Consider the following 57,671-nt stretch of genomic DNA (forward strand, 5'->3'; position numbering starts at 1 on the left):
AATACTCCTGCCTCCCTAGAAAAAGACACCGCAACACGGCTTTGCTCTTACCCCCTCTTGACCAATCCCTACTCTCTTTGCCTACAAGCGTTGGATGGCGGGGGGTTACTTATGCGTTTCATTCTCTAAGCATTATACTTATCTGTTTTATTAAAATGATTTGACTTATATCATTTTAGCTGATAATTTTAGACAACGTTCTTATCTTAGTTCATAGCAAGGAAGTTATGACTGATTAGATAAATTAGTATTTTATTGCTTTAAATTACTAAATATAAGCGTTATACCTACTTTTATAATTATCAAAAGGAATTGATAATGAAACTAGCTCCTCTCTTTTCAATTGGTGCATTGGCAGCTATTAGCCTTTTAGGCTGTTCCAATCAATCTGGTGATACTACGGATGGTTCATCATCAACCTCGAAAGACACCACTGTTTTGCGTTTTTCTCATTTTTGGCCAGCAACTTCTTCTATCAGTACAGAAGTCTTTGAACCTTGGGCCAAACAAGTAGAAACAGATTCTAATGGACGTCTAAAAATAGAGCTGTATCCTTCAGCAGGTCTTGCTAAAGCAGATGTTACTTATGAGTCTACTGCGAAAGGTACGATAGATATCGGTTCACAAGCCCATGGCTATACCAATGGCCGCTTCCCTTTAACTCAAATCACTGAGCTTCCTGGTTTATCAAATTCAGCCACTCAAATGGGCTGCATGTTACAAACTCTTTATGATGATGGCACGCTATCTAGTGAGTATGAGGACACGCATTTGCTGTTCATGTATGGCGCTGGGCCAGGTTCCCTTCATACCACCGATAAATTGATTCGAACGCCTGAAGATATGAAAGGTATGCGTATTCGTCGTCCTTCTGCTGTCGCTGGGGATATTATTGAAAGTGCAGGTGCATCGCCTGTCGGACTGCCTGCCAATGACATGTATACCTCTTTACAGCGCGGTGTCGTTGATGGGCTGAGTTTCCCTTGGGAAGCAGTAACAGCGTTTAAGATTGACGAGATCACAAAGTATCATACCAATATCCCTTTCTATAGCTCCGCGCTTATGGTCACGATGAATAAGGATAAGTACGACAGCTTGCCTGACGATCTAAAACAGGTGTTAGATAAAAATTCAGGCATGGCACTTGCCAATAAGGTAGGTGAAGTATTTGATAAGCATGACCAAATGGCCATACAAGCTGCCAAAGACAAAGGCGATGAAATTATCGAAATCCCTGATCCGCTTAACGATCCCAATTGGAAAGGACCACTCGAAAAAGGCACTAATAAATATTTAAGTGATGTCAAGGCTTTGGGTTTAGATGCAGATGGTGTCTATGAAAAAGCGAAAGCCGCCAGCGTAGCCTGTAAGGTATAGCCTATAGGAGGTGTCAAATGGCATTATTAATCAAAATTAGCACGCTTATTTCTAGGTTATGCCAATTTTTTGGTGGTATTAGTCTCATTATTATTGTTTTAGCGACCATGTTGGATGTGACAGCTCGTTATATATTCAAGCTCACTGGTGGTGAGTTTGGATTTACGGTCAAAGGTAGCGTAGAGATTGTTTCTTACTTTATGTTATTTGCTTTGCTTGCTGCCTTTGCCGCTTTCGTAGAGCGCTCACAAATCATTGTTGATATTTTTACTCAAAAAATGCCTCAGGCCATCAAAGGCTATATGATGGGCGCCTTTATGCTTGGCTTTTTCGTCATTGGAATTGTTTTTTCGTGGGGTCTCTATGAGAGTGCTATCGACGCCGTAGAATACGGTAAAGTCACTCAAGACCTTAGAATCTCAATGATGCCTATCTATGCATTTAGTGCGTTTTTAAGTCTCTTACTCGCCATTCGCTCGCTGATCGAATCCATTAATATCTTCAAAACAGGCGAGTTCTTTGATGCCGAGGAGACAGGCGCATGAGTCCAGAAATTATTGGTGGCATTGGCTTAATTGTAATGATCTTACTCGTCGTCTTGCGAGTGCCAGTCGCACTTGCGATGTTGGGTGTGGGTCTCGTGGGTTTTGGTGCGGTAACTGCGCCAAGTGGTGCACTGCAAATGCTCAAAGACATCCCAGTAGATGTGTTGGCAAAATATGACTTTAGTGCCATTCCGTTATTCATCTTAATGGGTGTCTTTGCGACCCATTCGGGTATGGCAGGCAAATTATTTGATGCCACTCGAACCATATTTGGCGGAGTAAGAGGTAGCCTCGGTATTGCCGGTATTGGGTCTTCTGGTATCTTTGCTTCTATTTCAGGCTCCTCTTTAGCGACTGCTTCAACAATGACAAAAGTTGCACTACCTCAAATGGAGAAGTACGGTTATCAGCCAGGTTTTGCTTGCGGGATTTTGGCGGCTGGTGGCACGTTAGGTATCATGATTCCGCCGAGTATTGCTTTGCTGGTCTACGCTATTTTAACTCAGCAATCCGTTGGGGATATGTTTATCGCAGGTTTTTTGCCCGGTATCTTGGGCATGGTGATGTATTCTATTACGGTTATGATTATGGTGCGCTGGAAGCCGCATTTAGCGCGTCGCGGTGAGTCAACGACTTGGAAAGCAAAGCTGTTTTCATTGACAGGTCTAATACCATTTAGCTTTATTTTCATCATTATTATTGCTGGTATTTTCTTCGGTTTATTTACGCCAACAGAAGGTGCAGCAGTGGGTGCTTTTGTATCATGGGCTTATGCTTTTGCCAAAGGCATGCGTATAAAAGGTCTAAAGCAATCATTAATTGAAACGCTCGCATTATCAGCAGTTGTTTTTTTTATGTTACTAGGCGCAGAAGCGTTGGGCTACTTTATCTCAGTATCTCGTCTGTCTTATACGATGGCGACTTGGATTGGCACTTTGTCAGTGAGTCCCATGGTTGTATTGATCTGTATTTTGATCATGTACTTTTTGCTTGGGTTGTTTATGGATGCCTTGGCAATGCTGGTCATTACCATTCCAGTGGTTTATCCCATTATTGTGGCTTTAGGATTCGATCCCGTTTGGTTCGGTATCATTGCCGTCTTGACGGTAGAGCTTGGCCTGATTACGCCGCCTATGGGTATGAACATCTTTGTGATTAAAGCGATGGCGCCTCATATTAAGCTGTCTGATATGTTCCGCGGGGTTGCACCCTTTATTTTCTCTGACATCATCCGACTGGTAATTTTGGTGGCTTTCCCAGCGATATCATTGGTTTTGTTAACCTAGGTGTTACTCAAGCATAATATTGATTAAAACAGTTTAATAAAGACAACTGCTGGTTTTATGATAATCCTACCTTTTAAGCCATATTGTTGTCACAACGATATGGCTTTTTTACTGATAGAGTATGTTGCACGGCGATAACTTTTCTTATCATTCTAAAGGCTTACGAATGTAGTAAACTGACTGATATTTCCGTATTTATCATTTTATAAGTAGAGAGATTCATGGCAGTTGATTTTAGTAACACGCTAATAGTCGCAATTTCTGCAACTGCACTTTTCGATTTGACGGAGTCTGAGAGCTATTTACTACAGCTATTAGAACAGCGACCTACAAGCGCGATAAAAGAGTTTCGCGACTATATGACTGAACGTGAGAATGACCCTTTAGTTACTGGCGCTGGCTACCCACTTATTAAGGCATTGTTAAATCTGAATAACTATTGTCATGATGAGGGCTTGCAAGATTCAGAAGTTGAAGCGCCATTAGTGGAAGTAGTGATTGTCTCAAAAAGCAGTCCAGATACTGGTATTCAAGTACTCAATGCTATCCTTGAGCATGGACTGACGATTTCACGATCAGCGTTTATTTCGGGTAGCCCTATTGCTCCTTATATTAAAGACTTCAATGTTGATCTGTTCTTGACCACCAATCGAGAGGATGCACAGCAGGTCGCAGATGCCAATATTTGTGCTTGTGCAATTTTAGACGCGACGCCTGTCAATACTTATGAGTTAGATACCAATCAGTTGCGTATTGCTTTTGACGGGGATGCAGTACTATTTGATGATTCAGGCGAGTTGCTTTATAAACAAAAAGGTTTGCGTGCTTTCCATGATCGTGAAATACAGATGCGTGATTTACCGATTGAAAAAGGTCCTTATGCCGAACTACTGATTAAATTATCAGGCTTACAGGAGCGTTTGCCAGTGGGTCTTAAATATTCTCCTATCAAGATTGCGCTGGTTACTGCTCGTAATGCACCTGCCGATTTACGGGCGATTAAAACGCTAAGAGAGTGGGGCGTCAATGTCGATATGGCGTTTTTCTTGGGTGGTCTAGACAAAACGGCGGTGCTAAAAACGTTTGCACCCCATATCTTTTTTGATGATTCGATCAAGCATATCGATGCGGCGCGTAATTTTATTCCTACGGCGTTGGTGCCTTATCATTCGACCTCATTGTTACATGGTGACAGTTATTTGACGGCCAATGAAGACGTGACATTGTTGGCTTTCAAACCGGTAGAGCGTCCACTTTTTGCAGTGCGTCATTAAAGAGATCTAAAAAATCACATTAAATCGATAGGGCATTATATGAAGTGGCAGCAATTGCTCAACTTGGTCATGGTACGAATAAAGCAAGTTATTGGTTTATATGCTTTTGTACTCATACCAATGTGGGGCATGTTTTTTTTAAATGAAGTAGTGCTGTTTGGTATGTGGAATATCTTCGGTATCGTTCCGCGTGCCTTTGATGTGGGTAGTATGGTAGGGGTGTTTGCATCATGGACGATGCATGGTAACTTTTCACACCTGCTTGGTAATACATTGACATTATTACAAATTCTGTTTTTGTTTGGGTTGTTTGAAAAAAATGCCTATCGTACCGTGCTCAAACTGATTGTCGCATCTGGATTGGTCACTTGGATTATTGGTTCCCCATCTTCTATTCATATCGGGGCGTCAGGACTGTGTTTTGCTATGCTCGGTTATATGATTGGCGGGGCAATATTTGCGCGTCGTTGGGGCTATCTACTCGCTTGTATTATCATGGGCACTGGTTATTGGCTCACTATCAAGCAAGGGTTGATGCCGCAACAAGGTATCTCATTTGCGGCGCATTTCGGTGGTTTATGTGCAGGTCTACTGTTAGGCGCTAACTCAAAACACACTTATTCTTCAGTTTCCAAGCGTTATTAAAGGCAAAGCATATAAAGGCGACTGAACTGTTTTTACCATGGTTGTATATGATAGTGCTACCTTTGAACTTATAACAAGGTCGCTCTACCCATTGCAAACGCTGGTGAATAACGGATCATCTATTGCCAAATCTCGCCACGCTGTTGTCTGTTTTACGTGTTCATCAAGTGTCAGTGTGCTGTCTTTTTCAGGTAAGATGTAATCGGCACGCGCAGGCGCGCTACAGTCTATGACTTGCGGGACTTTTTGTACACTTCTACGTCTTTCAAACAGATACAAATTGACCAGATGTATGTCTGGGTTGTCTACCTGTACGCTCGCATTGCCAATATCAGCAGCGATAAAACGTAGGATTTGCGGTTTGACGTAAGTCCACGGACGAAACCATTCGGTACTCTCAGCTGTTTTCACAACTTGCACGCCCTCTGGTAATTCATCCACTTGCTGTTCATACCAATGATATTCTTGGTGGATTTGAAACCCAAAAATACCCATAGCAGCGAATAAGGGGAGCAGCCATCTTGGCGTACGTTTGCCTGCCAGTTTACTGAGGTGAGTTATGATCAGTGCCAGCCCAGCCATACCAAATGCCGCAGCTATGGTAGCGATAAACTCAAAAAGCATAAAATCTTCCTTAATTTGATAAGCACTTTCAATTGGGTGCTTTTATTAAGCGTATGTAGTAAAGCAGAAGCCTAAAAATTTTATATAATTATAGGATAAAAAAATCACTCACAAGCATCGACTGCCTGTGAGTGATATATATTAACTGAAAATATATCCTCAGTCGTGCGCTTAGTGGTCGACTGCACCGCCAGCGCCACGTGGAGAGCGGACACTTTCAACCAGCTCTTGGATATGTAATGGTGGTGCTTTAGTGGCGTAAGATACAGCGAATGCCACGATAAAGTTAAGTAGTGCACCAACTGCGCCAAATGACAATGGCGAGATACCAAACAACCAATACTCTTCTGTATCAGGGAAGTTTGCTGTACCACTAATAAAGAACCAGCCTTTGAAGATAAAGATATAAACCAAAATTGCAACCAAACCTGTCAGCATACCAGCGATGGCACCAACATTATTGATACGTTTAGAGAAAATACCCATCATCAACACAGGGAAGAGGGTGGAACCTGCGATACCGAATGCCAATGCCACCACCTGTGCCGCAAAACCTGGTGGGTTAATACCAAGCCAAGTGGCAACGACGATCGCCACACCCATGGTGATACGTGCTACTTGTAGTTCACCTTTGTCACTGATGTTCGGGTTTAGGTTACGCTTAATCAAATCATGACTGATCGCTGATGAGATAGCCAATAGTAGACCCGCAGCTGTTGAGAGTGCTGCTGCCAAACCACCTGCTGCAATCAGACCGATAACCCATGGTGGAAGCTGAGCGATTTCTGGATTGGCCAATACTAAGATATCAGCGTTAACGTCTAGCTCATTGCCCGCCCATCCTGCATTAGCAAAGCGACCATCGATTTCTAGATCATGAGCAGTACGAGCCTGTTCGACGGCAGCAGTGGCTGCTGCAACATCGCCACCTTGAGTTTCTGCTGTATTAAGTGCTATCTGAGCCGCACCAAGTCCACTATCATTGTACAACTGAACACGACCATCATTATTTAGATCGTTATACTTAATAAGACCAGTAGCTTCCCATGTTCTCATCCAATCTGGACGTTGATCATAGTTGATGGCCTCTGCTTCAACACCTTGTGGATAGATAGTATCAATCAGGTTCAAACGTGCCATAGCACCAACTGCAGGCGCTGTGAAGTATAATAACGAGATAAATACCAACGTCCAACCAGCGGTCCAACGTGCATCCGCCACTTTAGGTACAGTGAAAAAGCGAATAATCACGTGTGGCAAGCCTGCTGTACCAATCATAAGCGATAAGGTAAATAGCACCATATTAAGCTTGTTTGGCACATCAGCAGTATATGCTGTAAACCCTAGGTCAGTTACAACCTGATCAAGCTTAGCCAGTAAAGGCATACCAGATTCTGTATGGGTTGAAAATAAACCAAGACCTGGGATTGGGTTGCCAGTTAGCTCAAGTGAGATAAATACGGCAGGAATGGTATAAGCAATCATTAGAACGACATACTGAGCAACCTGTGTATAAGTAATACCTTTCATACCGCCAAGTACGGCATAAAAGAAAACAACGACAGCAGCAATCAGTAGACCTGTGGTATTACTTACTTCTAAGAAGCGCGAGAAAGCAACGCCTGCGCCTGTCATCTGACCGATAACATAAGTGGTTGACGCGATAATCAAACACACCACCGCAATCATAGCAGCAGTCTTAGAGTAAAAACGGTCCCCAATAAAATCAGGAACCGTGAATTTACCAAATTTACGTAAATATGGTGCTAGGAGCATCGCTAGAAGTACATAACCCCCAGTCCAACCCATCAGGTATGTTGATGCACCATAGCCACCAGCAGCGAGGATACCTGCCATTGAGATAAATGACGCAGCACTCATCCAGTCAGCGGCTGTTGCCATACCATTGACGACGGGATGTACACCGCCCCCTGCCACATAGAACTCGCTGGTCGAACCAGCTCGCGCCCAGATTGCGATACCGAAGTATAGAGCGAAGGACAGACCAACAAAAATAATATTAATTACAAATTGACTCATAGCGTTATTCCTCGTCTACACCATATTGTTTATCTAACTTATTCATACGCCACGCGTAAAAGAAGATTAAGATGATGAATACCACAATAGAACCTTGCTGAGCGAACCAAAAGCCCAGATCAGTACCGCCAATTCTAATGCCTGTTAACAGAGGACGTAATAAAATTCCAAAACCATAAGAACATAGGGCCCATACGAATAGGCTACCTAGTATGAGACGGATATTGGCACGCCAATATCCGGATGAATCGTTGTGGTTTTCCATAGAGCAACTCCTTTTGTCTTACCTAAAATATTATTGTTGGTCTCATCCTGATACCTTGTGATAGTTTTGCATTAGTCGATCACAGCAACAGTCGATCTGTAAAAAATTCGCTGAATAGAGGGCTAGTGTCGAATGTGTCAAAATCAATAATGCAAACAACATAAGATACGACAAATTCTGCAACTATCTTTTATCGTGCAACTTGTTGAAAAAATAGAAACATACTGTCTTATAAAATGAGAATTATAAACAATGAGATTTATAGTACGTAATAGCATGTATAATTGCTAAAAATAATTTACCTGAAAATAATGACTAAACTATTAAGTATTGCTTTGGGCACTTTAATTAATATCATTATATGAAAAAATAAAGTGTAGCGAGGAAGAAAGAGGAGGTAGGACAGTCCGCTGTCTTTTACATAATCTCGTCTTCCTGACAAGCGCTTAATTTTTTTAACGTTTTAACCAGTTATAGCAATGACTGAATTTGCATAAATGCTCATTAAATCAGTTTAACAATATTAAATAAAGGTCACTATAAATGATTATTTATAGTTCTCAATCAATATCATAAAAATTAGTACGGTAGAAACCAGACTAACCGTTAACGCTACTGAAACAGTATGGCAACGGTCTCATTTGGCATGCTAAATTGTTACCCAATAGATTCTATAGGATATCAAGTGTAAATAACATTTATTTTATAAATAATCGTTATAGGTTAATTAGTAAATGTGATATCGCAAACAGCTGAATATCTATAGAATGCGTAGGAAATTTCGAAATCAAACATTGTAGATAGAATTATTTAATGTTTGAATTCATTAAGAAAGATAGCGGTACGATATACAAATAAGCTATATAAAGTATAAATGAGGAGTTCGTATGAACGAAGGGATAGCAGGTTGGTTCAACAATATCGTAAATTATGGTGTTAGTATTATTTGGGGTAACAATGATTGGTTGATTGCTAGTAATCCTTGGTATGGACTATTGATGTTCGTACTGATTGGGGCTGGTCTTTATTTTACCATTGCTACACGTTTTATTCAGTTTCGTCATTTTGGCCATATGTGGCAACTATTGCGTGTTTCAAACCAAGGTCGTAAAGATGGTGGCATCAGCTCATTTGAAGCACTGATGACGTCATTGGCAGCGCGCGTTGGTACAGGTAACTTAGCAGGTGTCGCGATTGCGATCTACCTTGGTGGCCCAGGTGCTGTATTCTGGATGTGGATGACTGCAATTGTTGGTATGTCGACCAGTTTTATTGAATCAACCTTAGCGCAAGCCTATAAAGTACCGCACAACGATAATGTATACCGCGGTGGACCTGCTTATTATATTGAAAAAGGTCTGGGCATGCGCTGGCTGGCGGTATTTTTCTCGCTATGTTTGCTGGTTGCTTTTGGTCTGGCATTCAACGGTGTACAGTCAAATACGATTGCTCAGGCTACCAATGAAGCTTTTGGTATTCCAACGTGGATGACAGGGTTAGTATTGGTAGCACTGGTTGCCCCAGTGGTATTCGGTGGCTTACGTTCAGTCGCTCGTATTGCAGGTAAGGTCGTACCTGTCATGGCGATTTTATATATATTGTTGGCCCTATTTATTATTGTCACTAACTTTAGTCAATTCCCAGCTGCAATTGTGTTGATTGTAAAATCAGCCTTTGGTTTCGAACAAGCAGCGGGCGGTGTGATTGGTTATGGTATTGCTCAAGCGATGATCAACGGTATCAAACGTGGTTTATTTTCGAACGAAGCAGGTATGGGTTCAGCACCAAATGCCGCTGCCACGGCAAAAAGCCATCCTGATCATCCTGCCGTGCAAGGGTTCATGCAAATGCTGGGCGTTTTCATAGATACTCTGGTTATCTGTACAGCAACAGCGTCAATCATCATATTGTCAGGCGTAGTTGACCCAAGTGTCGAGCAAGAAGGGATTCAGCTGACTCAGTTGGCCTTATCGCAGTACGTTGGTGACTATGGCGTTATATTCGTTGCCATTGCTATTTTCTTCTTCTCATTCACCTCTATCATTGCCAACTACAGTTATGGCGAGTCGAATCTTGAATTTATCTCTGGTGCCAAAAATGCCAAAGTTATGATCATGATATTCCGCTTCATGGTACTCGGTATGGTATTTGTGGGTGCGATTGCCAGCTTACCAGCAATCTGGAACTTCGCTGACTTATCAATGGGATTGATGGCCTTGGTCAACTTATTTGCTATTTTACTACTCTCGCCAGTGGCACTGAGAATACTGCGTGATTATGAGCGTCAGGTAAAAGAGGGCAAAACAGGTGAGCAAATTAAATTTGACCCCAATAATTTTGTGAAGCTAAGAGATGAAGCCAACCGTGATGCTTGGACAGACTAATCTTAGTTATTAAAGGTATGAGTACAAAAAACCGCCCTTGAAGGGCGGTTTTTTATTAGCTTGGTATTAACTTATTAAAGCGATAGTCATTCCAACCATGGCTTACATGTTTGGATAATTAGGACCGCCGCCACCTTCTGGCGTCACCCAAGTAATGTTCTGCGAGGGATCTTTGATATCACAAGTTTTACAATGCACACAGTTTTGCGCATTGATCACAAACTTAGCCCCTTCCGCATCTTTTACGACTTCATATACGCCAGCTGGGCAGTATAAACGTGCAGGCTCAGCATACAACGGTAAATTAATTGAAATAGGTACGGTTGGATCGGTCAGTTTTAAGTGCGTTGGCTGATCTTCAACGTGGTTGGTATTGGAGATGAAAACCGATGACAGTTTGTCAAATACCAATTTGCCATCGGGCTTTAGGTAAGTTGGCTTGTAAGCATGATTGGCACGCTCTAACTGGTCGTAATCTGGGGTATTGTCATGTATCGTAAAAGGTATCTTACCTTTTAGTAGGTTGTGCTCGATAAAAATAAACGCGCCACCCATGAATTGACCCATACGATGCATCGCAGGTGAGAAGTTACGGGATTCGTAGTTGTCTTGATAGAGCCATGATTCTTTATACATAGTGCTATAAGCAACAACTTCGTCATGTTGACGACCTGCTTGCAATGCTTCAAAGATAGCTTCGGCAGCGAGCATACCTGACTTCATCGAGGTATGGGTTCCTTTGATTTTGGCTGGGTTCAAGAATCCAGCTTCATCACCGACCAATACACCCCCTGGGAAAGTGAATTTTGGTAGTGAGTTCAAACCACCCTTAGTCAAGGCGCGCGCACCATAAGAAATACGTTTACCGCCTTCTAACACATTTTTGATAACTGGATGCGTCTTCAAGCGTTGTAGCTCATCAAAAGGTGACATGTATGGGTTGTGATAAGACAAATCAGCAACTAGTCCAAAGCTTACTTGGTTATTTTCATCAAAGTATAACCACCAGCCTCCCGTTGAGCCAGTTTCAGTCAATGGCCAGCCAAGACCATGCATGATGACGCCTTGCTCGTGTTTTTCTGGCACAACTTCCCACAGCTCTTTTAAACCGATACCGTAATGCTGAGGATCTGAGTCTTTGTCAAGACCAAAGCGGCTGATCAAGCGTTTGCCTAGATGACCACGGCTGCCTTCGGCAAAAACTGTATATTTGGCAAGAAGCTCATAACCAGGCTCAAAGCTTGGCTTGGTTTCGCCATTGGCAGCCACACCCATGTCACCAGTTAGTATGCCGCGTACTGAGCCGTCATCATTATATAAAATGTCATCCGCAGGGAAACCTGGGAACATCATAACCTCAAGCTCTTCTGCTTGTACCGCTAACCAGCGAACCACATTACCTAGTGACACAATATAATTGCCATTATTGTGCATCGGTGCTGGAATCAAAGCGTCAGGCACTTTAGTCGAGCGTGTGGCTGAGTTTAAGTAATAGAAGCGATCTTCTTTTGCTGGCACGTTCAGCGGTGCGCCTTTTTCTTTCCAGTCTGGTATCAGCTCATTTAACGCACGTGGCTCGATCACCGCACCTGATAACGTATGAGCGCCAAATTCAGAGCCTTTTTCGACTACGCAAACCATAAACTCATCGTTGCCAGCTTCGATAGCGAGTTGACGCAGACGGATAGCAGTAGAGAGGCCGGCGGGGCCGCCGCCAACGACGATGACGTCAAACTCCATTGACTCACGTTCAATCTCAGGTTCGGCAGCAGGCTCTACTTCGTCTATAGCAGCGGCTTTAGTCGTCTGTTCTTCTACAGCGACCTCTTCAACGGTTGCTGCTTTTGTCAGTTCTGTTTGCTCTGCTGTCTCTAAATGTGCCGTCTCTGTCGCTACTGATGTGTCAGTATTCACAGTGTCACCATCAATGACTGGCTTTTGATTGTCTTGCTCTTGCATACCTACTCCTAAACTTTTAGTGGCTTATCTCAGGGCATCATTAGCTTAACACTTGAATAATAGACTTGCGGCGCTAACTTTACTCAGACATATGGCTGCCCGATAAAACGGTCTTAATAGCATTCTTCAACCACATTGCTACGCGGACCAATTCATCTAAGGATATCAATACATAACGTAAAATGTGTCGTTAATACAACACCCATTTGACCATGGCAATAAAAAACCGTTACTCATTATAAAAGAAAAATCCTACAAACACGACACGCATTTATGAGTATCGATGTTAAGGTAAGCTTGAAATAATAAGGGCGTTAGAACGATTTTATCTCATCATACGCGAAACTAAAATTTATAGTCATAATAGATTTGCCAAACTTTGAATACTAAGTAAAGGATTACATCATGAATAACGACGCAAGTAATACCACTGAAAATAATGAGGCTATGACCAAGGCCACGAATGACAAGCTGTCCACTCTAAATAACATCGACGCACTTAGCGAGTATCTAAAAGCCGAGGCAGGAGAGCGTACTGGACGAGCGATACCACCATTAGAGAAATGGGATCCTAAAAGCGTGATTGACATGGATCTGGTGATAAAGGCAAATGGCGAATGGCGGCACGAAGGCAGTAAAGTGACTCGTGAGTCATTGGTTAGCTTATTTGCTTCAATTTTATGGAAAGAAGAAGATAATGGTATTACTGAATACTTCTTAAAGACACCTGTACAAAAAATCCGTATCCAAGTGGAAGATGCGCCATTACTAATAAATGATGTTGGTATCGTCAATGAAGGTAATGAAAGTTGGTTGGAATTTACCACGACAACTGGTGATGTAGTACGGCTCGATGATGAGCATTTAATCACACTAGAGGCGTATCATTCTAAAAGCAGCGATAGCAGTACGATAGACAAGGTAAGCACTGCCGATAGTAATGAAAATAATCAGGAAGTTGCAGATGATGCGTCGATACGTCCTTACATGACTGTAAGAAATAGTTTGACTGCGCTTATCGGTCGTAATACTTTTTATCATTTAACCGAAATTGGTGAATTGACAGAAGAACATGGTGATACGATTTTGACCTTACAGAGTGGGGGTAAGTCCTACCAGCTTTCGATGCCAACCAATTGAGAATATAACTAGTGAGAAACCATTGGTCAGAATTGAGCTTCCTATTTATCAAAAGGGTAGATGACAATGAACGGTTTCATGGTTGGTTTGGTGCATAACCAATTTGCTATCTGACAAGCTTAGAAAATGATTGGTTTAGTAGCAGGTTCTGTAAGTAGGATAAAGAAGACGACGATATGTGTACGAAAATGGCGATAGAGTAACGATGGATATAACCACAGACAATTCACTGGCTAGAGTTAAAACACACGTAGTGACTTTTGATGACAAGGCTTTCGATGACAAGGCTTTTGAGAGCGCTATCAAAACAGATATCAATGAAGCTGTTATTCATACAGTGGTAACGAATAGTGACCGCAATGCTCCCATTGGCGTATTTGACTCTGGCATCGGCGGTTTATCAGTTTATTTACATCTAGCGCAGCAACTGCCGGCTGAGCGTTACGTCTATTATGCTGATACGTTAAATGTACCCTATGGCAATCGTGAGAGTCAAGATATCGAGACCTTGACTATGACAGCGGTGGAGTGGCTATGCCAGCAGGGCTGTAAGCTTATCGTCATGGCTTGCAACAGTGCTTCAGCTTATGCGCTGGAGAAAGCAAGACGTTGTTACCCGCACTTATTGATTGTGGGATTAGTCCCTGCCTTAAAGCCTGCGGTATTGGCCAGTAAGAGTGGTCATGTAGCGGTATTAGCGACCAAAGCCACGTTGAATGGCGCATTGCTTAACGATGTCATCAATAACGTTGCTTTGCCTAATAGTACAGAAGTCATTAAGTATTTTGATCCCCAGCTAGTGCCGTGGGTAGAAGCGGGTATGCCAGAGAACGATGAGACGGCCATATGTTTGCGTCAGCAGCTAAAAGCGTTTGCTGAGGAGGGTGTTGATCAGTTGGTGCTAGGTTGTACTCATTATCCGTTCTTTAAAGCGTTTTTATTAGATGAGATCGCCCAGCAACAGCTATCCATGCACGTAGTCGACTCTGGACACGCGATTGCTATACGGGTTGAGCAGCTACTCGTCGCTAACGAACTGTCAGCACGGTTTGATTATAAAGAAAACGATTATCAATTAGAAATAAAATATAAAACAAATGTCTATAATAAACATCCATTAACTTTTTATGCCACTAAATATGATAATAAACTGAGTATTTTGATAGAGCGCTTGCTTGGCAAAGAAACAGTAGTAGAATACTACTCTAAATAGCTGTTACTGCTACTATTAAATTTATAGTGCAATCTCGATATAGATTTTATAAAAATAAACTAAGCTCATTTTTATAAGAGTATGCTAGGCTGTGCGAAACAAAATATTTGTTGCTTGTCTTATATCATATTCTTTTGTGTCACAACCTAAGTCTAGAGGTAATTGTGCCAAATCGCCGTTATCATATTCATGTCATACGCGCTGACAACGATCAATTGCTAGCTTTAGACAGTTTAGCGGTATTCTTTCAGGCGCGTGCTTTTTTGACTTATGATGTGTCGAGCAAATTGCCAAAAGCATCGTTATACGGTCGACAATGCATTGATTCTTGTGATTATGCATTGATGATTATTGGCGACAGTTACGGTACGGTGCAAAAAACTGGCGTGAGCCAAATGCATTTAAGCTACTTGAATGCCAAAGCCAAACTCAAACCTCTCATCATCTTGATTAAAAATCATCATCAAGATGCAAGCGTCAGTCGCCAATTGCAAGAGTTTATTAAGTCAGTGGTTAGACAAGACAATCAGATTTATTATTACAATACAGAAGAAGATGTCGAGCAGCTAATTGTGCAAGCTTACTATAATACGGTGAGCGATCATAAAGTAAGTGGTGGCTGGGTAAGAGCCAGCGAAGAGATGATTGAATTTGGCAGACAAACAGTGTCTGAAAGGTTTGCCGAACTTCTATCTCCTAATAAGACTATCAAGATAGAAGATCGTGTCGAAAAAGACAGTCATGCTGATGATGATTCCATGACGGACAGTGTAAGCAGACCGATCGCGTTACTAGAGACTTTTGACATTCACTATAGTGCTCAGGCTTATGAAGGCGGTAATTTAACGGATGTGAACAGAACCATGACGTTGACATGGCGGGAAATCTTAATTGTTTTGATGAAAATACCGACAAGCTTTTCTAGTTATGGATTGCAAAGCGTCATCAATCGTTTAATCGCGTCCAAAGCTGAACGAGACGTTAAGCAAGACATGCCAAACGTTCATGCCGTCTCACGTTGTCAGATTTTTCAAGAGGACTTAAACAAGTTACAGCGGCAATTGGTTAGCGGCAATTGGATACAGTTAACCACTTATGGTACTCGAGTATCGCAAGAGCTTTGGAAACTAACCTATTATGCAAAAAATTTGTTGAATAGCGAAGACGTATAACTTTAAACGTCCGTTTCGCCTTTCAACTATGCCACCCCTCTAGTAATACGGTCATTTTTTTACTTCAAAACCTTCTCATTTTTAGTAGTTATACGAATGCGTCTGTAGCTATGACTACGTTTTGTAATACAAAGCATACGAGTCAATGGTTGTGAATCAGTCTGAGACTCGTAATAATAGGATAAATCAGATTTAAATTTATATTGCTATTACAATGCAAAAAATATAAGACAATACGGACTGTTTAAGGAGAGTAGACAATGAGTAACTCTAATAATGACGCATTAAAGAAAGAGCTAGAAGGTTTAGAAAAGTCTATGCATGACGCTGAGAAGTTTCATACATTAGAAGAACAAGTGGCAGACATGAAACGTCGCGGCATTGATCCAAGCCAGGTGTACAAAGAGCTTGATAGAAAAGAAGAAGATGCGGACTGGGGCGATGCAACTTGGCGAGAAAATGGCAAGTGGGAACTAAAAACACCAGCCGATTTGGATGACAAAGCACGTGAAAACTGGAATGGTGATAACGGTAAACCAAATCCGCCACCCATCGTTTAGATAAGTTTTAAAACGTCAAAGTTGTTGAGTAATTATTAAAGAGTACAGATCATAAAAAAGGCCACGCTAATCATAGCGTGGCCTTTTTTGTAAGTCTGACTTGTAAGATACGTATTACATTACGAACCTTCATCCACACGTACAAGCTTCACAGTACCATTGGCATCTGTGACGCGGCGATAACGCGTATTACCAGAGGTCGATGGTTGAGCTGATGGCTGTGCTGAGTAAGTATTTGGACTACTTGTTTGTTGCTGAATCAGTTGTCCCATACGATCGGCAGTAGCAGGTTGTAACGGTTGGCTGCTTGATGGCTGACTGTACTGATTGCCAGATTGTGTACTAGGGGCAGTGTTGCCAATGATGGCACGATAAAACTTCTGGCCTGCGCGGCCATCGGCTGGAAAAATGCCGCGACTTGACTGATATTGCTGAATAGCAGTACGAGTACCGTCACCGATAATACCGTCGACGCCGCCAATATCATAACCCGCGTTTAGTAGTGCTTGCTGAATGTCTTTGGCTTGCTGACGACTGATGCCAGGATCGTTTGTCGGCCATGCAGTGACAAAGTCAGTTTTGCTGCTGTCTTCACGAGTGATCAGGTCTGATAAATGGGCGATTGCCAATGCGTAGTTTTCTGAAGCGTTGTACGAATAGAAGGTATCAAAGTTTTTACCGACCAAAAACGCAGGGCCTTCCATACCCGCAGGCAAAAACAAGCCTGCGCTGCTCAAATCAGAAGGCAGTGGGCTACCATTAGCAAGTGTTAGACCTTGATTACGCCAGTGACTGATAGACTTTTTGTCTTTGCGGTTGGAGGCGCCCCAAAACCCGCTAGGTAGTTTGACTTCATAGCCCCAAGGCTCGCCCGTACGATAACCACGCTTATCCAAGAAATTAGCAGTAGAAGCAAGCGCATCTGGTACGCTATTGACCAAATCGCGACGCCCATCGCCATCGAAGTCTACTGCCAGCTCCAAGAATGTGCTCGGCATAAACTGTGTTTGCCCAAAAGCACCTGCCCAAGATCCTGTCATATCGCTTGGTGCAATATCGCCGTTTTGCACGATTTTTAGCGCATTGGCGTATTCACCTTGAAAGTAGCTTTGACGACGATCAAAACATGAGAGTGTCGCTAAAGACTCAAACAAAGGCTTTTTGCCCAGTGTTTGACCGAAGTTAGATTCTACGCCCCACACGCCCAATACGTGCTCAGCCTTTACGCCGTAACGGGATTCGATTTGGCGAAGCGTGTCGCCCCATTGGCGCTTGGCACGAATACCATCTTCGACACGTTCTTTGTCTACGAGCACTGACAGATAATCCCAAACGTCTTTTTGAAATTCTGGCTGATAATTGAGTGATTGAATCACACTAGGGTCAGGCTGGCTCGGACGATAGTTGTTGAAGGTAGAGCTGTTAACGCCGCTAAACTTACTTGAGTTTTGTAGCCTATCCAGACACTGTTGAAACTCGCTATTGGATAAGTCTGGCGCTGGTGGTCTGGCGGCTTGTGCGGTACTGGCGAAACTGAGACCGACAGCGACACTCAGTAGCGATAAGGTAGACAAAGGAGTCAAACGCATGAAAATATCCTATAAATAGTAGAAGTGGCAATGTGAACAAAACAATCAAAAATTCAATATGATAGCAATGCCTAAGAGTAACCAATATTTCGGACAAAGAAAAGATATCGCAGGTCTAGGGCTATAAATAATTACGCTAGGTTGATATGGGTGTAATGTTGGGGAAGATTTTAGTAAAGATAACGATAAAGGGGGCATCAAGTTACTTTATAAAAACAAGGTATAGTCAGGTCAATATAAAATTCATATAGCGAAACTGGTACAAATTTTTCTTGCTTGCTGTGTCTACGGCGACAGAGGCTAACAAAGATTTATCCCAGTGCCGCCGTATAGGGTCGTGTATCCATTTTATTCAGCATCGACTATAAAACTTCATCATCTACTTATTCATCACTCAACAACCAAACCTGCTCGGTAACTTTTAAGTTAGGTACAGAACCAATCGAGGCAGGCTCATTTGCCAACTCAGTAATTTGGTAATACTCACTATAGTACTGCTGCACCTGCTCATGACTGATAGAGAAGGGAGGCCCGTCTTTTTTGCTTTGGTCATAATTTAATGTGATTAAGAGTTGCGGAGCATTGCCGCTAATTTTACGTATCTGTTTGCTATAGTCGGAACGCATATCAGCAGGTAGGGCGATTAATGCTGCTTTATCATAAACCGCACTTATATTGCCGATGTCTTTTGATGTCAATGCAAAGATATCAGCGACCCATAGCGTAATACTTCGCTCACTATCTTCGAGCTTGCCTTGATAACATTTAATCGCCGGATTCTCTAAATGCTGATGCACGGTAGGTTCGATACTTTGTTCTGCAAAAAATTCCCGCACAGCGGACTCTACCAGTTCCACACCAACCACATCATAGCCTTGTGCCGCTAGCCACACCATGTCGATCGATTTGCCACATAATGGCAAAAAGATACGACTATCTGCTGGTACGTTTAACGCTGGCCAATACTTTATCAATAATGGATTAACCTCAGACTGATTAAAGCCGATACGCTTTTCTTGCCAGCGCTTTTGCCAAAATTCTGGATTCATAACATAAGCCTATAGGTATGTGTTGATATCAATATAGTCAGATCACTATAAAAAGATACAAGGTGACTGGTATAATTTTTTTCCTTGCTGTGTTTGTGTATATGCCTACGCCGATAGAGGCGACAAAATTTTTTACCAGTCACACATTATAATTCTGTATATCTATTTTATCGACTAGATCATAACGTCTTAATTGAGCGTGTTTAAAGCAATAAAAAGCCAAACACCTATTTTACAAGGGTTTGGCTTTTATCAAGAATGATTTTTCTAATCAATCATTTAATTGACCATGTATTGACTGAATTCTTTACGTAATTTAGCCAATTTTGGTGGGATGGCAAAGTTACAATAAGCCTGTCCTGGGTTTCTATTAAAGAAGTCTTGATGAGTATCTTCCGCTTGATAAAATTCAACCGCAGGATGCACTTCAGTGACGACGTTGACACCCATATCGCGCAGTTTATTAATCGTGCGATCGATCGTTGGTTTTTGGTCTTCATCAGTGTAGAACACCACACTGCGGTATTGGCTGCCGACATCATTGCCCTGACGATCCATTGTAGTGGGATCATGAGTTGCAAAGAAAACATCGAGTATCACTTCTAACGGTACGATGGAATCATCAAACTCGACTTTGATTACTTCAACGTGTCCAGTGTCGCCACTACAGACCGCTTCGTAGTTGGCAGAGACAGCATCACCGCCCATGTATCCTGAAACGACAGACTGCACGCCTTTAACTGATAAAAACACAGATTCGGTGCACCAGAAGCAACCGCCGCCTAATATAATGGTTTGCATAGTTTGTTCCTATTGTTATAAATATAAAATCTGAATCATATATTATGCATTCAGCAATATGCACTTAGCTTAGCAGGGCATCTCATGGCGATAAGTAACAAACAGTAATGTTATAATGGGCTTTTGCTACGTTCACCTACTCTTAATTAACAGCCAATTAGCAACACTGTGAAAATCGCCAATTACTTCCTAGTTTAATTTTTATTACCAAAAAACGAGTCATCCATGAGCCAATCCAATCCTGCTAGCGTTAAACATGACATCTTATTTACCACGCCATTGGATAAAGCCGCGCGCTTTTCTTTTGATGAGCAAGTAGTGGCATGTTTTCCCGATATGATTCGTCGCAGTGTGCCTGGTTATGGTCAAGTGCTCGCGATGTTACCGCTATTTGCGCGTCGTCATTGTAAGTATCGTCAGCAAGGCGATAGCGGTCAGCGTGTTAGCCGTATTTATGACTTGGGCTGCTCACTTGGGGCAGCCAGTATGGCGCTGGCAGGCGAGTATGAGCCGCAAGATTTGCAAATCAAAGCAATTGATATTTCACCAGCGATGACGACTGAGGCGACGACTTTATTAAGTGACAATTATCCTGAGCATGATATAGAAGTCATCACCGCAGATATTCGCGATATTGAGTTTGAGCCATGCGATATGGTGATTTTAAATTTAACGTTGCAGTTCTTGCCAGCCGCTGATAGGGTCGCGGTGTTAGAAAAGATTTATAATGCACTGAATGAAGGCGGCATATTGGTATTGACCGAAAAGACTCACGCGTTTGATGAGCAATACGATGCGTGGTTGGTTGAGCGTTATTATGATTTTAAACGCGCTAACGGCTATACCGAAATGGAAATCAGTGGCAAACGCAATGCGCTAGAAAACGTCCTTATCACCGATACCTTAGACGAGCATCATACACGGTTAGATCAAGTAGGCTTTGCGCGTCATTTGACATGGTTTCAGTTTTTAAACTTTGTCTCTATCGTGGCGTTTAAATAACGCTGAACCTTTTTTAAATTATCTCTCATACACTCTTTTGATTTAAACGGCAATTCCTTTTTATGCTTAACGACACGATCACTCGCGCTGAACGCGAACTGTATTTAACCTTATTGGCATTGGCGCAGCAGCAACCGAGCGCTTACGAGTGGCTCACGCGATTACCAACGTGGTTAAATGCTATCAAAGACAAAGCCAACTATGCTCATGCCCCTGCTTATCAAGCGTCTGTGGCACGTTTGCCGACATTGACGGTCGATGCGGTTAGGTTGGACAGCGATGTATTGACGATTGAAGCGACGTTGAGTGAGTCTCAGCGTAAGCAAGCGACGGCATTGTTAAAGCAGCTGATGCCATGGCGCAAAGGGCCGTTTCAGATTGGTAGTGACTTAGATAGTGAGAATAAAGAGGATGAAAATAAAGATGATAAGAATAAAAGTGAGCCAATATTTATAGACACCGAGTGGCACAGTGATTGGAAGTGGCAACGGGTCGCGCCGCACTTGAGCCTATTAAAAGGACGACGCATTTTAGATGTTGGCGGCGGCTCAGGGTATCATGGCTGGCGTATGGCAGGCGCTGGTGCGGATACCGTTATCATTATCGACCCGTCTTGCTTGTTTTATCATCAGTTTATGGCGATTCGTCATTTTGTCGGTAGTGGTGATGGCTACCGTACCCATTATATTCCAGTGCCACTTGAAGCCTTGCCTGAGCACAGTCAGCTATTTGATACCGTATTTAGTATGGGCGTGCTCTATCACCGTCAGTCGCCATTTGAGCATCTGCAACAGCTTAGAGGGCAATTGGTAAAAGGCGGTGAGCTAGTACTAGAAACTTTAGTGATTGAAGGCGATGCCAATACAGTTCTGGTGCCGCATAATCGCTATGCGCAAATGAATAACGTGTATTTTTTACCGTCAGTTGCAGCGCTAGTCGGCTGGTTGGAAAAGGTTGGGTTCACAGAGGTTCGCTGCGTTGACGTGGCCGTGACATCGATTGAGGAGCAGCGCAAAACTGAGTGGATGAACTATCATTCATTAGCAGATTTTTTAGATCCTAATGATTCAACCAAAACCATCGAAGGGTATCCGGCTCCCATGCGTGCAACTTTGATTGCAAAGAGGTAGCAGTCTTTTGAAGCGCTAAGATATGTCTACTTTGTTTTGGCAAACCGTCTTTAGAGTAGAAAAAGCGCAATCAACCGATGGGTTTAGATATACCATTGTTGAAAAGCGAGTTCGAGCAGTAGCTTGAGTAAAAAGCCAACAAAGCCTGCACCTAGCGCTAAAAAGATCCAAAAAGTACCCGCGCGCCCAGCTTCAGATTTTTTTGAGATATCCCAGACAATAAAAAATAAGAACGCGATGAATATGGGTAATAAAACGTACAGTCCCCAAGAAGTGACGGTACTGGCAGCAATAGCAAACATAGCATAATCCTATAAAGTAGTAACGTGGCGTCTATTATCGTTCTTTAGAAGCATCGCAATACAAACGATCATTATAACGTGGAAGCGGACGGGTATAAACTGCTGCTCAGTATGAACAACAGTAACGCTACAATCGGTAGGTTTGACCCGCGTAAGATTTTAGTGATAATTTTGGCTCAAATGGTGCAATAAAGCCCAAAGATTGCTATATTTATAGGTTACTTATTTTTTCGTTTTTTTTATCCACTGCAATGTCGGTCGCTATTATAATAAGCAGTTATCGACTGCTCACATTCGCCACATTTTTGCCCTGTTTTTGTTGTTTATTTAACTGAGTTCAAAACCCTATGTCACAAGCCCAAATTGATACACTTGCCTCATTGTTTAATGATGCTATCCGCACTCTACAAGCTGATGGCACTCTACCAGCTGATTGGCAAAATAACAGCCAAATTACCCGTACTAAAGACCTTAGTCATGGGGATTTTGCCAGCAATATCGCGCTGACTGCGGCCAAAGCTGCAAAAGCCAATCCACGCCAACTTGCCGAAAAAATCGTAGGCGCACTGCCTGAAAACCAAGACATTCGCCAAGTAGAAATCGCAGGCCCAGGTTTTATTAATGTCTTTTTAAATGCTGAAGCCAAATTTGCTGTACTAGACGATATTTTCCGTTTGCAAGATCGTTTTGGTTTAAGTGATCAGTTTGACGGACAAAAGGTACAGGTCGAGTTTGTCTCTGCCAATCCAACGTCTAGCCTGCATGTTGGTCACGGGCGCGGTGCTGCCTTTGGCATGAGCGTGGCAAACCTGTTAGAGGCAATTGGCTACGATGTCACGCGTGAGTACTATGTCAATGACGCGGGTCGACAAATGGATATCTTAGCGACCAGTACCTATTTGCGTTATCTAGAAGCCAATGACGAAACTGTTACTTTCCCATCAAACGCTTACGTCGGTGATTACGTCCGTGATATCGCAGGCACGCTAAAAGTGCAGCACGGCGACAGCTATGTACATAGCTTTAATGAAGTGGTTAAAGGCGTGCCAGCAGATGCCATATATGAGACAAATGCAGACGGCGAAAAAGTGCTGCTATCGGGTGATAAAGAAGCGCATATCGACGGTCTGATAGTCAATAGCAAAGCTTTGCTTGGTGACAGCTATGAGCTGTTTTTAAATGCAGCATTGAGTAGCATTTTGGCTGATATCAAAGATGACTTAAATGATTTTGGAGTGAGCTACGAGTGTTGGTTCAGTGAAAGATCTATTGATAGCGAAATTGAGCTAGTACTTCAAATCTTGGATGAAAAAGGTTATCTGTACGAAAAAGACGGCAATATTTGGTTTAAGTCAACTGACTTTGGTGACGAAAAGGACCGCGTTGTCCGCCGTGCCAATGGTCAATCGACCTATTTTGCTTCTGACATTGCGTATCACAAAAATAAGTTCGATCGTGGTTTTGATAAAGTCGTTAATGTCTGGGGTGCTGACCACCATGGTTATGTGCCACGCGTAAAAGCCGCCTTATTGGCGCTTGGCATTGATGCTGATCGTTTAGACGTGGTACTCGTGCAGTTTGTGGCACTGTGGCGTGGTAGTGAGAAAGTTCAGATGTCATCACGCTCGGGTCAATTTGTTACCCTGCGCGAGTTACGTGCGGAAGTGGGTAACGATGCGGCGCGTTTTTATTATGTGGCGCGTAAGCCTGAGGTGCATGTTGACTTTGATTTAGAGCTTGCCAAATCTCAAAGCAAAGACAATCAAGTGTATTATATTCAATATGCGCATGCGCGTGTCTGCCGAGTATTAGAAAAACTGCAAAACAGTGGTCTCATTGTGGATGATGCAGTGGGTTTAGCGCAGCAAAACTTGTTAAGCGCACCCAATGAAGATGAGTTGATTAAACTACTAGCGGGTTATCCGGCAACCTTGCTACGCGCAGCAACTGGCTATGAGCCACACGTCTTGACCAACTACTTGAAAGAGTTGGCAGCCTTGTTTCATGGTTGGTATGACACCAATCGTATTTTGCCAGTAAGCTTAACGTCAGGCGAAACGCCTAATACAGATGAGATTGAGCTTATGCAAGCACGTCTGCGTTTGTCTAAAGCCGTACGGCAAGTACTGGCCAATGGACTGAGTTTGTTAGGGTTGTCTGCACCGTCTAGTATGTAATATTAAGACAGATGATTGATTGATAGCAATAATTCGATGATGATAGATAGATTCAGTAGGGAGAACGAGATCCATGCTAGCCAAAAAACCTAAAGGTGCGACTGAAAAGCGCAAAACAAGTAGCGTATCAGGCTTATTATGGATGTTTGTCGGGGCGGTGTTGACGCTTATGATAGGGGTATTCATTTACCTCTCACCATTGTTCAACTTCAGTCCTGCTGACAGTGCCGCTGAGAATGATCCTGACAGGCAGGTGCAGCCTCGCGTTGATACCGATACCGATAATAGCGATTATGAGTTCTACGATATCTTACCTAATCAAGAGATGGCAACCATTCCTGATGAAGACATTGCCGAGAGTGACAATGATCGAATAGGTGATATTGCAGCTTTTGAGCCTGATGTTGTCGTGACTCAACCTGATGATACAGGTAATTTTGGTATCGCTGAAAGTACGACAATTGAGCCTAGTAGCGGTAATAACGCTACAACCAGTAATGGTAGTAATGACATCGTTATTGTTGAAGAAGATGCGACTTATGATGAGGCGCCGAGCACCAATAACAATGCTGCCAATCGTGCAAACAATGCAGGTACGGTGAGTGCGCAACCAGCCAAGCCTGCTGCTACTTATATTTTGCAGATCAATAGCTTTAGTGATGCTGATGAAGCAGATCGCCGCCGTGCGCAAGTGCTGATGGCGGGTGTCGATGCAAGAGTTGTCAAAAACACAACGGGTAATGGTTTGCCTATTTATCAAGTGATTTCACGCCCGATGAATAATCGCCAAACCGTGGCTACTGCCCAGCAACGCTTACAGAACAATGGTATTGACTCTATTATCGTTGAACAGCGTCGTTAGACTGTTCAGTTTTTAATGGTTTTAAAGGTTGTTTAATAATAAAAAAAGCGTCATTGTGACGCTTTTTTTATCGTTTATTTTTGGCAAAGGTATTTTACCTTGTCGGTGTGTTTTATCTCATCACAACCTTCACAAAGAGTATGGCTATGACTGTATCTGACTCAGGAACACCGCAAGCTGGTGTCATCAAAGCATTCTTTCAGAAATATTTTATTGATGCATTTACGGGTATGGCATTAGGGTTATTTGTCACACTCATTGCCGGTCTTATTGTCTCACAAATTGGCGGCTGGTTGGCCCTGCCAGCCCTAGTAGCCGTTGGTAAGCTTGCCTCAGTATTGATGGGAGCAGGTATCGGAGTAGGGGTGGCTTATTACCTAAAAGCACCGACGCTGGTCATGCTCAGCTGCTTGGTAGCAGGTATGCTGGGTGCGCATTCTGAGGCATTGATGGCAGGGACTCTGTTTACGGCGCAAGTAGAGGGACCGGCGACCTTTGTTGCCCTACCTGGCAATCCGATAGGAGCGTATTTAACTTCTGTGTTTGCCTATCGCGCTGGCACTTGGATCGCTGGCAAGACGAAGCTTGATATTTTATTGGTGCCGCTATTGGTTTGCGGTGTTGCTTTATTGGTCTGTGCGCTCCTCAATCCACCGATTGTTGCGGCTGTTGCGGCTATTGGACAAGGCATTCAAGCGGCCACTGAGTTGCAGCCATTATTGATGGGAATTGTGATTGCGGTTGTCGTTGGAATTTTATTGACCCTGCCAACGTCGAGTGCTGCTATTTGTATCGCCATTGGACTTGGCGGTGTCGCGGGCGGAGCAGCGGTTGTCGGCTGTGCTGCGCATATGATTGGTTTTGCTGTCGCCAGTTTTAAGGACAATGGTATCAGTGGTGTTGTCTCTCAAGGTCTTGGGACAAGTATGCTGCAAATCCCTAACGTATTTAAAAAGCCTTTGGTGCTGCTACCGGCTGTAATCGCTAGTGCTGTCGTTGGCCCTATAGCAACGGTTGGATTTGGGCTGGCGTGTACTGCGACGGGAGCAGGTATGGGCACCGCTGGTTTGGTTGGTGTGTTTGGGGTTATTGAGGCCTCGCAAGGGATTATGAGTACGACTCAGCTATGGACTGCGATAATCTTGTTGATGTTCATATTGCCTGCGGTGATCGCGGGTCTAGTCGCTTATATAATGCGCCGCATGGGCTGGCTGGTTGATGGTGATATGAAGCTGCCTGAATAAGTTTAAAACAAAAGCCCAGCTATCATAAATAGTTGGGCTTTTGTTTTAATATATGCCAATCAATCACTATTGCTTATGACGCGGTACTGGACTTGTTATTGCGTTTACTCGTGCGGCGCGGTTTTAACTTGCGAGATAACTTTGTGACGTCGTTTAGTACCTGACTATAACTTGATGGAAAGACCCGCTGCACAGCATCGACTATTTTGGCATCATTGCCAATTAAACAACGCGCTTGATTGGTCGCTGCCGCCTGCAAAATAATCCAAGCCGCTTCACTTGCATCGAATTTTAATAACTTATTAAAGCTCTTGATGGCTTTGTCGCCCGTATGCATACCGACATCAGTGACGCTATCATTACCGCGCGCACTATTGGCAATGTTGGTTTTGATACCGCCTGGATGGATACAAGTTGCTGAAACACCGCAGCGCTGGATAGCAAGTTCTTGACGCAAGCTCTCTGTGAAACCACGAACGGCAAACTTGCTGGCGTTATAGGCGGAATAGGAGGGCTGAGCAGTTAAGCCAAATAAGCTGGATATATTAATAATATGACCGTGTTCTTTAAACTGGCGTGGTTTATCCTTACCATCAGTACTCGTATTGCTCTCACTTTCTTTGACACTGTTTTTAATTAAGGGTAAAAACGCCTTGGTGCCGTACACTACGCCCCAAAAGTTGATATCCATCACCCATTCAAGCTCCTGAATACTGGCGCCCTCTATCGTTGAAGAGAACGCCACGCCTGCATTATTAAAGATAAAATTCACTTTACCATGCTCAGCCATTACGTTATCGGCCCATGCTTGCACAGCTTTATTGTCCGAGACATCGAGTACGGTGGTAGTTGAGGTGATATCGTAACCGACCAGCAGCGCGTTGGTTTGTGCCAGCTGTTCCGCATTAATATCCGATAAAGCAACGTGACATCCCATTTTTGCGAGATGAATCGCAAGCTCGCGTCCCATACCAGAGCCTGCGCCAGTAATAGCGGCGACGTGATTGCGATAATAAGGGGCGATGTCATCGTTTTTATAGTTGGAGGTGGAGAAGGGTAAGTGTTGACATAGCGACGTTGCCAGAGCAGTTATGTTATTAAGCATAATAAACAATCCTTTGTTTAATAAATGAGCGGCCATTAATAGACCAGTGATATTGATGTACAGAACCAAAATAGATAGTTAAAAGTAACTTGCCTACCTTAGCATGATTTATATTACTGACTGATGAGGATTGATAAACGCGGCTGTCATTTAAATCTCTGAATTGGCAGCTGCTAAAATGGACATAAAAAAAGCGTCTTAGCACAGGATGCCAGACGCTTTTTTTATAGTAGTCCATGAATAAACACGGACTATCTAACCTACTATTACATTAAGCAATAGTAGGAGTTTTGCCTTCATTAATGACATCTGCGTCAACCATAACAGTTTTGGCATCTTTCATAGATGGCAATTCATACATGGTTTCAAGCAGAGCGTTTTCTACGATAGAGCGCAATCCACGCGCACCTGTTTTACGCTCCATGGCTTTTTTGGCAATTGCATCAAGCGCTTCTTGCGTAAAGCTAATCTCAGCGCCTTCCATGTCAAACAAGTATTTGTACTGTTTAACCAGTGCGTTCTTAGGCTCGGTTAGGATTTGTACCAACGCTTCTTCATCCAGCTCTTGTAATGCAGCAAGCACAGGCAAACGACCAATCAGCTCAGGAATCAGACCAAATTTGATCAAATCCTCTGGCTCAACTTGTTGTAGCAAGTCTGAGCTACGACGGCTGTCATCTTTTGAGCTGACATCCGCGTTGAAGCCGATACCGCCTTTTTCAGTACGCTGCTGGATCACTTTATCAAGACCTGCAAATGCACCACCAACGATGATTAAGATATTGCTCGTATCAACTTGGATCAGCTCTTGCTGTGGATGCTTGCGACCACCATGCGGTGGAATGGCAGCGACCGTACCTTCGATAAGCTTTAGCAACGCTTGCTGTACGCCTTCACCTGATACATCACGCGTGATAGAAGGGTTGTCGCCTTTCTTGCTGATTTTATCAATCTCATCAATATAGATGATCCCTTGCTCAGCTTTGCTTACATCATAATCAGACGCCTGCAATAGCTTTTGAACGATGTTTTCAACGTCTTCACCAACATAACCTGCTTCGGTTAAAGTCGTGGCATCGGCCATGGCAAACGGCACATCCAGCAGACGTGCTAACGTTTGCGCAAGCAGTGTCTTGCCAGAACCTGTTGGACCAATCAGCAAGATGTTGCTTTTGGCCAATTCAACCATGGCATCGTCAGCGCCGATTTTGGCTTTTTTGCTGTCACTCGCTAAGGTCTGGCTCACCTTAAGACGTTTGTAATGGTTATAAACGGCAACTGCCAATGCTTTTTTGGCAGCGTCCTGACCGATAACATATTCATCAAGTTTGGCGCGCAGCTCTTTTGGCGTTGGTAGTTTTTTATTGACCCAAGAGGTATCAATGTCGCTATCATCGTCATTGTCTTCAGCGCTGTCTGCGATTAGATCGGTACACAGCTCAATACATTCGTTACAAATATTGGCGTCGTCAGCGGCAATCAGCTGCTGTACATCACTTTTGGCTTTGCCGCAAAACGAACAATGCGGGGTAGTATCTTCTGCCATAAAAGGCGCTCCTAAAATTTAACGCTTATAAGTATTCTAATGGTTTGCATCGATGCCAAAACGCATGGCGCTGAGGCATCCAATGCTTATCAAGGCTTCTGTCTTATTATAATGAGTCAGGGCGACGTTCTAATACTTCATCAACCAAACCGTATTCTTTGGCTTCTTGTGCATCTAACCAAAAATCACGCTCAACGTCTTTTTCGATTTTTTCTACTGGTTGTCCAGTACGTTCAGCCAAGATTTGGTTCAAACGAGCACGGGTTTTTAGAATTTCACGCGCATTGATTTCGATATCTGTCGCTTGACCTTGTGCGCCGCCTGATGGCTGATGAATCATCACGCGAGCATTAGCAAGTGAATAACGTTTGCCTTTTTGACCCGCAGCCAATAAGAATGAACCCATGCTATAAGCACCGCCCATACAAATGGTCGATACTTCAGGCTTGATAAAGTTCATGGTATCAAAAATCGCCAAACCTGCACTCACTGAACCGCCTGGTGAGTTGATATATAAATGGATATCTTTATCTGGGTTTTCTGCTTCCAAAAATAGCAACTGGGCAACGATTAAGTTGGCCATATGGTCTTCGACTTGGCCTGTCAAAAAGATCACACGCTCACGCAATAGACGTGAAAAAATATCAAACGAGCGTTCACCGCGTGATGATTGTTCGACAACCATAGGGACTAATGCAGCTTGTGTGTTTTGCACCTCATTGTGCGCACTCATCAGCATATCAAAATGTGGGTTGGCAGTAATGCGATCATAATCTGTCATAAAAATGTCCTGTTTATACGTACATAAAATAAGGGTAATGAAGAGCAAACGGCTAAGCTTTTATCGGTGTTTATCATTATAAATAGTGCTACTTATGGATAACACTCACTAGACTCAATAATATGCATCTAGATGCCGCTCAAAATAATTGAACTAATGGTAACTTTTTTATGGGAGCAATAGTAACTTTTTCATGCGAAAAATGACTTTCTATTAGCAACCTAGGTGACTTTCTATTAATAAGGCGTCTGTAGGCGTTTATCAAGGGGATTGCCTATAAACTATTCATAAAGGTATAGTCAATCTACTCTAAAATAAAAACAATGCTGATGGGATAACTTTTCGTAGCCTCTATTTGCGCAGGCACAGCAAGCAAGAAAAAATTATCCTAGCAGTGCGTGATGATGGTTGTAACCTTTTTATTTAGAAGCAACTTTTTATTTAAATGAACTATAGTATATAAGCCTCCAATAAAAATGCCCTAACAAGTTTGTTAGGGCATTGTGTCATGACATATATAAAGTACGCTTAGCAATGAACATTAGTAAAGGGCAAACTGCCACCTTAACTTTTGCTCAGTACTTTTTGATCAACTACATACCTTGCTGCTGTTGTTGCTGAGCAGCTAGTAAGTCTTGATAGCTAACTTCTTTATCAGTGACTTTGCCTTGGCTAATCAAATAATCTACCACTTGATCTTCTAATACTACAGACTCAATGTTAGCGCGCTGCTGCTTATCATTGGTGTAGTACTCGATGACTTCTGCTGGATCTTCGTAGTTTTCAGCCGCTTCTTTGATGAAGGTTTCAACGCGCTCTTGATCTACTTCTAAGCCTTTGGTATCGATAACACGGGCAACGATGATGCCAAGACGGGCAGCACGTAGCGCTTGCTCTTCAAATAGCTCATTTGGTAGCATGTCTTTATCGAAGCTATCAGCATTCGCACCGAACTGCTGAGAAAAACGTTGCATCATCATGTTGCGCTGACGCTCAATTTCTTGCTCTAGCATAGCGTTTGGTACGTCAAACTCGTTCTTTTCTAACAACGCATCAAAAGTTGCTTGCTTCACTTGGCTACGTGCAGCGTTTTTGATTTCACGTTCCATGTTTTTGCGAACGTCATCTTTTAACTTCTCAACACCACCTTCTTTAACACCGAATAGCTCAAGGAACTCTTCGTTGATTTCTGGTAGCTTAGATTTTTCAACCAATTTTACGTTGATTTTGAATTGAGCTTCTTTACCCGCCAAGTTTTCAGCTTGGTAATCTTCTGGGAAAGTCACGTCGATCACTTTTTCCTCGCCAGCTTTCATGCCTTTGATACCAGCTTCAAAACCTGGAATCATTTGGTTGCTACCGATAACCAATTTGAAGTCTTCAGCAGAACCGCCTTCGAATTTTTCGCCATCGATAGAGCCTTCAAAGTCAAAAGTGACTTGATTGCCTTTGTCCGCTTTACCTTTTTTCTCAACGAATTCTTCACGTTGCTTTTGTAGGTTTTCGATCATGGTGTCAACGTCTTCTTCGCTAACCTTAGCAGTGTGACGCTCAACTTCGATCTCATCGATGCCTTGTACGTCAACTTCTGGGAAGATTTCGACAGTGGCTTGATAAACCAAGAAATCATCTTCAAGTTTTACGTCATCGATGTTCGGCATGCCAACAGCGCGGATGTCTTCAGACTTGATTGCTTCAAATACAGTGTCACGGATGACGTCGTTGATGACTTCTTGTTGAATGCCAGCACCGTACTGAGAGCGGATGTGCGACATAGGGACGTTGCCTTTACGGAAGCCGTCAATCTTAGCAGTTTTCGCAACTTGGCGAATACGGCCTTCAACTTTGTTTTGAATCTTTTCAACAGGTACTTTAACCGTTAGCTGAGTCTCTTTATTAGATAGCTTGTTGGTTGTGACTTGTAAATCTGTAGCCATGTTCATTACACCTTTAGGATTAAATGGTACTTATGATTAAATAGTACTTAGGGTTAAATGGTAGTAGACAACCGTGCCTCAAAATATGGGCGTGTACGACCAGTTGCCGTTGGAATCAATAGGGGACAGTGATAGTCCGCAATCTCGACGTCAGTGCCAGTTGCAATCGCCACTAATACTGTACGGTTGCTACAGTGTGAAACAGTCAATGTTGCAGGCGCTACCAAATATCAATAATAAACCGCAAATGGAATGCATAATAACGTTTTTCGGTGAATTATACAGCCAAATCGAGGCTTTCAGCAAAATTTTAAAAGTAGAACAGTATAATCTATCTGTTTATTAAAGTAAAAATTATCTGTTTGCTACGGTCAGTTCAAAATAAAAACAGTAAGGGTATTGTAGGTTCGACTGGTAAGCATTTTTTTTGCTTGCTGTTCGCATAGCGTGACAGAGGCGGCGAAAAATGCTCACCAATCACTTTATATTGGTTCTAAAGCGACCATATTATTGCTCATGGCATCAGTACTACATGATGGTCACTTATATTGAATTTCATTACGGCTTTGGCTTATCGTCCCAATCAAGTAAGAATTTTCTACGCAATTCAGGAGTTAGGACTTCAATAGAATGTATAGTTGCTACTCTATCCGTTAAGCATTTTTCATCGCCAGTAGTTTGAAGTGGAGGAAGATTTTTCTTATCAATAAAACCGCCTCCTGCGAAAACTTCTGTATCAAATGGAACTGCTGTTGCATTTAAGGTTACAGTCTCTGAATCTAAGTCAACTTTGATATTACTAGCTTTCGTATTAAACACTGGGGTTATATAATCATCTTCATCGCCAAATAGAAGACATCCATTCTTCATTGTAAATTTACCTGATAATAATGCAGCTAGTTGAACATTATTGCTTTTATTATAATAATAAGAGAATAGATCGAGTGAATTTTTCGCTCTTATCACTGAGTTAGAAGTATTACTTACTATTTGATTAGTGCAACCAAATTGAAATAGAACTAAGATAGGAATTAGGAATAAATATCTATTTATCATATTTAATAAGCCAATGGCACTCTACTATAGACTGTTAGGGTAAAGGATCGAAAACATATGTAGCTGTTGAAGTACAGAAACCTATAACGGCAGCTGCGCCAGTAGTTGTTGAATTGCTTGACCACGATGACTGATGCGGTTCTTATCAGACGCACTTAAGCTGGCAGCCGTAGCTTGTAAATCAGGTAACCAAAATAATGGGTCATAACCAAAACCACTCTCTCCTTGCGGTGCTTCTAAAATCTCACCCTGCCATAGACCTTGCGCGATAATCGGTAGCGAATCATCGGCATGACGTACCATAGCCAGTACGCAAACGAACATCCCTTTGATCGGCTGCTCACTGCGCATGGACTGCAAGTCAGTAATAAGCTTGCTATTGTTTTTACTGTCATTACCATGCTCGCCTGCATATCGAGCAGAGTAGATGCCGGGCGCATTGCCCAGTACAGGGACGCACAAGCCAGAATCGTCGGCAATCGCAGGTAGACCGCTAATTCGGCTGGCATGACGCGCTTTAATAATGGCGTTTTCTACAAAGCTTAAACCATCCTCCACCGCATCTTCGATATCAAGCTGACCTTGCGGGATGATAGTCACATCCAAGTTCGCCTCAGCAAACAATCTCTTAAATTCGCTCAGTTTGCCTTTATTATTGCTCGCGAGCACCCATTGATTATTGGATGTCGATTGCGTGGATGATAGTGAAGTATTGATAGCGCTCATAGTGTGATTCCGTCATGTCGATATTAATGGTTGAATCAATATATTTTGATTTTTAGTGTTTTGTCAGCGCATGTATTGTGCTGTTTTAGCGTGTAACATAGATAGGTAGTAATGGATTTTATATAGGGTAGATATCAGTCGATGACTAACCAATTGCTATGCTGCTGGTACGTTCTATAACATTTGGTAACTGATATTTTTCATCATTGTTGCTATAATGCGCAGCAAGCTACAGTGAATTATATCTTATGGCTTATGAATATTAAGTTAATAAAAATGCATTAAGTCAAACGCTTGGCTTTTTGGCAAAAAAATAACAGTTAAGTGAATTTTGGATTCATAATAATACGTGATATTGTGTTAAGCAGTAATACGTATTAGGCGATAAAATTTAGTTCAAACAATAAACTCAGCCAATTTAGGCCGCTATTTTGTAGCGTAAGAACAGTGTAAAATTTAGCTGCTACAACTTAATGGTCAAAAACAGCAAGGATAAAATAACTATGTCAAATATTACTTTACCAGATCTACCATACGCAAAAGACGCATTAGAACCACACATCAGTGCCGAGACGCTAGAGTACCATCATGATAAACATCATGCAGCGTACGTAAACAAGCTAAACGAGTTATTGCCAGGCTCTGGTCTAGAAGACAAAACGTTACCAGAAATCATTGAAGCGACTTCAAAGAGCACTAGCACGCAAAACATCTTTAACCAAGCAGCGCAAGTATGGAACCACACGTTCTATTGGAACTGCATGACGCCAGACAATGGCGGCGGCGAACCTACTGGCGACCTAAAAGGTAAAATCGAAGAAGATTTCGGTAGCTACGATAAGTTCCGTGAAGAGTTCAAGAACGCAGCGTTGACTCAGTTCGGTTCAGGTTGGGCATGGCTAGTTGCTGATAAAGTCGGCGGCAAACTGTCTATCGCCAAAACTGCAAACGCTGACACGCCATTGGCACATGACCAAGTAGCTGTATTAACTTGTGATGTATGGGAACATGCTTACTATGTTGATTATCGTAACCGTCGTCCTGACTACGTTGATACGTTCCTAGACAAGCTAGTGAACTGGGACTACGCAAATGCAAAATATAAAGGTCAAGATGCAGGTGTTGAAGAGTAATCTTTAACCAAGCTTTTGATTTGAAAAAAGGACACCGTGAGGTGTCCTTTTTTATGGTATGTGTTTTAATAAAAAAGGAGTGGGATAATAAAAATACCACGGTAAGATAGCCGTGCCTGATAGCTACTCTGTGGGCTGGAACTTTAACGAGCACTTCCATAGCAAAGGCTACGCCAGCAAGCGCACTCATGATTTTAGCGATAAAAACGGTCTTGATGGCGCTATAATACACGAAACGCGAACATAAAATGTAGGCAGGGGAATAGGGTGAATAAAGCACGCATCGCAGTACTGACCACATTGACACTATCGGTGCTGAACCTGTGCTTTATTATACTTAGCGTATTGACTAAGACGCGATTATTTCTCGATTATTCACCGATGGTAATTACTTTATTCACGGTATTTTTGATCACCCTTGGGGTTCTTAGTGTGTGGCAACTGTTCGCGGGGCTAGACGGTCAGGTGATGCGCGGAAAAGTACTCTTACTGCTCGCGGTAGAATATTTTGTGGTGTATGTGGCGGACATTACCAATATCTTTCCGCGCTCGGCAGAGCCGATGGGGCAGACCCTGTTTGCCATGGAGATGCTTGGCGCTGGGCTGGCGGTGCTGCTGTTTGTTAGCGCAAGTGGGTATATCAAGTCTGTGCCCACGCATAACTCTATGTAAGCAGTTATGCAGTGATTATGGCGGTGGGGTAATGGTGTGCTGTTGATTCATATCTTGATTGTGTAGATACATTCATAGAGAGGCTAGTGAATTGGGACTAGGCAAACGCAAAATATAAGGGTCAAGATGCAGGCGTTGAAGAGTAATCTTTAATCAAGTATTTGATTTGAAGAAAGGACATTGAGAGGTATCGTTTTCTTGTTTTATTTAATGTATTTTTATTATTAATATCAAGTTAGCCACAAAACCTAAAAAATCAGTGGCAAACCGCTATGGGTAAATTATATATGATAACTTTGAGCTATATTGATAACGCTGACAACTGTACTGAAAAAACCATAACTTTCAGCACTAATAAAGAGTTGAACTTATCCAATAGAGATTTGCATAGAGTCAGTTTTGAAAAGATAACGATACACGATAGCGACATCAGCCATTGTGGACTTAGAAATGCCAATTTCACAGGCTCGACGTTTATTAATTGTGATTTCACAGGATCTAGCTTGATCAATATTCATTCAGAACAAGTAACTTTCAGAAACTGTATTTTTGACAATGCAAAATTTTACTCAATTACATTGATAAACAGTTCAATGATTGGCTGTCGATTTTCTGATACCATCATGCACAATTTTGATATAATCAGCAATAATTATTAAACTTAGGAATTACATATTAATAACGTTCTTGTAAAATTTTTTGTTATCTATTCATACAATAGCTGCCGCTAGTTTCTATCGACTATTTCCCAACCCTCACTTGTATCCACCATCGACTCATCAAACACCCTTTTAAAGCCCTGCTTAATTAGTTCAAAACGCGATGATTCAGTTTGGTTGTCAGGAGTCACCACAGGTGCTTCTATAGGTGTTATGGCTTGCCACTGCGTATTTTGATTGGATTTGTCGGCTAATACAAAACTAAAAAATGCGGTGTTATCTGCCATCATACGCAAATCATCAACGACCAGTTGTTCGGCTGCGCCGCTAGCATTAGAAGCGGCGGGTAGCATTTGGACGCGATATCCTATCCAGTTACCAGAGAACCAATCGAGACGTTGGGCATAGGGTCGGCTTTGTGCTGGCAAGCTTGCCTGTAGCGCCTGCGCGTTGTCGTACTGAGTCAGGTAGCGATATTCAGGAAAGCGGCTATCTAAAACGCTACCGCGTATCTCAATCAATCTATGTTGATCATCTTCGGCAACGGTACGCCACATGAGTACCGTCGGTAGTACGGGCATAGTTTTTAGTCTTAGGGTGTCAATGCCAGCGGCAGCCAAGGTTCGCTCAGCTTGGGACTGTGCGTGGTATTTTAGTCCTAAGCTCAATAGTAAATAACTACTACTGAGCAGTAGCATCCAAACCGCAAGGAGCTGACAATTGACCAGCAGTCCTGCTTTGAATACCGCAAGGTTGCTACCTTTTAAGAGTCCCACAATCAGTGCTAAGAGGAGCGGCAGGGTATATAGCGGGTCGATAATGAATACCGACGCAATACTGATTGGGGTTATCTGTAAAGGGTCTTGCAGCGGCCAAAATAATTGTGTGCCGTAGACCGTAAAGCTGTCCAAGATAGGATGGGTGGTCAAAACTAACGTCATGGCGAGTGCTAAGCGCCGCGTTGAATAAGGCAATGGCATATCGCGCCATTGATGATAGCGACTAATCAGCCAAGCGCCTACGATACCCACTACAGTCAGGACGAGTAATGAATGACTAAAGCTGCGATGGTAGGTCATGTCACTAATGGGATCGGGGTAGCTGATAAGTACATCCAAATCAGGTAGCGTGCCCAGTATCGTCCCGTATAGGTAGGCTTTGCGGCCCTGATATTTACCAAGTACTACCCCTTGGACGCTTGCCCCTAAGACGATTTGACTGAGTGAATCCATAGCGCTCTTATTAATTCAAGGGTTTAGATTAATTACAATACGTCAAAGTTATACGCTGCCAATGCCTCTCTAAGCATCGCAATATTATAATAGGCATGCGCATTGACGGTGTTTTGAAAGAAGATATAAAGCGTATCAAAGTGCTGACGCTGATTGGCAATTGCTTGCGCCCAGTCCTGCATTTCAGCATCACTATAGCGATAATCATGACGGTCGCTCGCACTCATCGCATCCCACCAGTTCAGATTATTGCCGTGCATACGTAGGTAACCTGTACGCTCAGTGAATATCAGCCGTGATGGTGGTAGGCCACTCACTTTTGGATAATCGACACTACACCAAATCAGCCCTTGCTTGATAAAGCTATCGACCACTTGCGGGGTGTGCCAGCCGTTGTGACGGAATTCAACGGCCAACGGATAGTCTTTAAACCAGCTGACAAGATTGGCAAGATAGAGACGCAGCTGACGGGTACGATCAAAGCCATGCGGAAACTGGAGCAATAATGGCGCTAAACAATTAGCTTCGATAAGTGGCGATAGCGCATTCAAAAACGCTTGCGCGTGTTCGGCTGTGCCTTTACGCGCATGAGTAAAGTCTTGATGGAGTTTAACAGCAAATTTTAATTGGCTATTTGTTTGCACATACGCCTTGTCAACCATACCCGCAAAGGCTTTTTGTCCGATGGGTGCGTAGAATGTGCTATTAATCTCGACCGCGCCGTATTGCTTGGCATACTCGCGCAAGAAGTCGGTCTTTTTGGTACCAGTAGGATACAGCGTGCCGAGCAAATCGGTGTCGCTATAGCCGCCAGTGCCAAGATAAATACGCGGGGTAGGGTTACTGTCCATGTCGACCACTCATTGCTTTTTATGATTGAATTTTGATTATTTTTTACTTTTTAAACGCTTATAGCCCATTCACTATGAAGCGAATACTGTGCTGCTAGGATAAATTTTTGTAGCCTCTGTCTGCAACGGCACAGCAAGCAAGAAAAATTATCCTAGCATTACGTTTTAATGATGATTTTCTTATTTAGGGTCAATTGTAGCGCCTATCAGTCTATTTCTTTTCGATTATTTTTTACGTAACCATAACCATTCGATAAGTGCTAATAGCGCATCGTTTTCTTTATCACCACCTATTTCACGAATGATTGCGACGCGACCTTCATCAAATAATGATTGTGCGTACGCTGTTGCATTCTCGACGCCCATTAGCTTCACATAAGTGGATTTGTCCAGTTTTTCATCACTGCCAGCAGGTTTGCCAAGCGTATCCGTGCTGGTGGTCACATCCAAGATATCGTCTTGTACTTGAAAAGCGAGACCAATATGTTGGGCGCAATCTTGTAAAGCGATACGCTGCGGAGCAGTTGCGCCAGCGCAAATGCCGCCCATGAGCATGGCCGCTTCTATCAATGCGCCCGTTTTATCACGGTGAATGGCTTCTAAATTCTCTTGAGAAATATCCGTACTGGCTTCTGCATTGAGATCGAGCATTTGACCAGAGACCATACGCCGAGCGCGCGGGGCAAATATAGCAAATAGCTGGCTTGCGATATCTGAATCAAAGGGCGCAAAGGTGGGCATCTCTGCGGTCAATACTTCAAACGCCAACGTCTGCAACACATCCCCTGCCAGTAGTGCCGTCGCTTCATCAAAGGTGATATGGCACGTCGGTTGACCACGGCGCAGCTCATCATCATCCATGCAAGGCAAGTCATCGTGTACGAGTGAGTAGGTATGCAGCAGCTCCACCGCCAATGCCGCGCGGCGACACATATCATAATCTGAATCGTTTTCTAAAAGAGACACCAAATCATTGCTTAGCTCATTATTTGTGAGCATTGAAGGGTCATCGTTTAGCGAGTCAAAATCTGCGCTGCTGTCCTGACTGTCATAGTCGTCATTCTCGCCATCTTTATTGCTACTGACGCTAGCAAAGGCGCTGGCGACCAATAACGGACGCACCAATTTGCCTTGACCCGTCATCACATAACGACAGGCATCAATTAATGGGCTTGGCAACTCGGCATAAGCAAACAACACCTCGATGTCTAGTGCCAATTGCGCGCGTACGGCGCTGTGAAAGTGTTCGGTGTTATTAAAAGACATAAAGCTTGGCGTAGAAGAAACAGTCATAACCCAACCATTTATAAGATGAATAATAGAGATATCGTTAGTGTAGCATGATAGGCGATATTCCTTGCGCGATGCGTATGCGACGTGAATTGTTTTTGCGACTTAGTGTTAAAAATAGTAGGAAATAATGCAACAAGCCCTCGTTACGTATTGCTGATTTAACTTAATGGTTGAATGTGTTTTGATAAAGACGAAAGTTGAGAGTTTGGTAGTAACCATCTAGACACTTTAAGCTAGAAATTTTAAGCGGCTCGTTTTTTGATAAAGTTGATTTAACTTAAAAAGAATACGGTGTTGCTGGGATGAGTTTTTTGAAGCCTCTGTCTGCAACGGTACAGCAAGCGAGGAAAACTTCTACCAGCATAGCGTTTTTTATCTTGACCTGACTATATACAAACAGTCGTTTAAAGTACGTGAGCAATAAGGTAAAGGTCTGCTATCAATTTAAGAGTGACTTGTGAGTATGGCATTAGCTTGTGACAGTCAGGGGCATAATCCCATACACTAATTGGCATGAAGATGGTCTGATAATGAGAACGCAGGTTTTATATATGTATTTAAGTAAAAGCTCATGTAAGACCAAATCTCAGTCAGTGTTTGCAATATTAAGATCGATAACCGCCGTACCTGAAACAGTTGTATATAAATAAAGCGCCGTATGGTTTTGTAAGAAGCATTTGAAATGACATACACAGTAGTCCATACAAAATTATGAGCGTTGGATAATAAAGATATTCTCACTTGTTAATTTGTTTTGTCGTTTATCGTAATGACGTTATTTATCGTGATGATAAGACAGGTTGCAGGTGCTACTACCCATTTTAATAACAATAACTGGCTATGTATTTTATATTCTAAAACCTCGCTTTTATGATGTAATTTTTACCGCATAGCTTTTATTACCTAGTTTTTATTAAATAGAAAGGAGTTCCAAATGGTATACCAAGGAAATCGCATTACGGTGACAATGCTAGAGGATGGCATCGCCAATATGCAGTACAACGCCGAAAACGAGAGCGTGAATAAGTTTGATGCTGAGACCAATAAGCAATTTGGTGAAGCTGTGACTGCCTTAGAAAAAGCTGACAACGTAAAAGGCTTGATCGTGACTTCTAGCAAAGGCGTGTTTATCGCTGGTGCTGATATCACAGAGTTTGTAGGCTCGTTTAAAAAGCCAGAAAGCGAAATCAAAGATTGGGTTGTAAGCATCAATGATACTTTCAACCGCTTTGAAGATTTGCCGTTTCCAAAAGTAGCGGCCATTAATGGTGCTGCGCTTGGCGGTGGTTGCGAGATGACGCTCGTTTGTGAATACCGCGTCATGAGTGACAAAGCCACTATCGGTCTGCCAGAAACGCAATTGGGTATCTTCCCAGGGTTTGGTGGTACGGTTCGTAGTACGCGTGTCATTGGTATCGACAACGCGCTTGAGCTTATCGCCACTGGTGCTCCAAAAAAACCACTTGATGCGCTAAAGCTTGGCTTGGTCGATGCAACTGTACCAGCTGATGACTTGCAAGATGCCGCAATTGATTTGGTCAAAAAATGTATCTCTGGTGAGCTTGATTGGCAAGCGAAACGCGAAGAAAAACTGGTGCCTGTTAAGTTAAATCAACTTGAGCAAGCCATGGCATTTAACAGCGCAAAAGGTATGATCTTTGCCAAAGCCAATCCTAAGCAGTATCCAGCGCCAGCCATCGCTATTGAAACCATCGAAAAACACGTAAATTTACCACGTGACAAAGCGATTGAAGTCGAAGCGGCTGGTTTTGCCAAAGCAGCGAAAACCCCACAAGCAGAGAGCTTGGTCGGTCTGTTCTTAAACGATCAATTGGTTAAGAAATTAGCAAAACAGCACAGCAAGCAGGCGCACGATATCAATGAAGCGGCAGTATTGGGTGCAGGTATCATGGGCGGCGGTATTGCTTATCAAGCGGCGAGCAAGGGTTTGCCGATCATCATGAAAGACATCAAGCCTGAGCAATTGGATCTTGGTATGGGCGAAGCCAGCAAGCTACTTGGCAAAATGGTCGAACGCGGCAAGATGACCCCAGCAAAAATGGGCGAAACGTTAAGCCGTATCCGTCCAACGCTCAACTACGGTGATTTTGCTGAGACAGATATCGTGATCGAAGCGGTGGTAGAGAATCCAAATGTGAAGCGTTCGGTACTAAAAGAAGTCGAAGGCTTGGTGAAAGACGATTGTATCTTAGCGTCAAACACCTCAACCATTTCTATTACTTATCTAGCCGAAGCACTTGCGCGTCCAGAAAACTTCGTGGGTATGCATTTCTTTAATCCAGTACATCGCATGCCACTTGTAGAAGTCATCCGCGGTGAGAAGTCATCAGAAGAAGCCATCGCGACCACGGTTGCACTTGCTTCTAAAATGGGCAAAGTACCTGTTGTGGTCAATGACTGTCCAGGTTTCCTTGTGAACCGTGTGTTGTTCCCATACTTTGGTGCGTTTGATTTATTATTAAAGCAAGGTGCTGATTTTGCTCATGTCGATAAAGTCATGGAGAAATTTGGCTGGCCAATGGGTCCTGCTTACCTAATCGACGTAGTCGGTCTAGACACGGGCGTCCATGGTGCAGAAGTCATGGCGGAAGGTTTCCCTGACCGCATGAAGCCTGACTATAAAGGTGCGATTCAGCATTTGTACGAAAACAAGCGTTTGGGTCAAAAGAACGGCGTTGGTTTCTATAAGTATGAAACCGACAGCCGCGGTAAGCCAAAGAAAACTGCTGACGACGCCACTTATGAGTTGCTACAGGCGACGAGTGACAATGACAAGCAAACCTTTGATGATCAAGCCATCATTGACCGTACCATGCTAGCTTTTTGCAATGAGACCGTACGCTGCCTAGAAGACAACATCGTAAGCACGCCGTCAGAAGCTGACATGGCGATGATTATGGGCGTTGGTTTCCCGCCATTCCGCGGTGGTCCTTGCCGTTATATCGATCAAATGGGTCTAGAGAACTACTTGGCCTTATGTGAAAAATATGCGCACCTTGGCAAAGCATATGAAGCGCCGCAAAAGATTCGCGACATGGCAGCAGCAGGCGAGACCTTTTACGCCACGGCGTAATGGGCAGTCATTACTAGGATGAAGTGCAGTACGTTTGTATCTGAGCAAGACAGCCATTGATATATCGATAGTATTCAGAGGCAAACGTGCGGTTATAGTTGGTTCAGTTTAGTGCTAGTACAAGAAAATCGAGCGTGGATGTGTCATCCGTTAAGCAAGATTTATGATGGCATGAGCTGAGCTGGCTACACTGACAATAAAAATTGAAAAGGAAGATAGTATGACAACTTTAAGTCCAAAAGACGTGGTCATCGTAGATGGCGTACGCTCAGCAATGGGTAAAACGAAGAACGGTATGTTCCGCCATGTCCGCGCTGATAGCCTGTCTGCTGAATTGGTACGTGCGTTGGTTGAGCGTAATGACTTTGACCCTCGTGACGTTGAAGACATCATCTGGGGCTGTGTGAATCAGACGCTAGAGCAAGGCCTCAACATCGGTCGTAACATCGGTTTGCTAGCTGGTATCCCAAAAACAGCGGGCGGTCAAACGGTCAACCGTCTGTGCGGCTCTTCTATGCAAGCGCTACATACCGCTGCGGCTCAAATCATGACCAACCAAGGTGACGTTTTTATCATTGGCGGTGTTGAGCACATGGGTCATGTGGGCATGATGCATGGCGTTGATCTCAACCCTGCTGCATCAAAGCACTATGCAAAAGCCTCAAACATGATGGGCTTGACCGCTGAAATGCTGGGCCGTATGAACAACATCACGCGCGAAGAGCAAGATGCCTTTGGTCTTGAATCGCATCGCCGTGCATGGGCTGCGACCACTGAAGGTCGTTTTGACAACGAAATCATCGGCATCGAAGGTCATGATGCAAGTGGTCGCTTGCAACTGTGTACGGTAGATGAAGTGATTCGCCCAGATGCCACGATGGAGCAAATGCAAAAGCTACGTCCAGCGTTCGATCCAAAAGGTGGTACGGTAACTGCGGCAACTTCCTCTGCACTATCTGATGGTGCGGCTGCAATGCTAGTCATGAGCGCACAAAAAGCCAAAGACTTAGGCTTAAAGCCACGTGCTCGTATTCGTAGCATGGCAATCGCTGGCTGTGATGCGGCTATCATGGGTTACGGCCCAGTACCTGCTACGCAAAAAGCCCTAAAACGTGCTGGTATGAGCATCGATGATATGCAAACCATCGAGCTAAACGAAGCATTTGCAGCGCAAGGCTTGTCAGTATTAAAAGCATTGAACCTGACGGATAAGCAAGACATCGTCAATATTAACGGCGGCGCGATTGCACTAGGTCATCCACTCGGATGTTCAGGTGCTCGTATCACCGTGACCTTGCTAAACGCTATGGAGCAATCAGATACAGAAATTGGTCTAGCGACAATGTGTATCGGTCTTGGTCAAGGTATTGCAACTGTGATTGAGCGTGTTTAATTTTTAAAAATTTTAAAAAGCTGATATTTGTTTATTAATTTATCTTAGTATATTGTAAGATAAGCGTCTCTAACTTAACGTTAGGGGCGTTTTTTTTGTTTAAAATCATAGAAATAAAGGTAGAGCTCAGATGCCACATCATACACCTTTAGATAAAAGGAGCTTAGGTTTAGAGGAGGTTCAGTTAAAACTGCGCTATGTCTTTCTTCCTTTTTTAGGTTTTAGTATTGGCGCTATTTTATTCTACAACATAGTAAGATTGATACTGGACATATATCTAGGTATATGGCCTTTAAAAGATACGGTCTGGAATTTAGTTATTCCAACAATTATTAGTATTATTTTGGTACTTGTCATAATGCGATCAAGGATTCAATTTCTACGATTTGAATTATTTGCCGATAATAGCGCTAATATATTTTATTTGGTGATGATACTTGCTTTATTTCCGTCTATATCAATCAGCCAATCTTACTTGTACAAAGCAATATATGACACTGTTGGTATAAGTAACATAAGCGATATTAAATTGCATCCAAAACAAAAGTATTTTCAAGTAGATAACAAAAGCGTTGAAAGGCAAGTTGTTGTTTCTCACATCAGTGCTAGAGAGATGGGGAAATCTAGACACGAGTTAAAAATATACCTATATTTCACTACTCCTTTTTATGGAGATAAAGATATCTGGTGGGGACAGGTTTTTACTAAGACTATTGATAATAATCTCGTCGAAAAAGACAAGATCCAACATATAGAAGGCTTTATAAAGATCTCTAGACAACAATATGCAAATAAAGAGATATCTACTGCTGATTATTTTGAAAAATTGCAAAACTCAGATACTAAGCATGGTTATTTAGAAGCTATCAGATTGTCAGGTCAGCAATATATTAATGACCCAATAATACTTATATCTCAGTTGGGTACACTTAAGGAAAAAGCAGATAAAGAGTTAGCAAAATTCTTTAGGTTTTTTATCATTGGCATGTTTATTTGCTTACTATTAATCTTAAAAGCAAAGATTGATAAAAAAGCATTTCAACAGTTTAAGGTGCGTTAGAGTGGTGGTGAAGGTGCATGCAAGATAAGAATAAGCGAAGCCAGTATAAGAATAAAAACAGAAGCAGAAATAGAGTAGGCAAACAGGATAGGCGTAAAATTACTAGGTATAAGGAGCAGAAAACCCAACACACTAAAGGATCGATTAAATTAAAACTAAAGCAGATATTTTTGCCTTATTTGGGTTTAAGTATCCTAACCATTCTGCTTTTCAATGCTTTCCGCTGGGTATTTGATATTTATTTAGACGTTCTACCCTTAAACGAAGGCTACTGGAATTTTGGCATTCCTTGTGTTTTATCCGTCTTGGTCGTTAGTATTTGGATGTGGCCGAGGTACGAGCTTTTGACCTTGAAGTGGGTTAAGCGTAGTAGTTCAGGCTACTTTTTTATAACGATGGTTTTAGCATTAGTGGTACCGCTTGTTCTCAGCCAAAACTATTTGTCTAAATCTGCTTACGAGGTTATTGAAGTCAACAACCTGAATGACATTCGTCATTATCCAAAGCAAAAGTATTTCAGAGTAAATGATTTTGAAACACTAAAATCAGAGCAGGTTTCTTATGTAGAAACACAAGTAATCAGTGGACGGTATTTTGACTCAACATTGCATATTGATCATTACATTGCCACACCGTTTATAGCCGCTGAGAATATTTGGCTAGGTTCTTCATACCATACCAGCTACGATAATCGGGAAGACCAAAGTATTAAAGACAGTCAATACGCAGCGTTTATCAATGACTCGCGCCATCAGTACGAAGCCGAAGACTTCGCTGATATCAGATACTTTAATAAACTTAGATCATCAAATAACAAAAGTGCTTACTTACACACGATTTCTACGGCTAATAGGCAGTCTAATTTGCCACCTTTGATATTAAATCCTGAAACAGGAGTGATTGCTAACAGCTTAGATCGTGATTTCCTTTGGGGGCTTGGTTCATTTATTATTGGTATAGGGGTGTGCTTGTTGCTTATTCTTGCAGCAGATATTGATGATGAGGAAAAGAAGGACACGCGAAAACGTATACCTATCAAAAAACAAAAGCATGTAAAAAAACGAGCGCCAGTGAGTGATCTATCGAAAAGTCTAGCAGCTCTTTTTAGAAGTAATAAAAAACAACCTGCAACGTTAGTATTGATGCTGACTTGTATAGGTGCATTTGTATTAAACATATTCATGGGTATGGATATCATAAATCCTTTATCCAGACAGATAGGTAAGGTGGATGGGTTGACGACGGATGCATTGCAGGCGGGTAAATATTGGCGTGTAGTTACATCACTTTTTGTACACGCAGGGATTATGTATTTAGCAATGAGTCGAGGCATGCTATTTGCGGTAGGTTCTATTTTGGAAAATGTCTTGGGTCCTATACGTTTTACGATTGCCTTTTTTATATGTGGGATCTTTTCTAATGCTTTAGGTGTTTTCTATTATGATATGGACTTGGCGGGGGCTTGGGGCGCCATATTTGGCTTGTTTGGTATAGCGATGATGTTGATTACGTATAAGATCTTTAATAAAAAATATAGAGAAATATATGGTGCTATTGTGGCTGTCATAATGATCATATTCTTATCCAGTATGTTTGTTGCTTTCATCAACACGCTCAGTTACCTGGCGTATTATCTTTTAACCTTATGTTTTGGTGTTGTTTTCGGTATGGTCATGGTTATGACTCAAAAACAGTCTTTATTACGTAATGCTAGACGCCAGAATTTATAGTGGCCAGCTATTTTCAATCAAAAATTCATATCAAGGCAGTACTGGAAAATTGGATTCAAGGTCTAACGCAAAATTATCTCCATTGACGCATCAACCAAACTATGACTAAATAAGAGTCAGTCTAGTAATGACAGTATCCATGATAAAACTATAATAGCTTTTAATGATAAATGTCAGTCGTACAAGGAGTGTGCTATGTCTACTATGATTACCGATCGTACTTACCGGATTGCTCGCGAAAACACCCAAGCAATGGTGATTGATGTCCAAGAGCGTTTAACACCGCATATTTATGACCACGAAAACATATTAAAAAAAACCGTTACCTTAATCAAAGGTTTGCAAGCACTGAATGTGCCTATCATGCTCAATGAGCAATATAAAAAAGGTCTTGGCGATACATTGCCCGAAATACGTGATGTGTTAGAGGGCGATAACGCAAAAAGTTTTGAAAAGGTCACTTTTAGTGCTTGTGATAATGACGAAGCGTGGCATTATTTGGCGCAGCAGAATCGTAGCGTGGTTTTATTGTTCGGCGTTGAGGTACACGTCTGCGTGATGCAAACGGCACTGGATTTACTCGATAATGGCATGCAACCTGTCATCATCGGCGATGCGGTCGGCTCACGCTATCCTTATGATAAAAAGCAAGCGATTCGCCGTATTCGCCGTGCAGGTGGAGTGATTAGCACCGTTGAGTCTATTTTGTTCGAGCTGTGCCGCAGTAGCCAAGATCCTGCGTTTAAAACCATTAGCAATTTGATTAAGTAGCTGACTGATCGAATAAAGCGTCAGGGAGTTAATTGCGCAATTTTGGCATTAACCCTGCATTGATGTATTGGCCATTTAAAATCATCTTCATAGAGACAGCGCTTGATAATACAAGCGCTGTCTTATTTTTAATCAGAGAAAAATATGTCTACAAACACGTATAAATCGCTGACCAATCCAGCAATTGCCTCAAATATTGATATCGATAATGTCATCCATTTTTTATTAGAACTCGATGCGCTCAAACGTGTCAATCGCCGCAGTTATGTCACCAGTACCACGCGCCGAGAAAATTCTGCTGAGCATTCTTGGCATTTGGCGATGGCATGTTGGTCTATCGCTGAGCTGTTTGAGTTGGATGTTAATCATGAAAAATTACTCAAGATGGCGATGGTTCATGACTTGGGTGAGATTGACGCGGGAGATACGTTTTTATTCGCAAGCAGTCGTAGTTCAGCGCACCTTGAAGAGCGGGCAGGTATCGCTCGACTACAAGCAGAGCGGGGCAATGGCATCACAACTTTGAATGAGATTTGGGAGGAGCAAGAAACGGGTAGTAGCAAAGAGGCTGAACTGCTTAGAGTGGTTGATCGTTTGTTGCCGTTTTTGCTCAATCTTAATACTGATGGTAAAACATGGATTGAGTCTGAGGTAACGCGCTCACAAGTCGCAGGTGCATTGGCATTTATTAAAGACAGTTTCCCTACCATCCATGATTGGCTAACGAAAAATATTGAATATGCAACTGAGCAAGGGTGGCTAGTAGATTTATAAAAGGTCAGCGTTATCGTCTACCTATTTTATAATTTATACTTAAAACGTCTGAGCTAAAATAGTAATGGTTCGTTTAACAAAAAAGAGAGTGATACATGATAGTACCTGTAACTTATAGAACATTATACAAGTCGCTGGTTTTTATAGGTGTGCTGGGCTTTGCGCAATTGGCTCAAGCGGGTTCGCCCCTCAGTAGTGGCGATAAATTGGCGCAGGATGCCAAAAAACAGATCGGTGTTACCACAAGTTATGATCCAGCTTATCGTAAACTCGAATTTCCGCGCGGCGATGTACCCATAGAAACGGGCGTCTGTACCGATGTCGTTATTCGCGCCTATCGTTTGCAAAATATGGATCTACAGCAGCTGGTTAATCACGACATGAAATCCAATTGGTCTGCTTATCCAAAAAATTGGGGACTCAAGTCAACCGATAAAAATATCGACCACCGCCGTGTACCCAATCTCGAAGTATTTTTTGCAAGGAATGGACAGACGTTATCGATTACTGATAAAGCCAGCTTTCAAACAGGCGATATCGTGTCATGGCGTTTGCCAAAGAGTAACTTACCTCACATAGGTATTGTCTCAGACAAGGTAGCAGCTGATGGGACGCCGCTGATTATTCATAATATCGGACAGGGCACACAAGAAGAAAATATTTTGTTTGCTTATCCTATAAAGGGCCATTTTCGTTATTAATTGCTGTCCGTAATCTAGCCGTGCTTATTATAGTCAATCCAAAATAAAAGTGGTACATACAGTCGTCATGTTCTACTGGTATAAATTTTCCTCGCTGGCGGTTCGCAAGCGTGACAGATGCTTCGCAAAATTTACACCAGTGGAACCGTACTCTTTTTAAGGTGAATCGACTATATCGCCCCGTCCTTCTTCTGCAAATCAATAGTAAATAAAAAGCCCAACGACACGTCATCATCTACGTCTCATTGGGCTTTTTTATTCGTTAGGATAGCGCAAGTTTACGGGGCAGTAGTGACGCCTAATAGCTCGCCCATTTTTACCACACTGTTGGCTTTCATGCTGTCTTGCCAGTCTGCTTTCGCCGCTTTTGGTAGCACGACGATAGCCGTTGATCCCAAATAAAAACGTCCAAGTTCATCGCCTTTTTCAAAGCGCATGTCATGGTCTGCTTCTTGTATGTCATCAGTACGGTTAATTTTGCCCGTCGCTACTGTCTCGATACCCGCGACAATCATCGCACCAACCATCACTACTGCTGCTTTGCCGTATTTGGTATCAAACATACACACCAGACGCTCATTACGTGCGAATAAGTCAGGCACGTTAGCAGCCGTGACAGTATTGACAGAAAACAACGTACCAGGCACATAACGAGTCTTGGTCAACGTACCAGCGAACGGCATGTGGACACGGTGATAGTTACTTGGCGCGAGATAAACGGTCGCAAAACTGCCGTCGGCAAAATAACGACCATCTTCACTATCGGCAAGCAGTTGTCCAACATCATAATAGCGACCTTTTGCTTGGAATAATTTATGGTCGTCAATCTGCCCTAGCTGAGAGATGATACCATCCGCAGGACTGACGATGCCGTCAACTGTGGCATCGATGGGACGAGCGTCTTCTTTAAGCTCACGCGTAAAAAAGTCATTGAAGCTTTCATATGCATTAAGGCTTTGGCGCTCATACTCATCCAAGCTGACGTTGTACGCTTTGGCAAAGCTGCGAATGAACGTGCGTTTAACATACGGGTGACGACTGGCGGCCAAACGCCCAGCGACTTTACTCAGCTGCTGCTGCGGGACAAGCTGTTGTAAGGTTGTGAATAAATTCATAATAAGGCTACCAAGATAAGGTTTGATGTAATAAGTCATAGGCAAATGAATGGCAGTATTTTACCATGGACAGCGTATGATTGTATGACCATAATCTATAAGGAGTCTGTAAATGAAAGCACTTATACAACGAGTACGCCGTGCTAGTGTCGAAGTCGATGAGTACTGTATCGGTGCCATTGAGCAAGGACTGCTGGCTTATATTGGTTTGGGGCATGAGGATGACCTACAAACCGCGCAGCGAATGATTGACAAAATTCTAACGTATCGTATTTTTGAAAACGAAGATGACCCTGCTAAGAGCGGTAAACTTGATAAAAATGTTCAGCAAGTGGGTGGCGGGTTATTGCTGGTATCGCAGTTTACCTTGATGGCAAAAACAGACAAAGGACGTCGTCCTGATTTTGGGTGCGCGATGGCACCTGAGGCCGCGCAGGCTCTATTCGCCCAATTGGTTGATTATGCTAAAACACAACACCCTACCGTTGCTACTGGTCAGTTTGGGGCGGATATGCAAGTTGAGAGTATCAATGACGGACCACTAAACTTTTTATTAGAAGTGCGTTAAGCTATATGACATATATGACACATAAAAAATGAATGTCATCAAGTTGTCACAATTAATTCGTTTAATAGCCAGAAGACGGCGAATGTCTATCGCCTTTTTTACATGCCAAATTTTGTACTCTAACACTGAGAATGCTGTATGTATAATGAGCAAATTTTGATTGTTGAAGATGAACCTGCAATTCGTGAAATGGTTGTCATGACACTAGAGATGGCTGGGTTTGATAGTCTGCAAGCAGCAGACGTGTCAGAGGCGCATCAACAAGTAGTGGATCATAGACCAGCGCTCATTTTATTGGATTGGATGTTGCCGGGCGATAAAAGCGGGGTGGATTTTTGTCGCATGCTAAAGAACGACGATCTACTCTCTGAGATACCCGTCATTATGCTGACCGCCAAAAGCGAAGAAGACAGCAAGGTACATGGCCTTGATGCGGGTGCCGATGACTATATGACCAAGCCGTTTTCTACGCGTGAATTGATATCAAGAATCAAAGCGGTGTTGCGCCGTAGTAATGCGCTCAGTAGTGACAAATCTATCGAAATAGGAAAGCTTAGCTTAGATCCAAGAAGTCAACGCGTGACAGCGGCTGGTCAAGTCGTGGATGTTGGTCCTACCGAATATCGGTTGCTGGCATTTTTTATGAGTCATCCAGAGCGCGCCTATACGCGCACACAACTGCTAGATCAGGTATGGGGCGGCAACGTCTATATTGAAGACAGAACCATTGATGTACATATCAAGCGCTTGCGTACATTACTACGGCCCTATGATTGTGATACCTTGATACAAACCGTTCGCGGTACAGGCTATCGATTTTCTAATCTTATTACACCCATATAACTTACTATAAGCAGTCTCACCGCAGTCGCAACTTAATAAAACAGCGAATGGTGGTAAGGATGATGAATGAGCAAAATAATGACAATAAAGAGTGATCTACAGAGTCAGTCAGAACCAGTCTCTCACGACCATGCTTCAAATCAGCTGACAAAAATCAGAAGTGCTCTACGAGCCTTAAGAGATGCAGTGATTTTGCTCAATGAAGATGACAATTTGGAGTGGTGGAATCAAGCCGCTCAAGACTTATTGTTATTGCAGTCGGGTGATGAGGGCAAGAGTATTTTTGATTTCATCAGGGTACCTGAATTTCGCCAGTATTATCAGGCAACCACAACACACGATGATGGCGTGCATATAGAATCGTGGCAAGACCCTAAACGATATCTAAAATGTGAGCTCACACCTTTTGGTGATGAGAAGTTGCTGATTATTTATGACGTGACGCGTTTGCAGCATTTAGAAGAGATGCGTCGCGACTTTGTGGCCAATGTCTCGCATGAATTGCGCACACCATTGACAGTCATGATGGGTTATCTAGAAAACTTCTCAGATCAACCTGATATGCCGCCCCATTGGCGCCGTGGTTTTGAGCTAATGACTCAGCAGACTGCTCGCATGAATAGAATCGTTAATGACTTATTGTTGTTGTCTCGAATTGAAATCGAAGAGACGCACGAGCTTAACTATATTGACATGACCAGACTACTGACCAACGTCTATGATGATGCGCAGGCGTATAACCAAGAGTACGGACATATTATTCACTTGCAAATAGACACGTACGATGGGTTATATGGCTCAGAGATGTACCTGAACAGTGCCTTATCCAATCTCGTGATTAATGCGATTAAGTACACACCAAAGGGCGGCAATATCGCTATTAGCTGGACAAAAACCTCAGAGGGTTGCCGATTTGCTGTAGAAGACAATGGTATCGGCATTGCACCGCAGCATATTGCGCGTTTGACTGAACGCTTTTATCGTATCGATAAAGGTCGCAGCCGAGCGACAGGTGGTACAGGATTGGGGTTAGCCATTGTGAAACACGTCTTGTATCAACATGATGCTGCCTTGCAAATTGAGTCGGTAGAAGGGGTGGGGTCGACATTCAGTATGGTGTTCCCAGCAGCTTATATTCGACCTGCTTCTACGAGCTGATATTAATTCTTTTGCTCTGGCTGTACTCAATCACTTGTTTTTTGCATTAGTGGATATGGGTTAACAGCGCTGCCATTAATATAAATCCCATAATGAAGATGGGGCGGTGTGCCTTTTGCGTTGCCACTGTCACCGACATAACCGATGACGTCGCCAGCATTCACCCAGTCATTAGGAGAGATGTCAGCGTAATCTTCTAAATGCGCATAGTAATGTCCTGCACCCCCTGGTCCAACCACCACCACCACGCGACCACCTAAATTGTTTTCGCCGACTTTGCTGACGATGCCTTGCGTTGTGGTCTGTATCGGTGTACCTCGTGCGGCAAAAATATCAATCCCTTCATGTGAGCGGCCTTGGCTACGCGCAGCGCCCCACGTATCGGTCAAGCCTTGTCCAGGCAGTGGATTGGGTAAGCTGTTTTCTGTGGGTGGTTCTTGTTGCATTAGGCTCAGTTGTTGCCATTTTGCCGTCACAAATGACTGCGTTTGTTGGCTGAGGCTTGGCAGTAGCTTGTCGAACACGAATAATAGCATTAGTAGCACAGCTGCTTTAAGCAGTACGCTTAGTATCCGTCCAAAAAGTGACGGGTTTTGTCGCTGATTATTCTCATCCGGTGGCATCGATACCTCTTATTTTGCTTATGTGTTTTAACTAACAGTATAGGGGTCTTGTCGGTTTACGTGTGTATCGCATTGTTATATTGGAGGTTTATCCCCATCAATAGCAGGCTTACTTTAAAATACGACAACTGCTATTGATGGTTCATGCTTTATGACTAATACTGCTAGTACTGCGCTGGTTATCGATACCGAAACCGATCAAGGACATGACCCACGACCTATTCAAGTGGCGACCATTAATGTTGCTACTGGTTTTGAGTGGATGAAATACTTTAACAGCGGTCGTTCTATATCGCCGATTGTCATCAAAGTACATGGTATTACCGATGAGGATGTTGCGGGACTTGAGCGATTTGATTTGGCTGAATTTGAGCTGCCTGATTATTTGATAGGTCATAACGTACGCTTTGACTGGCGAGTGATTGGCAGTCCGTCTACTAAATTGATTTGTACGGTCAGGCTGGCGCGTGTGGCTTTTCCAGAATGGCGTCTTTATGGACAGTCGAAGTGTATTGAGCAGTTACTCGGTAAAGAGGAGGCGAGCAAAATGACGATCGCCGCTCATGATGCGCTAGGCGATGCTCGTATGTGTTATTTGCTTTATCAGGCGTGCTGTGAGCGCTTAGAGATTGCACCAACAGACTTTGTGGCCGCTCATGCCATCTCTAACAAGGCCAATCCAGCTGGTAAGATGCCGTTTGGTAAACACAAGGGGCAGCTTATTAAGGATGTGCCAATCAACTATGTGAAATGGATGCTTGGCAACATTCATAATATGCAACCATCGCTTTATTCTGCATTGACCAAACGTATCAAAGCAGAAGAAGCGGCAGAAAATACAAAGCAATAAATAAGCTTGTCGGAGGTTTGAGATAAGCTTATTTATTGCTGCTTATTCAACCAATCTACCGCTATCTGCCATAGTTCCGGTGCTTTGGCATGAGTTCTGCTACTAAAGTAACGCATGTGTCCAATGCTACTAAGCCCAAAATCTTTGGGGTCTAAGAACCGCTTTTCGATTGGCATTTGAGTATAAACCCGAATCATGTCGTCCATATTTTTGCTATTGGCAATGTCGTCATCGCTAAAACCTAGCCACAATGCAGGCATGTCAACTTCATCATAAAAATGCGTATGTATGCTTTTACCAAAGGCGGTTTTGACATAGCCTGCGCCATTACACCATTCGCGCCATTGCCGAGCAACCCCGCGCGGTAACGGCTCACCCATACCGATTTTATCTGATGGCGTATAACCAAGCGTCAGATTGGTAACAGGAATAAAGGCATCCATAAAGCCCATCGCTTTGAGTTTATAAGGCATGCTCATGTTTTTGATACGACCTGATGAACAAGCAACATTAAATACAGAAGCGATCATCTTGTGATTTGGCATTAACCCAATCAGCTGACCCCCTGCGCTATGTCCGATTAAATGATAAGTAGCATCAACAAACTCATCTTGCAATGCATCAAGCACGGCTGGCATGTCGTGACGACCCCAACTGATGAGAGATGCGTCACATTTTGTCAGATTGGTCGACAGTGAATCGCCAATTCCCTCATTGTCAAAGGTTAGTACGCCAAAGCCTTGCTTAGCTAGATAAGTCGCAAAACTGTGATAAAACTGACGTTTGATGCCTGTGGCTGGTGCCATCATCACAGCTGTTTTTACAGCCGATTTAGGACGATATACTGTCGCGGTTAGCAGCTGGTTGCGCTCAGTCATTATGCTTAATGAATAGGTATCAATAGCCATATTAGGATTGATAGTAGCACTTGTTATATCGCTATGCGGCTCTGCAAGAGCTTGGGTTTGATGGTTATCCATAGTAGTGCCTTAATAGTTTTACTTGAATGATTTTTATCGTTCTTAGAAGTAAAGGGTGCACGCTGATTCGACATTATTTATTAACGTTCATCGCCAAAAATGTAGTAATTGCGTAGTGGCAAATCGTTGCTATCACCTAATGCCATTGCTTATGTTAAGATAAATATTGATGAACAAAACAATCAATGATGACTTTCAAGTTTTATAAGGTTTATTTTGGATAATAGGGTTTATAAGTATTCGACCGGTTGTCTGTTTTTGAGTGTTTAAAACTTTTAATAAACCTCTACAGATAAGAACGTACTTAATAAAAGCGGTCTCAATAAAAGCAACAGATACAAAAATTAAGGAAGCTATATGCAAATGAAAATTAACAATGACACCTATGAAGTCATTACCAGTCAAGACATTACCAATATCGAAAAAGCGGTCGATAAATCCACATTGACGATGCCGCTAGTAGCCGTTTATTGTGGTTCACGTTTGGGTAACAGTGAGGTATATGAGCAGGCAGCGCGTGAGCTGGGTCTTGCTCTGGCAAACAATGGCTTAGGGTTAGTCTATGGCGGTGCCAGCATTGGACTGATGGGCGCAGTCGCAGATGAGGTGATTCAGGGCGGTGCGCAAGCAGTTGGCGTGATTCCAACCTTTATGCTCAAGCACGAAATCGCTCATGCCCAGCTAACCCGTCTGCATTTAACTGATACCATGCATACACGTAAAACAGTGATGGCGGAATATGCAGATGCCTTTATTACGTTGCCGGGCGGTCTTGGAACGTTAGAAGAAATTATGGAAATCGCCACATGGCGTCAATTGTACCAACATGAAAAGCCGATGATTATTCTTAATATCCATGGTTTTTATGATCGTATGATTGAGCATCTAAAGCATACCACTGAACAAGGGTTTATGAAGCAAGAAGACCTTGAGCGTTTGGTGGTTTGTAATACTATTGATGAAGCCATTGATTTATTAAAGACTGTAGTAACGATAGACGATGCGGTTGATACTGAAAAAATGGCAGGCAGTGAAAGTTAACATTGATATACCGATGACTCAGATAATCAAAACCTCCATTATCTGATCATAAAATAAAAAAAGGGAGACACTAACCATCGATTAGTGTCTCCCTTTTTTTTCAAAATCGAACGTTATATGTGATTCACAGCAGCCTTATTAGCAGGGGCTGTTTCGTCTGACGACAAATGCTCTAAAGTGGTCTCGCGAATGCTATGATTTACATTGGCCATTGCTTCTGGAAAGCCTCTTTCTTCAGCCAATTTACGCGCCACTTCATCAATCGCTAAGCGATCATTACTCACGAGATAAGACCATTCATGCGCATAACGATTGCGGTTGGCCTGCGTGTCATTATCAATCAAACCAAGATCCGTCAACTCATTGACAATTTGATCAGCAGCGATCAAGGTTGAAGACGCTTTTACATTTTCAGCACGTGCATAGCGTATATTGGAATACAAGCTCACATCAGCGACTCGTAATGTGTCGTCTTCACCTGGGATTTGCTGTCCGCCATAGAGAGCATTGCCAACGGTGCGCGCACTATGGAACGTCGGTACAAACTCAGCCACATACTCAATGGCTTGCTGGCTACGCGCTTGTAGCGGTGTTTTATCCCAGCCGTCTTCAATATAGTGTACGTATTGCGGAGGCAGCTTAGGTTGTGCGCTGTCTTCGCTAGAAGCAACCAATCCATCATCAAACAGGGTAATGAATTTACTCATACCATGTATTTGAAAATATCCACCAGGATAGGGCGTCAATTGCGCCATACCTTCTGGCGTACCGCGATCGCCATAGACAATAATCTCTGGTATTTGGCCACCAGTATCATTCCAATGAGTGATATAAGAAGATTTGAATTCGACCATACGCGTCACTTTTACACCGACCATATCATCGATAACACCCGTACGAAAACCGCAAGCATTGATCAAATAATCGACTTCTATAGACTCAACATTCTCTGCATTGTCCGCTTGTTGGTTCGATGCTTGCTGATAGTCAATCCGCCATTTAGTGACATGATGATCAGCGTTCGAGCAGTTTTCACAATCGACCGGCATCACTTGCTTCACTTGAGTATTCGTAAAGACATGCGCATGCTCATATCCTTCTAATGCCAACTGCGCTGAGGCGGCTAAGCGAAAGATATTCCAGCCATATTCTTGTACGACAATCAATGGAAATTTGACTTTGTTTAAGTCCAGATATTTAGCAACGGGTATCATCCATTCGTCAACAGTGCTCGGTATGGCAACTTGCTCACGCTCAGACAGCTCAATGAGTTGCTCATGGTTATACAACTGATAGTAATTTTCAGGTTCGCCCAAGACTTTGTTATTAGCATCTTGAG

At 42.8% G+C, this 57,671-nt stretch carries 53 protein-coding genes (1 of these 53 running past the window's edge); 31 read left to right on the top strand and 22 right to left on the bottom strand.

What is annotated here, in order from left to right; genetic code table 11:
• Positions 1 to 318: 318 nt before the first annotated feature.
• From ACT3TH_RS11965 to ACT3TH_RS11985, 5 genes are all read left to right on the top strand, one after another.
• On the top strand, positions 319 to 1,377 hold the full coding sequence (locus tag ACT3TH_RS11965) for a TRAP transporter substrate-binding protein (RefSeq protein ID WP_444756060.1): 1,059 nt from the start codon (positions 319 to 321) through the stop codon (positions 1,375 to 1,377).
• 17 nt (positions 1,378 to 1,394) lie between these two features.
• A complete protein-coding gene (locus ACT3TH_RS11970) occupies positions 1,395 to 1,922 on the top strand; it encodes a TRAP transporter small permease (RefSeq protein ID WP_444756061.1) in 528 nt (175 codons plus the stop codon).
• Positions 1,919 to 3,208 (top strand): TRAP transporter large permease, encoded by a 1,290-nt coding sequence (locus ACT3TH_RS11975; protein ID WP_444756062.1) that lies wholly within the window; start codon positions 1,919 to 1,921, stop codon positions 3,206 to 3,208. Before ACT3TH_RS11970 ends, ACT3TH_RS11975 begins: the two co-directional genes overlap by 4 nt.
• 221 nt (positions 3,209 to 3,429) lie before the next feature.
• Complete coding sequence (locus tag ACT3TH_RS11980; protein ID WP_444756063.1) at positions 3,430 to 4,482, top strand: 5'-nucleotidase; 1,053 nt, start codon at positions 3,430 to 3,432, stop codon at positions 4,480 to 4,482.
• A 39-nt stretch (positions 4,483 to 4,521) separates the two neighbouring features.
• Positions 4,522 to 5,127, top strand: a complete 606-nt coding sequence (locus ACT3TH_RS11985; protein WP_444756064.1) for a rhomboid family intramembrane serine protease — start codon at positions 4,522 to 4,524, stop codon at positions 5,125 to 5,127.
• A gap of 84 nt (positions 5,128 to 5,211) precedes the next feature.
• Here the strand turns inward: ACT3TH_RS11985 and ACT3TH_RS11990 are convergent, their stop codons facing one another.
• The 3 genes from ACT3TH_RS11990 to ACT3TH_RS12000 all read right to left on the bottom strand — a co-directional run bounded on the left by ACT3TH_RS11990 (position 5,212) and on the right by ACT3TH_RS12000 (position 8,056).
• The gene (locus ACT3TH_RS11990) at positions 5,212 to 5,751 is read right to left on the bottom strand and encodes a hypothetical protein (protein WP_444756065.1); all 540 of its coding nucleotides are present in this window, start codon (positions 5,749 to 5,751) and stop codon (positions 5,212 to 5,214) included.
• A gap of 171 nt (positions 5,752 to 5,922) precedes the next feature.
• A complete protein-coding gene (locus ACT3TH_RS11995) occupies positions 5,923 to 7,791 on the bottom strand; it encodes a sodium:solute symporter family protein (RefSeq protein ID WP_444756066.1) in 1,869 nt (622 codons plus the stop codon).
• Positions 7,792 to 7,795: 4 nt separating this feature from the next.
• Positions 7,796 to 8,056 (bottom strand): DUF4212 domain-containing protein, encoded by a 261-nt coding sequence (locus ACT3TH_RS12000; protein ID WP_444756067.1) that lies wholly within the window; start codon positions 8,054 to 8,056, stop codon positions 7,796 to 7,798.
• 887 nt (positions 8,057 to 8,943) lie between these two features.
• On the opposite strand from ACT3TH_RS12000, the gene ACT3TH_RS12005 reads away from it, so the two are divergent.
• Positions 8,944 to 10,440: an alanine/glycine:cation symporter family protein gene (locus ACT3TH_RS12005; protein WP_444756068.1), complete on the top strand. Its 1,497-nt coding sequence runs from the start codon at positions 8,944 to 8,946 to the stop codon at positions 10,438 to 10,440.
• A 102-nt stretch (positions 10,441 to 10,542) separates the two neighbouring features.
• On the opposite strand, the gene ACT3TH_RS12010 is transcribed toward ACT3TH_RS12005, so the two are convergent.
• Complete coding sequence (locus ACT3TH_RS12010) at positions 10,543 to 12,399, bottom strand: 4Fe-4S dicluster domain-containing protein (RefSeq protein WP_444756069.1); 1,857 nt, start codon at positions 12,397 to 12,399, stop codon at positions 10,543 to 10,545.
• Between the two features lie 405 nt (positions 12,400 to 12,804).
• On the opposite strand from ACT3TH_RS12010, the gene ACT3TH_RS12015 reads away from it, so the two are divergent.
• The 4 genes from ACT3TH_RS12015 to ACT3TH_RS12030 all read left to right on the top strand — a co-directional run bounded on the left by ACT3TH_RS12015 (position 12,805) and on the right by ACT3TH_RS12030 (position 16,484).
• Complete coding sequence (locus ACT3TH_RS12015; RefSeq protein ID WP_444756070.1) at positions 12,805 to 13,539, top strand: DUF1285 domain-containing protein; 735 nt, start codon at positions 12,805 to 12,807, stop codon at positions 13,537 to 13,539.
• Positions 13,540 to 13,744: 205 nt separating this feature from the next.
• The gene (gene murI / locus ACT3TH_RS12020) at positions 13,745 to 14,752 is read left to right on the top strand and encodes a glutamate racemase (RefSeq protein WP_444756071.1); all 1,008 of its coding nucleotides are present in this window, start codon (positions 13,745 to 13,747) and stop codon (positions 14,750 to 14,752) included.
• Between the two features lie 164 nt (positions 14,753 to 14,916).
• The gene (locus tag ACT3TH_RS12025; RefSeq protein ID WP_444756072.1) at positions 14,917 to 15,924 is read left to right on the top strand and encodes a DUF4062 domain-containing protein; all 1,008 of its coding nucleotides are present in this window, start codon (positions 14,917 to 14,919) and stop codon (positions 15,922 to 15,924) included.
• Positions 15,925 to 16,184: 260 nt separating this feature from the next.
• Positions 16,185 to 16,484, top strand: a complete 300-nt coding sequence (locus ACT3TH_RS12030) for a hypothetical protein (RefSeq protein ID WP_444756073.1) — start codon at positions 16,185 to 16,187, stop codon at positions 16,482 to 16,484.
• Between the two features lie 119 nt (positions 16,485 to 16,603).
• Here ACT3TH_RS12030 and ACT3TH_RS12035 read toward each other — a convergent pair whose 3' ends face one another.
• From ACT3TH_RS12035 to msrA, 3 genes are all read right to left on the bottom strand, one after another.
• Positions 16,604 to 18,073 (bottom strand): lytic murein transglycosylase, encoded by a 1,470-nt coding sequence (locus ACT3TH_RS12035; RefSeq protein WP_444756074.1) that lies wholly within the window; start codon positions 18,071 to 18,073, stop codon positions 16,604 to 16,606.
• 383 nt (positions 18,074 to 18,456) lie between these two features.
• Entirely contained in the window at positions 18,457 to 19,122 is a 666-nt protein-coding gene (gene tmpT / locus ACT3TH_RS12040) for a thiopurine S-methyltransferase (RefSeq protein WP_444756075.1), read from the bottom strand.
• A 279-nt stretch (positions 19,123 to 19,401) separates the two neighbouring features.
• A complete protein-coding gene (msrA, locus tag ACT3TH_RS12045; protein WP_444756076.1) occupies positions 19,402 to 19,923 on the bottom strand; it encodes a peptide-methionine (S)-S-oxide reductase MsrA in 522 nt (173 codons plus the stop codon).
• Positions 19,924 to 20,148: 225 nt separating this feature from the next.
• Between msrA and cmoA the strand changes: the two genes are divergently transcribed.
• Complete coding sequence (gene cmoA, locus ACT3TH_RS12050; RefSeq protein ID WP_444756077.1) at positions 20,149 to 20,925, top strand: carboxy-S-adenosyl-L-methionine synthase CmoA; 777 nt, start codon at positions 20,149 to 20,151, stop codon at positions 20,923 to 20,925.
• 62 nt (positions 20,926 to 20,987) lie between these two features.
• Complete coding sequence (cmoB, locus tag ACT3TH_RS12055) at positions 20,988 to 22,055, top strand: tRNA 5-methoxyuridine(34)/uridine 5-oxyacetic acid(34) synthase CmoB (RefSeq protein WP_444756078.1); 1,068 nt, start codon at positions 20,988 to 20,990, stop codon at positions 22,053 to 22,055.
• An 83-nt stretch (positions 22,056 to 22,138) separates the two neighbouring features.
• On the opposite strand, the gene ACT3TH_RS12060 is transcribed toward cmoB, so the two are convergent.
• Positions 22,139 to 22,357, bottom strand: a complete 219-nt coding sequence (locus ACT3TH_RS12060) for a DUF2788 domain-containing protein (RefSeq protein WP_444756079.1) — start codon at positions 22,355 to 22,357, stop codon at positions 22,139 to 22,141.
• 347 nt (positions 22,358 to 22,704) lie between these two features.
• Here ACT3TH_RS12060 and argS point away from each other — a divergent pair, with 347 nt between their 5' ends.
• The 3 genes from argS (at position 22,705) to ACT3TH_RS12075 (ending at position 26,640) form a co-directional block, all read left to right on the top strand.
• Positions 22,705 to 24,534: an arginine--tRNA ligase gene (argS, locus tag ACT3TH_RS12065; protein ID WP_444756080.1), complete on the top strand. Its 1,830-nt coding sequence runs from the start codon at positions 22,705 to 22,707 to the stop codon at positions 24,532 to 24,534.
• Positions 24,535 to 24,607: 73 nt separating this feature from the next.
• Positions 24,608 to 25,396, top strand: a complete 789-nt coding sequence (locus tag ACT3TH_RS12070) for an SPOR domain-containing protein (protein ID WP_444756081.1) — start codon at positions 24,608 to 24,610, stop codon at positions 25,394 to 25,396.
• Positions 25,397 to 25,542: 146 nt separating this feature from the next.
• Positions 25,543 to 26,640: a PTS transporter subunit IIC gene (locus tag ACT3TH_RS12075; RefSeq protein ID WP_444756082.1), complete on the top strand. Its 1,098-nt coding sequence runs from the start codon at positions 25,543 to 25,545 to the stop codon at positions 26,638 to 26,640.
• A gap of 73 nt (positions 26,641 to 26,713) precedes the next feature.
• On the opposite strand, the gene ACT3TH_RS12080 is transcribed toward ACT3TH_RS12075, so the two are convergent.
• From ACT3TH_RS12080 to rdgB, 7 genes are all read right to left on the bottom strand, one after another.
• Entirely contained in the window at positions 26,714 to 27,745 is a 1,032-nt protein-coding gene (locus ACT3TH_RS12080) for an SDR family NAD(P)-dependent oxidoreductase (RefSeq protein ID WP_444756083.1), read from the bottom strand.
• 271 nt (positions 27,746 to 28,016) lie between these two features.
• On the bottom strand, positions 28,017 to 29,291 hold the full coding sequence (gene clpX / locus ACT3TH_RS12085; RefSeq protein WP_444756084.1) for an ATP-dependent protease ATP-binding subunit ClpX: 1,275 nt from the start codon (positions 29,289 to 29,291) through the stop codon (positions 28,017 to 28,019).
• Positions 29,292 to 29,397: 106 nt separating this feature from the next.
• Positions 29,398 to 30,072, bottom strand: a complete 675-nt coding sequence (gene clpP, locus ACT3TH_RS12090; protein ID WP_062845552.1) for an ATP-dependent Clp endopeptidase proteolytic subunit ClpP — start codon at positions 30,070 to 30,072, stop codon at positions 29,398 to 29,400.
• Between the two features lie 593 nt (positions 30,073 to 30,665).
• Positions 30,666 to 32,009, bottom strand: a complete 1,344-nt coding sequence (gene tig, locus ACT3TH_RS12095; RefSeq protein WP_444756085.1) for a trigger factor — start codon at positions 32,007 to 32,009, stop codon at positions 30,666 to 30,668.
• 53 nt (positions 32,010 to 32,062) lie between these two features.
• Complete coding sequence (locus tag ACT3TH_RS12100) at positions 32,063 to 32,218, bottom strand: hypothetical protein (RefSeq protein ID WP_444756086.1); 156 nt, start codon at positions 32,216 to 32,218, stop codon at positions 32,063 to 32,065.
• Positions 32,219 to 32,567: 349 nt separating this feature from the next.
• Positions 32,568 to 33,065 (bottom strand): hypothetical protein, encoded by a 498-nt coding sequence (locus ACT3TH_RS12105; protein WP_444756087.1) that lies wholly within the window; start codon positions 33,063 to 33,065, stop codon positions 32,568 to 32,570.
• A gap of 81 nt (positions 33,066 to 33,146) precedes the next feature.
• The gene (rdgB, locus tag ACT3TH_RS12110) at positions 33,147 to 33,791 is read right to left on the bottom strand and encodes an RdgB/HAM1 family non-canonical purine NTP pyrophosphatase (protein ID WP_444756088.1); all 645 of its coding nucleotides are present in this window, start codon (positions 33,789 to 33,791) and stop codon (positions 33,147 to 33,149) included.
• A 503-nt stretch (positions 33,792 to 34,294) separates the two neighbouring features.
• Here rdgB and ACT3TH_RS12115 point away from each other — a divergent pair.
• The 4 genes from ACT3TH_RS12115 to ACT3TH_RS12130 all read left to right on the top strand — a co-directional run bounded on the left by ACT3TH_RS12115 (position 34,295) and on the right by ACT3TH_RS12130 (position 36,255).
• The gene (locus tag ACT3TH_RS12115; RefSeq protein ID WP_444756089.1) at positions 34,295 to 34,924 is read left to right on the top strand and encodes a superoxide dismutase; all 630 of its coding nucleotides are present in this window, start codon (positions 34,295 to 34,297) and stop codon (positions 34,922 to 34,924) included.
• A 112-nt stretch (positions 34,925 to 35,036) separates the two neighbouring features.
• Complete coding sequence (locus ACT3TH_RS12120) at positions 35,037 to 35,171, top strand: hypothetical protein (RefSeq protein WP_444756090.1); 135 nt, start codon at positions 35,037 to 35,039, stop codon at positions 35,169 to 35,171.
• Between the two features lie 65 nt (positions 35,172 to 35,236).
• On the top strand, positions 35,237 to 35,596 hold the full coding sequence (locus ACT3TH_RS12125) for a hypothetical protein (RefSeq protein WP_444756091.1): 360 nt from the start codon (positions 35,237 to 35,239) through the stop codon (positions 35,594 to 35,596).
• A 287-nt stretch (positions 35,597 to 35,883) separates the two neighbouring features.
• Positions 35,884 to 36,255 carry a pentapeptide repeat-containing protein gene (locus tag ACT3TH_RS12130; RefSeq protein ID WP_444756131.1) on the top strand — a complete coding sequence of 124 codons (372 nt, stop codon included), beginning with the start codon at positions 35,884 to 35,886 and terminating at the stop codon, positions 36,253 to 36,255.
• A 68-nt stretch (positions 36,256 to 36,323) separates the two neighbouring features.
• Here the strand turns inward: ACT3TH_RS12130 and ACT3TH_RS12135 are convergent, their stop codons facing one another.
• The 3 genes from ACT3TH_RS12135 to ACT3TH_RS12145 form a co-directional block, all read right to left on the bottom strand.
• Positions 36,324 to 37,487, bottom strand: a complete 1,164-nt coding sequence (locus ACT3TH_RS12135; RefSeq protein WP_444756092.1) for a metal-dependent hydrolase — start codon at positions 37,485 to 37,487, stop codon at positions 36,324 to 36,326.
• A 32-nt stretch (positions 37,488 to 37,519) separates the two neighbouring features.
• Positions 37,520 to 38,338 (bottom strand): DUF72 domain-containing protein, encoded by an 819-nt coding sequence (locus ACT3TH_RS12140; RefSeq protein ID WP_444756093.1) that lies wholly within the window; start codon positions 38,336 to 38,338, stop codon positions 37,520 to 37,522.
• A 225-nt stretch (positions 38,339 to 38,563) separates the two neighbouring features.
• The gene (locus tag ACT3TH_RS12145; protein ID WP_444756094.1) at positions 38,564 to 39,631 is read right to left on the bottom strand and encodes a polyprenyl synthetase family protein; all 1,068 of its coding nucleotides are present in this window, start codon (positions 39,629 to 39,631) and stop codon (positions 38,564 to 38,566) included.
• 934 nt (positions 39,632 to 40,565) lie between these two features.
• Between ACT3TH_RS12145 and fadB the strand changes: the two genes are divergently transcribed.
• The 7 genes from fadB (at position 40,566) to ACT3TH_RS12180 (ending at position 49,154) form a co-directional block, all read left to right on the top strand.
• Positions 40,566 to 42,725: a fatty acid oxidation complex subunit alpha FadB gene (gene fadB / locus ACT3TH_RS12150; protein ID WP_444756095.1), complete on the top strand. Its 2,160-nt coding sequence runs from the start codon at positions 40,566 to 40,568 to the stop codon at positions 42,723 to 42,725.
• Positions 42,726 to 42,945: 220 nt separating this feature from the next.
• Entirely contained in the window at positions 42,946 to 44,118 is a 1,173-nt protein-coding gene (gene fadA, locus ACT3TH_RS12155; RefSeq protein WP_444756096.1) for an acetyl-CoA C-acyltransferase FadA, read from the top strand.
• 130 nt (positions 44,119 to 44,248) lie between these two features.
• Positions 44,249 to 45,178: a hypothetical protein gene (locus tag ACT3TH_RS12160; protein WP_444756097.1), complete on the top strand. Its 930-nt coding sequence runs from the start codon at positions 44,249 to 44,251 to the stop codon at positions 45,176 to 45,178.
• Positions 45,179 to 45,195: 17 nt separating this feature from the next.
• Positions 45,196 to 46,908 (top strand): rhomboid family intramembrane serine protease, encoded by a 1,713-nt coding sequence (locus ACT3TH_RS12165; protein WP_444756098.1) that lies wholly within the window; start codon positions 45,196 to 45,198, stop codon positions 46,906 to 46,908.
• Between the two features lie 195 nt (positions 46,909 to 47,103).
• Complete coding sequence (locus ACT3TH_RS12170; RefSeq protein WP_444756099.1) at positions 47,104 to 47,679, top strand: isochorismatase family protein; 576 nt, start codon at positions 47,104 to 47,106, stop codon at positions 47,677 to 47,679.
• 144 nt (positions 47,680 to 47,823) lie between these two features.
• Positions 47,824 to 48,453 (top strand): HD domain-containing protein, encoded by a 630-nt coding sequence (locus ACT3TH_RS12175; RefSeq protein WP_444756100.1) that lies wholly within the window; start codon positions 47,824 to 47,826, stop codon positions 48,451 to 48,453.
• Positions 48,454 to 48,548: 95 nt separating this feature from the next.
• Entirely contained in the window at positions 48,549 to 49,154 is a 606-nt protein-coding gene (locus ACT3TH_RS12180) for a DUF1287 domain-containing protein (RefSeq protein ID WP_444756101.1), read from the top strand.
• Positions 49,155 to 49,432: 278 nt separating this feature from the next.
• Here the strand turns inward: ACT3TH_RS12180 and asd are convergent, their stop codons facing one another.
• Positions 49,433 to 50,269 (bottom strand): archaetidylserine decarboxylase, encoded by an 837-nt coding sequence (gene asd, locus ACT3TH_RS12185; RefSeq protein ID WP_444756102.1) that lies wholly within the window; start codon positions 50,267 to 50,269, stop codon positions 49,433 to 49,435.
• A 112-nt stretch (positions 50,270 to 50,381) separates the two neighbouring features.
• Here asd and dtd point away from each other — a divergent pair, with 112 nt between their 5' ends.
• The 3 genes from dtd (at position 50,382) to phoR (ending at position 52,838) form a co-directional block, all read left to right on the top strand.
• Positions 50,382 to 50,837 carry a D-aminoacyl-tRNA deacylase gene (gene dtd / locus ACT3TH_RS12190; protein ID WP_444756103.1) on the top strand — a complete coding sequence of 152 codons (456 nt, stop codon included), beginning with the start codon at positions 50,382 to 50,384 and terminating at the stop codon, positions 50,835 to 50,837.
• Positions 50,838 to 50,975: 138 nt separating this feature from the next.
• Positions 50,976 to 51,680, top strand: a complete 705-nt coding sequence (phoB, locus tag ACT3TH_RS12195) for a phosphate regulon transcriptional regulator PhoB (protein ID WP_444756104.1) — start codon at positions 50,976 to 50,978, stop codon at positions 51,678 to 51,680.
• 66 nt (positions 51,681 to 51,746) lie between these two features.
• Positions 51,747 to 52,838 carry a phosphate regulon sensor histidine kinase PhoR gene (gene phoR / locus ACT3TH_RS12200; protein ID WP_444756105.1) on the top strand — a complete coding sequence of 364 codons (1,092 nt, stop codon included), beginning with the start codon at positions 51,747 to 51,749 and terminating at the stop codon, positions 52,836 to 52,838.
• A gap of 26 nt (positions 52,839 to 52,864) precedes the next feature.
• Here the strand turns inward: phoR and ACT3TH_RS12205 are convergent, their stop codons facing one another.
• Entirely contained in the window at positions 52,865 to 53,461 is a 597-nt protein-coding gene (locus tag ACT3TH_RS12205) for a M23 family metallopeptidase (protein ID WP_444756106.1), read from the bottom strand.
• Positions 53,462 to 53,612: 151 nt separating this feature from the next.
• Between ACT3TH_RS12205 and ACT3TH_RS12210 the strand changes: the two genes are divergently transcribed.
• Positions 53,613 to 54,311 (top strand): putative quorum-sensing-regulated virulence factor, encoded by a 699-nt coding sequence (locus tag ACT3TH_RS12210; protein WP_444756107.1) that lies wholly within the window; start codon positions 53,613 to 53,615, stop codon positions 54,309 to 54,311.
• A 32-nt stretch (positions 54,312 to 54,343) separates the two neighbouring features.
• On the opposite strand, the gene ACT3TH_RS12215 is transcribed toward ACT3TH_RS12210, so the two are convergent.
• The gene (locus ACT3TH_RS12215; protein ID WP_444756132.1) at positions 54,344 to 55,219 is read right to left on the bottom strand and encodes an alpha/beta hydrolase family protein; all 876 of its coding nucleotides are present in this window, start codon (positions 55,217 to 55,219) and stop codon (positions 54,344 to 54,346) included.
• Between the two features lie 429 nt (positions 55,220 to 55,648).
• Between ACT3TH_RS12215 and ACT3TH_RS12220 the strand changes: the two genes are divergently transcribed.
• A complete protein-coding gene (locus ACT3TH_RS12220) occupies positions 55,649 to 56,332 on the top strand; it encodes an LOG family protein (RefSeq protein ID WP_444756108.1) in 684 nt (227 codons plus the stop codon).
• Between the two features lie 113 nt (positions 56,333 to 56,445).
• On the opposite strand, the gene ACT3TH_RS12225 is transcribed toward ACT3TH_RS12220, so the two are convergent.
• Positions 56,446 to 57,671, bottom strand: partial view of an FAD-dependent oxidoreductase gene (locus ACT3TH_RS12225; RefSeq protein ID WP_444756109.1) — the 3' portion only. 376 nt of this gene lie beyond the right edge of the window; 1,226 of the gene's 1,602 nt are visible here — the last part of the coding sequence; its start codon lies off the right edge, out of view — the gene reads right to left on this strand; its stop codon occupies positions 56,446 to 56,448.

The sequence above is a fragment of the Psychrobacter sp. AOP22-C1-C5 genome, assembly GCF_052378885.1.
Lineage (GTDB): Bacteria > Pseudomonadota > Gammaproteobacteria > Pseudomonadales > Moraxellaceae > Psychrobacter.

Excerpts from the sequence above, each read along its gene's own strand:
- ACT3TH_RS11965 (WP_444756060.1), top strand. The coding sequence starts at position 319 with ATGAAACTAGCTCCTCTCTTTTCAATTGGTGCATTGGCAGCTATTAGC.
- ACT3TH_RS11970 (WP_444756061.1), top strand. The coding sequence starts at position 1,395 with ATGGCATTATTAATCAAAATTAGCACGCTTATTTCTAGGTTATGCCAA.
- ACT3TH_RS11975 (WP_444756062.1), top strand. The coding sequence starts at position 1,919 with ATGAGTCCAGAAATTATTGGTGGCATTGGCTTAATTGTAATGATCTTA.
- ACT3TH_RS11980 (WP_444756063.1), top strand. The coding sequence starts at position 3,430 with ATGGCAGTTGATTTTAGTAACACGCTAATAGTCGCAATTTCTGCAACT.
- ACT3TH_RS11985 (WP_444756064.1), top strand. The coding sequence starts at position 4,522 with ATGAAGTGGCAGCAATTGCTCAACTTGGTCATGGTACGAATAAAGCAA.
- ACT3TH_RS11990 (WP_444756065.1), bottom strand. The coding sequence starts at position 5,751 with ATGCTTTTTGAGTTTATCGCTACCATAGCTGCGGCATTTGGTATGGCT.
- ACT3TH_RS11995 (WP_444756066.1), bottom strand. The coding sequence starts at position 7,791 with ATGAGTCAATTTGTAATTAATATTATTTTTGTTGGTCTGTCCTTCGCT.
- ACT3TH_RS12000 (WP_444756067.1), bottom strand. The coding sequence starts at position 8,056 with ATGGAAAACCACAACGATTCATCCGGATATTGGCGTGCCAATATCCGT.
- ACT3TH_RS12005 (WP_444756068.1), top strand. The coding sequence starts at position 8,944 with ATGAACGAAGGGATAGCAGGTTGGTTCAACAATATCGTAAATTATGGT.
- ACT3TH_RS12010 (WP_444756069.1), bottom strand. The coding sequence starts at position 12,399 with ATGCAAGAGCAAGACAATCAAAAGCCAGTCATTGATGGTGACACTGTG.
- ACT3TH_RS12015 (WP_444756070.1), top strand. The coding sequence starts at position 12,805 with ATGAATAACGACGCAAGTAATACCACTGAAAATAATGAGGCTATGACC.
- murI (WP_444756071.1), top strand. The coding sequence starts at position 13,745 with ATGGATATAACCACAGACAATTCACTGGCTAGAGTTAAAACACACGTA.
- ACT3TH_RS12030 (WP_444756073.1), top strand. The coding sequence starts at position 16,185 with ATGAGTAACTCTAATAATGACGCATTAAAGAAAGAGCTAGAAGGTTTA.
- ACT3TH_RS12035 (WP_444756074.1), bottom strand. The coding sequence starts at position 18,073 with ATGCGTTTGACTCCTTTGTCTACCTTATCGCTACTGAGTGTCGCTGTC.
- tmpT (WP_444756075.1), bottom strand. The coding sequence starts at position 19,122 with ATGAATCCAGAATTTTGGCAAAAGCGCTGGCAAGAAAAGCGTATCGGC.
- msrA (WP_444756076.1), bottom strand. The coding sequence starts at position 19,923 with ATGCAAACCATTATATTAGGCGGCGGTTGCTTCTGGTGCACCGAATCT.
- cmoA (WP_444756077.1), top strand. The coding sequence starts at position 20,149 with ATGAGCCAATCCAATCCTGCTAGCGTTAAACATGACATCTTATTTACC.
- cmoB (WP_444756078.1), top strand. The coding sequence starts at position 20,988 with ATGCTTAACGACACGATCACTCGCGCTGAACGCGAACTGTATTTAACC.
- ACT3TH_RS12060 (WP_444756079.1), bottom strand. The coding sequence starts at position 22,357 with ATGTTTGCTATTGCTGCCAGTACCGTCACTTCTTGGGGACTGTACGTT.
- argS (WP_444756080.1), top strand. The coding sequence starts at position 22,705 with ATGTCACAAGCCCAAATTGATACACTTGCCTCATTGTTTAATGATGCT.
- ACT3TH_RS12070 (WP_444756081.1), top strand. The coding sequence starts at position 24,608 with ATGCTAGCCAAAAAACCTAAAGGTGCGACTGAAAAGCGCAAAACAAGT.
- ACT3TH_RS12075 (WP_444756082.1), top strand. The coding sequence starts at position 25,543 with ATGACTGTATCTGACTCAGGAACACCGCAAGCTGGTGTCATCAAAGCA.
- ACT3TH_RS12080 (WP_444756083.1), bottom strand. The coding sequence starts at position 27,745 with ATGCTTAATAACATAACTGCTCTGGCAACGTCGCTATGTCAACACTTA.
- clpX (WP_444756084.1), bottom strand. The coding sequence starts at position 29,291 with ATGGCAGAAGATACTACCCCGCATTGTTCGTTTTGCGGCAAAGCCAAA.
- clpP (WP_062845552.1), bottom strand. The coding sequence starts at position 30,072 with ATGACAGATTATGATCGCATTACTGCCAACCCACATTTTGATATGCTG.
- tig (WP_444756085.1), bottom strand. The coding sequence starts at position 32,009 with ATGGCTACAGATTTACAAGTCACAACCAACAAGCTATCTAATAAAGAG.
- ACT3TH_RS12105 (WP_444756087.1), bottom strand. The coding sequence starts at position 33,065 with ATGATAAATAGATATTTATTCCTAATTCCTATCTTAGTTCTATTTCAA.
- rdgB (WP_444756088.1), bottom strand. The coding sequence starts at position 33,791 with ATGAGCGCTATCAATACTTCACTATCATCCACGCAATCGACATCCAAT.
- ACT3TH_RS12115 (WP_444756089.1), top strand. The coding sequence starts at position 34,295 with ATGTCAAATATTACTTTACCAGATCTACCATACGCAAAAGACGCATTA.
- ACT3TH_RS12130 (WP_444756131.1), top strand. The coding sequence starts at position 35,884 with ATGATAACTTTGAGCTATATTGATAACGCTGACAACTGTACTGAAAAA.
- ACT3TH_RS12135 (WP_444756092.1), bottom strand. The coding sequence starts at position 37,487 with ATGGATTCACTCAGTCAAATCGTCTTAGGGGCAAGCGTCCAAGGGGTA.
- ACT3TH_RS12140 (WP_444756093.1), bottom strand. The coding sequence starts at position 38,338 with ATGGACAGTAACCCTACCCCGCGTATTTATCTTGGCACTGGCGGCTAT.
- ACT3TH_RS12145 (WP_444756094.1), bottom strand. The coding sequence starts at position 39,631 with ATGACTGTTTCTTCTACGCCAAGCTTTATGTCTTTTAATAACACCGAA.
- fadB (WP_444756095.1), top strand. The coding sequence starts at position 40,566 with ATGGTATACCAAGGAAATCGCATTACGGTGACAATGCTAGAGGATGGC.
- fadA (WP_444756096.1), top strand. The coding sequence starts at position 42,946 with ATGACAACTTTAAGTCCAAAAGACGTGGTCATCGTAGATGGCGTACGC.
- ACT3TH_RS12160 (WP_444756097.1), top strand. The coding sequence starts at position 44,249 with ATGCCACATCATACACCTTTAGATAAAAGGAGCTTAGGTTTAGAGGAG.
- ACT3TH_RS12165 (WP_444756098.1), top strand. The coding sequence starts at position 45,196 with ATGCAAGATAAGAATAAGCGAAGCCAGTATAAGAATAAAAACAGAAGC.
- ACT3TH_RS12170 (WP_444756099.1), top strand. The coding sequence starts at position 47,104 with ATGTCTACTATGATTACCGATCGTACTTACCGGATTGCTCGCGAAAAC.
- ACT3TH_RS12175 (WP_444756100.1), top strand. The coding sequence starts at position 47,824 with ATGTCTACAAACACGTATAAATCGCTGACCAATCCAGCAATTGCCTCA.
- ACT3TH_RS12180 (WP_444756101.1), top strand. The coding sequence starts at position 48,549 with ATGATAGTACCTGTAACTTATAGAACATTATACAAGTCGCTGGTTTTT.
- asd (WP_444756102.1), bottom strand. The coding sequence starts at position 50,269 with ATGAATTTATTCACAACCTTACAACAGCTTGTCCCGCAGCAGCAGCTG.
- dtd (WP_444756103.1), top strand. The coding sequence starts at position 50,382 with ATGAAAGCACTTATACAACGAGTACGCCGTGCTAGTGTCGAAGTCGAT.
- phoB (WP_444756104.1), top strand. The coding sequence starts at position 50,976 with ATGTATAATGAGCAAATTTTGATTGTTGAAGATGAACCTGCAATTCGT.
- phoR (WP_444756105.1), top strand. The coding sequence starts at position 51,747 with ATGAGCAAAATAATGACAATAAAGAGTGATCTACAGAGTCAGTCAGAA.
- ACT3TH_RS12205 (WP_444756106.1), bottom strand. The coding sequence starts at position 53,461 with ATGCCACCGGATGAGAATAATCAGCGACAAAACCCGTCACTTTTTGGA.
- ACT3TH_RS12210 (WP_444756107.1), top strand. The coding sequence starts at position 53,613 with ATGACTAATACTGCTAGTACTGCGCTGGTTATCGATACCGAAACCGAT.
- ACT3TH_RS12215 (WP_444756132.1), bottom strand. The coding sequence starts at position 55,219 with ATGGCTATTGATACCTATTCATTAAGCATAATGACTGAGCGCAACCAG.
- ACT3TH_RS12220 (WP_444756108.1), top strand. The coding sequence starts at position 55,649 with ATGCAAATGAAAATTAACAATGACACCTATGAAGTCATTACCAGTCAA.